44 protein-coding genes and 2 pseudogenes (1 of these 46 running past the window's edge) are annotated in these 45,888 nt (G+C 71.9%); 26 read left to right on the top strand and 20 right to left on the bottom strand.

From position 1 onward, the window contains the following. Window positions 1-612 precede the first annotated feature (612 nt). Window positions 613-1,638 carry an SGNH/GDSL hydrolase family protein gene (locus tag ACIPPS_RS08910; RefSeq protein WP_401428615.1) on the top strand — a complete coding sequence of 342 codons (1,026 nt, stop codon included), beginning with the start codon at window positions 613-615 and terminating at the stop codon, window positions 1,636-1,638. 143 nt (window positions 1,639-1,781) lie between these two features. Here ACIPPS_RS08910 and ACIPPS_RS08905 read toward each other — a convergent pair. After that, a pseudogene (locus tag ACIPPS_RS08905) lies at window positions 1,782-2,114 on the bottom strand (leucine zipper domain-containing protein); the annotation flags it as partial. Window positions 2,115-2,174: 60 nt separating this feature from the next. Continuing rightward, complete coding sequence (locus ACIPPS_RS08900) at window positions 2,175-2,432, bottom strand: hypothetical protein (RefSeq protein ID WP_401428613.1); 258 nt, start codon at window positions 2,430-2,432, stop codon at window positions 2,175-2,177. A 216-nt stretch (window positions 2,433-2,648) separates the two neighbouring features. Here ACIPPS_RS08900 and ACIPPS_RS08895 point away from each other — a divergent pair, with 216 nt between their 5' ends. Beyond that, a complete protein-coding gene (locus tag ACIPPS_RS08895) occupies window positions 2,649-3,533 on the top strand; it encodes an NAD(P)/FAD-dependent oxidoreductase (protein ID WP_401428611.1) in 885 nt (294 codons plus the stop codon). Window positions 3,534-4,222: 689 nt separating this feature from the next. Beyond that, the gene (locus ACIPPS_RS08890) at window positions 4,223-4,522 is read left to right on the top strand and encodes a hypothetical protein (RefSeq protein WP_401428609.1); all 300 of its coding nucleotides are present in this window, start codon (window positions 4,223-4,225) and stop codon (window positions 4,520-4,522) included. A 371-nt stretch (window positions 4,523-4,893) separates the two neighbouring features. Here the strand turns inward: ACIPPS_RS08890 and ACIPPS_RS08885 are convergent, their stop codons facing one another. After that, on the bottom strand, window positions 4,894-5,157 hold the full coding sequence (locus ACIPPS_RS08885) for a hypothetical protein (RefSeq protein ID WP_401428607.1): 264 nt from the start codon (window positions 5,155-5,157) through the stop codon (window positions 4,894-4,896). 917 nt (window positions 5,158-6,074) lie between these two features. On the opposite strand from ACIPPS_RS08885, the gene ACIPPS_RS08880 reads away from it, so the two are divergent. After that, window positions 6,075-6,437: a hypothetical protein gene (locus tag ACIPPS_RS08880; protein WP_401428605.1), complete on the top strand. Its 363-nt coding sequence runs from the start codon at window positions 6,075-6,077 to the stop codon at window positions 6,435-6,437. Beyond that, window positions 6,434-7,092: pseudogene (locus ACIPPS_RS08875) on the top strand (nucleotidyl transferase AbiEii/AbiGii toxin family protein). Before ACIPPS_RS08880 ends, ACIPPS_RS08875 begins: the two are co-directional and overlap by 4 nt. 415 nt (window positions 7,093-7,507) lie before the next feature. Here the strand turns inward: ACIPPS_RS08875 and ACIPPS_RS08870 are convergent. The 5 genes from ACIPPS_RS08870 to ACIPPS_RS08850 all read right to left on the bottom strand — a co-directional run bounded on the left by ACIPPS_RS08870 (window position 7,508) and on the right by ACIPPS_RS08850 (window position 12,593). Beyond that, complete coding sequence (locus ACIPPS_RS08870; protein ID WP_401428603.1) at window positions 7,508-8,200, bottom strand: hypothetical protein; 693 nt, start codon at window positions 8,198-8,200, stop codon at window positions 7,508-7,510. Further along, complete coding sequence (locus ACIPPS_RS08865; protein ID WP_401428600.1) at window positions 8,197-10,413, bottom strand: hypothetical protein; 2,217 nt, start codon at window positions 10,411-10,413, stop codon at window positions 8,197-8,199. Before ACIPPS_RS08865 ends, ACIPPS_RS08870 begins: the two co-directional genes overlap by 4 nt. A 50-nt stretch (window positions 10,414-10,463) precedes the next feature. Next, on the bottom strand, window positions 10,464-11,267 hold the full coding sequence (locus ACIPPS_RS08860) for a hypothetical protein (RefSeq protein ID WP_401428598.1): 804 nt from the start codon (window positions 11,265-11,267) through the stop codon (window positions 10,464-10,466). Window positions 11,268-11,372: 105 nt separating this feature from the next. After that, the gene (locus ACIPPS_RS08855) at window positions 11,373-12,017 is read right to left on the bottom strand and encodes a Crp/Fnr family transcriptional regulator (protein WP_401428596.1); all 645 of its coding nucleotides are present in this window, start codon (window positions 12,015-12,017) and stop codon (window positions 11,373-11,375) included. A gap of 57 nt (window positions 12,018-12,074) precedes the next feature. Then, window positions 12,075-12,593: a hypothetical protein gene (locus ACIPPS_RS08850; RefSeq protein WP_401428594.1), complete on the bottom strand. Its 519-nt coding sequence runs from the start codon at window positions 12,591-12,593 to the stop codon at window positions 12,075-12,077. Window positions 12,594-13,215: 622 nt separating this feature from the next. On the opposite strand from ACIPPS_RS08850, the gene panD reads away from it, so the two are divergent. From panD to ACIPPS_RS08830, 4 genes are all read left to right on the top strand, one after another. Next, on the top strand, window positions 13,216-13,644 hold the full coding sequence (panD, locus tag ACIPPS_RS08845) for an aspartate 1-decarboxylase (protein WP_401428592.1): 429 nt from the start codon (window positions 13,216-13,218) through the stop codon (window positions 13,642-13,644). Window positions 13,645-13,695: 51 nt separating this feature from the next. Continuing rightward, a complete protein-coding gene (locus tag ACIPPS_RS08840; RefSeq protein WP_401428590.1) occupies window positions 13,696-14,040 on the top strand; it encodes a GNAT family N-acetyltransferase in 345 nt (114 codons plus the stop codon). Continuing rightward, complete coding sequence (locus ACIPPS_RS08835) at window positions 14,037-14,678, top strand: arylsulfatase (RefSeq protein ID WP_401428588.1); 642 nt, start codon at window positions 14,037-14,039, stop codon at window positions 14,676-14,678. Before ACIPPS_RS08840 ends, ACIPPS_RS08835 begins: the two co-directional genes overlap by 4 nt. A gap of 409 nt (window positions 14,679-15,087) precedes the next feature. Continuing rightward, window positions 15,088-16,428: a transglycosylase family protein gene (locus ACIPPS_RS08830; RefSeq protein ID WP_401428585.1), complete on the top strand. Its 1,341-nt coding sequence runs from the start codon at window positions 15,088-15,090 to the stop codon at window positions 16,426-16,428. On the opposite strand, the gene ACIPPS_RS08825 is transcribed toward ACIPPS_RS08830, so the two are convergent. Then, window positions 16,309-17,421: a DMT family transporter gene (locus ACIPPS_RS08825; RefSeq protein ID WP_401428582.1), complete on the bottom strand. Its 1,113-nt coding sequence runs from the start codon at window positions 17,419-17,421 to the stop codon at window positions 16,309-16,311. The genes ACIPPS_RS08830 and ACIPPS_RS08825 overlap by 120 nt on opposite strands. A gap of 325 nt (window positions 17,422-17,746) precedes the next feature. On the opposite strand from ACIPPS_RS08825, the gene ACIPPS_RS08820 reads away from it, so the two are divergent. From ACIPPS_RS08820 to ACIPPS_RS08810, 3 genes are all read left to right on the top strand, one after another. Then, window positions 17,747-18,481, top strand: a complete 735-nt coding sequence (locus tag ACIPPS_RS08820; protein WP_401428580.1) for a (2Fe-2S)-binding protein — start codon at window positions 17,747-17,749, stop codon at window positions 18,479-18,481. Between the two features lie 63 nt (window positions 18,482-18,544). Then, window positions 18,545-20,020 (top strand): SDR family NAD(P)-dependent oxidoreductase, encoded by a 1,476-nt coding sequence (locus ACIPPS_RS08815; protein WP_401428578.1) that lies wholly within the window; start codon window positions 18,545-18,547, stop codon window positions 20,018-20,020. A 270-nt stretch (window positions 20,021-20,290) separates the two neighbouring features. After that, window positions 20,291-20,461 carry a hypothetical protein gene (locus ACIPPS_RS08810; protein WP_401428576.1) on the top strand — a complete coding sequence of 57 codons (171 nt, stop codon included), beginning with the start codon at window positions 20,291-20,293 and terminating at the stop codon, window positions 20,459-20,461. 30 nt (window positions 20,462-20,491) lie between these two features. Here the strand turns inward: ACIPPS_RS08810 and ACIPPS_RS08805 are convergent, their stop codons facing one another. The 4 genes from ACIPPS_RS08805 to ACIPPS_RS08790 form a co-directional block, all read right to left on the bottom strand. Beyond that, on the bottom strand, window positions 20,492-21,949 hold the full coding sequence (locus ACIPPS_RS08805) for a lipase maturation factor family protein (RefSeq protein WP_401428573.1): 1,458 nt from the start codon (window positions 21,947-21,949) through the stop codon (window positions 20,492-20,494). Window positions 21,950-21,989: 40 nt separating this feature from the next. Then, a complete protein-coding gene (locus tag ACIPPS_RS08800) occupies window positions 21,990-22,154 on the bottom strand; it encodes a hypothetical protein (protein WP_401428571.1) in 165 nt (54 codons plus the stop codon). A 69-nt stretch (window positions 22,155-22,223) separates the two neighbouring features. Further along, window positions 22,224-22,802, bottom strand: a complete 579-nt coding sequence (locus ACIPPS_RS08795; protein WP_401428569.1) for a DUF1990 family protein — start codon at window positions 22,800-22,802, stop codon at window positions 22,224-22,226. Next, a complete protein-coding gene (locus tag ACIPPS_RS08790) occupies window positions 22,790-23,677 on the bottom strand; it encodes a YndJ family protein (protein WP_401428567.1) in 888 nt (295 codons plus the stop codon). Before ACIPPS_RS08790 ends, ACIPPS_RS08795 begins: the two co-directional genes overlap by 13 nt. Before the next feature lie 172 nt (window positions 23,678-23,849). Here ACIPPS_RS08790 and ACIPPS_RS08785 point away from each other — a divergent pair, with 172 nt between their 5' ends. From ACIPPS_RS08785 to ACIPPS_RS08750, 8 genes are all read left to right on the top strand, one after another. Continuing rightward, window positions 23,850-25,058, top strand: coding sequence for a DUF6777 domain-containing protein (locus ACIPPS_RS08785; protein ID WP_401428565.1), 1,209 nt, complete (start codon window positions 23,850-23,852; stop codon window positions 25,056-25,058). Window positions 25,059-25,125: 67 nt separating this feature from the next. Next, window positions 25,126-27,216, top strand: a complete 2,091-nt coding sequence (locus tag ACIPPS_RS08780) for a SpoIIE family protein phosphatase (RefSeq protein ID WP_401428563.1) — start codon at window positions 25,126-25,128, stop codon at window positions 27,214-27,216. A 92-nt stretch (window positions 27,217-27,308) separates the two neighbouring features. Continuing rightward, complete coding sequence (locus ACIPPS_RS08775) at window positions 27,309-28,676, top strand: wax ester/triacylglycerol synthase family O-acyltransferase (RefSeq protein WP_401428561.1); 1,368 nt, start codon at window positions 27,309-27,311, stop codon at window positions 28,674-28,676. Between the two features lie 37 nt (window positions 28,677-28,713). Further along, complete coding sequence (locus ACIPPS_RS08770; RefSeq protein WP_401428559.1) at window positions 28,714-29,586, top strand: Fpg/Nei family DNA glycosylase; 873 nt, start codon at window positions 28,714-28,716, stop codon at window positions 29,584-29,586. A 97-nt stretch (window positions 29,587-29,683) separates the two neighbouring features. After that, complete coding sequence (locus ACIPPS_RS08765; RefSeq protein ID WP_401428557.1) at window positions 29,684-30,478, top strand: LytR/AlgR family response regulator transcription factor; 795 nt, start codon at window positions 29,684-29,686, stop codon at window positions 30,476-30,478. 106 nt (window positions 30,479-30,584) lie between these two features. Next, entirely contained in the window at window positions 30,585-30,986 is a 402-nt protein-coding gene (locus ACIPPS_RS08760; protein WP_401428555.1) for a hypothetical protein, read from the top strand. A 15-nt stretch (window positions 30,987-31,001) separates the two neighbouring features. After that, window positions 31,002-32,765 carry a cation acetate symporter gene (locus ACIPPS_RS08755; protein ID WP_401428553.1) on the top strand — a complete coding sequence of 588 codons (1,764 nt, stop codon included), beginning with the start codon at window positions 31,002-31,004 and terminating at the stop codon, window positions 32,763-32,765. Beyond that, the gene (locus ACIPPS_RS08750) at window positions 32,762-33,970 is read left to right on the top strand and encodes a sensor histidine kinase (RefSeq protein WP_401428551.1); all 1,209 of its coding nucleotides are present in this window, start codon (window positions 32,762-32,764) and stop codon (window positions 33,968-33,970) included. The genes ACIPPS_RS08755 and ACIPPS_RS08750 overlap by 4 nt, the downstream gene beginning before the upstream one ends. A gap of 8 nt (window positions 33,971-33,978) precedes the next feature. On the opposite strand, the gene ACIPPS_RS08745 is transcribed toward ACIPPS_RS08750, so the two are convergent. The 3 genes from ACIPPS_RS08745 to ACIPPS_RS08735 form a co-directional block, all read right to left on the bottom strand. Next, entirely contained in the window at window positions 33,979-34,473 is a 495-nt protein-coding gene (locus ACIPPS_RS08745; RefSeq protein ID WP_401428549.1) for a hypothetical protein, read from the bottom strand. A gap of 246 nt (window positions 34,474-34,719) precedes the next feature. After that, window positions 34,720-35,139, bottom strand: coding sequence for a PaaI family thioesterase (locus tag ACIPPS_RS08740; protein ID WP_401428547.1), 420 nt, complete (start codon window positions 35,137-35,139; stop codon window positions 34,720-34,722). Between the two features lie 4 nt (window positions 35,140-35,143). Further along, window positions 35,144-35,719, bottom strand: coding sequence for a sigma-70 family RNA polymerase sigma factor (locus ACIPPS_RS08735; RefSeq protein WP_401428545.1), 576 nt, complete (start codon window positions 35,717-35,719; stop codon window positions 35,144-35,146). A 261-nt stretch (window positions 35,720-35,980) separates the two neighbouring features. On the opposite strand from ACIPPS_RS08735, the gene ACIPPS_RS08730 reads away from it, so the two are divergent. Both ACIPPS_RS08730 and ACIPPS_RS08725 read left to right on the top strand, forming a co-directional pair. Continuing rightward, window positions 35,981-37,177 carry a CapA family protein gene (locus ACIPPS_RS08730; protein WP_401428543.1) on the top strand — a complete coding sequence of 399 codons (1,197 nt, stop codon included), beginning with the start codon at window positions 35,981-35,983 and terminating at the stop codon, window positions 37,175-37,177. Window positions 37,178-37,325: 148 nt separating this feature from the next. Beyond that, on the top strand, window positions 37,326-38,192 hold the full coding sequence (locus tag ACIPPS_RS08725) for a polysaccharide deacetylase family protein (protein ID WP_401428541.1): 867 nt from the start codon (window positions 37,326-37,328) through the stop codon (window positions 38,190-38,192). Window positions 38,193-38,273: 81 nt separating this feature from the next. On the opposite strand, the gene ACIPPS_RS08720 is transcribed toward ACIPPS_RS08725, so the two are convergent. Next, on the bottom strand, window positions 38,274-38,924 hold the full coding sequence (locus ACIPPS_RS08720; RefSeq protein WP_401428539.1) for a class F sortase: 651 nt from the start codon (window positions 38,922-38,924) through the stop codon (window positions 38,274-38,276). Window positions 38,925-39,291: 367 nt separating this feature from the next. On the opposite strand from ACIPPS_RS08720, the gene ACIPPS_RS08715 reads away from it, so the two are divergent. After that, the gene (locus ACIPPS_RS08715) at window positions 39,292-39,819 is read left to right on the top strand and encodes a hypothetical protein (protein ID WP_401428536.1); all 528 of its coding nucleotides are present in this window, start codon (window positions 39,292-39,294) and stop codon (window positions 39,817-39,819) included. Between the two features lie 145 nt (window positions 39,820-39,964). Here the strand turns inward: ACIPPS_RS08715 and ACIPPS_RS08710 are convergent, their stop codons facing one another. The 3 genes from ACIPPS_RS08710 to ACIPPS_RS08700 all read right to left on the bottom strand — a co-directional run bounded on the left by ACIPPS_RS08710 (window position 39,965) and on the right by ACIPPS_RS08700 (window position 42,131). After that, window positions 39,965-40,525, bottom strand: a complete 561-nt coding sequence (locus tag ACIPPS_RS08710) for a hypothetical protein (protein ID WP_401428533.1) — start codon at window positions 40,523-40,525, stop codon at window positions 39,965-39,967. A gap of 240 nt (window positions 40,526-40,765) precedes the next feature. Beyond that, the gene (locus ACIPPS_RS08705; RefSeq protein ID WP_401428531.1) at window positions 40,766-41,530 is read right to left on the bottom strand and encodes a hypothetical protein; all 765 of its coding nucleotides are present in this window, start codon (window positions 41,528-41,530) and stop codon (window positions 40,766-40,768) included. Between the two features lie 19 nt (window positions 41,531-41,549). Continuing rightward, window positions 41,550-42,131: a hypothetical protein gene (locus tag ACIPPS_RS08700; protein ID WP_401428529.1), complete on the bottom strand. Its 582-nt coding sequence runs from the start codon at window positions 42,129-42,131 to the stop codon at window positions 41,550-41,552. A gap of 208 nt (window positions 42,132-42,339) precedes the next feature. Between ACIPPS_RS08700 and ACIPPS_RS08695 the strand changes: the two genes are divergently transcribed. From ACIPPS_RS08695 to ACIPPS_RS08685, 3 genes are all read left to right on the top strand, one after another. Continuing rightward, complete coding sequence (locus ACIPPS_RS08695) at window positions 42,340-43,350, top strand: SCO0930 family lipoprotein (RefSeq protein WP_401428526.1); 1,011 nt, start codon at window positions 42,340-42,342, stop codon at window positions 43,348-43,350. Between the two features lie 267 nt (window positions 43,351-43,617). Further along, window positions 43,618-44,430, top strand: coding sequence for an SAM-dependent methyltransferase (locus ACIPPS_RS08690; protein ID WP_401428523.1), 813 nt, complete (start codon window positions 43,618-43,620; stop codon window positions 44,428-44,430). Beyond that, window positions 44,427-45,888, top strand: partial view of a putative bifunctional diguanylate cyclase/phosphodiesterase gene (locus tag ACIPPS_RS08685; protein WP_401428521.1) — the 5' portion only. 767 nt of this gene lie beyond the right edge of the window; 1,462 of the gene's 2,229 nt are visible here — the first part of the coding sequence; its start codon is at window positions 44,427-44,429; the stop codon falls past the right edge of the window. Before ACIPPS_RS08690 ends, ACIPPS_RS08685 begins: the two co-directional genes overlap by 4 nt.

The raw sequence follows: 45,888 nt of genomic DNA, 5'->3' as shown, positions 1-45,888 counted from the left end.
GCCCCCCCCCGCCTAATAGCCCCCCCCCCCCCCCCGCCCCCCCCGCGCTCCCGCCCCCCCCCCCCCCCCCGGGCCTCCCCCGCCCCCAGGTCGACGACCTGGGACGTCGTTCGACGTCGACGGGGGATCGCGCCAACGGCCGGCGAGGGCGGGGCTTCTGCTGGTGTGTGAGCAGCAGGCTCTGCACGCCGGAGGGGCGAGGCGGCCTGGGCCCGTCGCAGGCGGATTTCCGGCCGGTTCGAGACGCACAACCGCGTCGGGGCCTGTACGTATCTGCGATAGTCGCTCGCTTGTGCGAAAGGAGCGGCCGTGTGCCGACGCCCGTCGCCCCGCCGGCAGGCGGCCTCGCTGTCCGGCTCGCACCGCGGCCGCTCCCGCTCCCCCCGTTCGGGTTGTCAAGGCTCTCGATCTCGGCAGCCACTCCTCCTCGGATACCCCTGCTGAGCAGGCGAGATGAGCTGGCGTGAAGAGGCTGGCCAAGATCGCTCGGTTGCGCTTCACGGCCACTGGAGTATCACGCTCCGTTTATGACTGAATACGTGGCGTTACACGCCTCCCTCATTTCCCTTTTCGCGTGTATCCCGACGAAAGGGCACAGCCATGTCTTCGGCCATGCGTAAGACGACGACCACCCCCGGAGCGTGGCGGCTGGCCGCCACGGCCGTCGCGCTGGGCAGCTGCCTGGCGCTCGCCCTCCCTGCGGGAGCCGCCGGCGCGGTGCCCGCCGACCCGGTGCCGACCGTCTTCTTCGGCGACTCCTACACCGCCAACTTCGGCATCGCTCCCGTGAACAACCAGGACAGCGAGAGGGGCTGGTGCTTCCAGGCCGCGGAGAACTATCCCGCCACCACCAGCCGGCGCCTGGCGGACAAGGGCATCACGCTCGACGTCCAGTCGGACAGCTCCTGCGGAGCCGCACTCATCCAGCACTTCTGGGAGAAGCAGGAGCTGCCCTTCGGCGCAGGGACGCTCCCGGCGCAGCAGGACGCGCTCAAGGAGGACACCAAGCTGGTCGTGGGCGGTATGGGCGGCAACACGCTGGGCTTCACCAGCATCCTCAAGCAGTGCTCCGCCAAGCTCCGTGAGCACCCTCTGCTGCCCGGCGAGGCGGTAGACCCGGACGAGCCGGCAGGCGAGTGCAAGGACTTCTTCGCGTCGGAAGACGGAAAGGGATGGCTGGACGACCGGTTCCAGCAGGTCGAGTGGGATCTGGAGCAGATGCTCCTGCGTATGGGCTACTTCGCCCCGGAGGCCGAGCGTGTCCTGGTCGGCTACCCCAGGCTCGTGCCACAGGACACCACCCAGTGCCTGGCCCCGGCCCCCGGTCAGACGGAGCTGCCGTTCGCCGACATCCCCAAGGACGCGCTGCCGGTCCTGGACCAGGTGCAGAAGCGGCTGGACGACGTCATGAAGAAGGCCGCCGCGGATGATGGCGCCGACTTCGTGGACCTCTACGGCAGCACCGGGAGCAACACGGCGTGCGACGGTGCCAACCGGGGCATCGGCGGCCTGCTGGAGGTCTCCAAGCTCGACCTCTTCGGCCAGTCGATCCCGTGGTACGCACACCCCAACGAGAAGGGCCGGGACATCCAGGCCCAGCACGTGGCCGCCAAGATCGAAGAAGTCCTCAACCGCTGACCGACGACACGACCGCGTCCCCCCGGGTGAACGAAGCTCCAGGAAGCGCCACTTCGTCCTGGGGCTTCGAAGCCCGGTGGATTGCCTCAGCTGGCCCTCACCGCCGCGTGGTACGCCTGGCCGCACTCACCTCGGACAGCCCGCTCGCCCGGCCTGGCCCGCTCGTAGCGGCGGTTCGGCTCGCCGGGAACCGGTCGAGCCACGCCGGCCGGTTCATGCCGTGCCGGAGGAGGATCCGGTGCACGGTCGAGGCGGGAAGGCCCAGGATCGGGCCGATGCGGGCCGGGCCGAGCTTGCGCTCGGTCCGCAGCCGGCAGACCCAGGCCTCGACCGGCGGCGGCGGACCCACTTGTGGGCCGTGGGTCGGGATATACCCATCTCCGCCGCGACGTGTCCTGTCCGGTCGACCGGACAGGACACGTTCGACCAGGATCCGCCTGCCGTGAACGGTCAGCCCGGGCATGACGGTGGGACACGAAGCCTCCGTGTGCGGTGTGGAGCCTGGACGCCTACACCACACCGGAGGCTTCTGCTGGTCAGTGGCCGAGCGGCAGGGCGTCGGTGGCGTGGTCGATGACGTTGCCGACGGAGCAGTTGTTCTGGTGGTTTCCGGTCCAGTCGCTCAGGGCGGGTACGACGGCGAGTTCCTGGATGCACACGGCGGCGGCGCTGAAGTTCCAGTTGTTCGCGGCGTTGACCCCGCTGCCGAAGTTGCTGTCGTTGTCGGCGAAGGCGGGCGTGGCGGCGGAGAGGGCCGCGGCGGCCAGCAGGCCGCAGGTGATGATCTTTCGCATGGCCGGTGAACGTGTCCAGGTGCCCGCGGGTCACGGGGTGGTCCTTCGAACGGGTGCGAAGGCGGGCGCGCGTCGGACCCGCTGCGGGTCCGACGACGCGCCCGGTCGTCCGTCGTCGTGCTACTTGACGGTGATGTCGGCGAAGGCGAGGGCCATGGCCTCGGGGTCTTCGTCCTCGTCCTCGTGGAAGCTGGTGGCCGCCCATGCCCTGGTGAGGTGGAGGCGGCGGACTTCGGGGACGCGCTGGAGTGCCGGGAAACCGACCCCTCGGACATCCCCGGCTACCACCCGCTGGACAACGACCGTGCCCTGCGCGCCTGGTACCTGCCCGAAGAGGGCTTCATCGACGCCCGCGCCTGGCTCGCCACCCTGGACGCCGCCCTGGAGAACCTGGCGAACGTGATCCGCACACCAGCCGGCACCCTCACCGCACTGCCCGCCCACGGCTACCGTCTCGACACCCCTGCCGGTGCTTTCCGGGCCCCGCACGCGGTGGTGGCGGCCGGCACATGGACCACCCCGATCCTCCGAACCCTGGATCCGGACCTGCCCGTCGTACCGGTCCTGGCCGCAGCCGGCACCGCCCTCACCCTCGTAGGACGCCAGGTTCTTCCCGCCGTGAACCGGCCCATCACTCTGGACGGACACCCCGTCATCGGCCCCACGCCCAAGGAGGGCCTGTGGGTGGCATCCGGCACCCACCGCGACGGCCTGCACACCTCCCCGCTCATCGCCACCACTCTCGCCGACACCCTCCTTACCGGCGCCCACACCGCCGCGGCCCTGCCCGGGTCGTTCGCGGCGTTCACCCCGTGCCGTCCCCTGATCACCGACCTCACCCGCAAGGAAGCCACCGCCGAATCCGCCGCACACCATGCGGCGCTCGCGGCCGAAGCCCGGATGCGACCCGCGCTGACCGGAGCCTGGCCGCAGATGCTGGCCGATGCCTACACGGAGCTGATGGACCGTGCGTACGCCGCCATGCCCGACGGATATGTTCCACCGCCCGACCTCGCCCCCCTGGCGTACGAGGGCAGCGGGTCGGCCCTCGCCGAACTGGCCGCCGCCCACCTGGACCGCCACAGCGCCCACTTCGGATGAACCGGTGGTTCGCCGAGCCCCCGCAAAAGACCCAACCGAAGCCCCCCACTCCGCCCGGCCCCGTCGCGGCGTGGGTCAGGGTCAGCGTGTAGGTTCCCGGGGCCTCGGGCGGTTCATCGCTTTGCCCTGCTTGCTCTGCTGGTGTGGTGGAGGGCTACGGCTGCGTGTCGCCCGGGACGCGTTCGAGGATGTATGCGAAGTCCTCGGAACCCATGACCGGCTCGGCGAGGTCGTGGACGATGCCCTGTCCGAGCCGTCCGGGCTGGGCGGAGTGCCGGTGTGCGCCGGTGGATGACGGGTTGTGGAGTGTGCGTCGTGTCCACTCCTGGGGGTGACGTCCGCGGTGGGCGGATGCCTCCGGATTCGGTGTCCGTGGCGTGGCCGCGAAGGCCGATGATGCAGGTGGGAAGCCTGCAGGTCGTGTCCGCAGGGGTGCAAGATGCCTTCCCGCGCCAGGTGATGTCGCTTTCAGTCATTAAATGAAAGCGGAGTGTGATCGCCCCGGGCGTGGTGATGCTCTGCGTCGAGAAACACCCGCCCATCCCGGTTGCCGGGACGGGCTGGCGGGAGCGCCGCTTCGGCGCACCGAGCCCGCAAAAGGACGAAGAGCGGCACGGTCGACGTCCTCAGGGGCTCGGGAAGTGCTTGTCCCCGGACAGGCAGAAGGCTCGATGAAGGGGAGAAGAACCATGAGCATGACGCAGAGCGGCTCGCTGACCCTGCGCTCCGACCACCCCGTGGAGACCCGGGGCGGCAACACGTCCACCTTCACCCGGGTGGACTTCCCCACCCCTTTCCCCGATGAGACGGAGGTGGTGGTCCTGGCACAGGTGCAGACCTTCAACGGCCCCCACACGCCCGGCCTGCGGATCGCGGACGTGACCCCCCAGGGCTTCCTGATCCGCATGAACGAGGTCTACGCGACCGACGCCAAGAGCGACGGCACCCACGGCAACGAGACGGTCGGCTGGTTCGCCTCGACCGTCTGACGTTCGCGCACCATCCAGCCCTCGGCTGCCCTCCGGCCGAGGGCTGGATGGTGCTGTGAAGAGCTGTCGCCGGGCGGTCGGGCCCTGGGTTCCGGCCGCACCATCTGTACGAGCCGGCCGTCCGCGATCCGCCCGTACGAGGGCGGTGGACGGGGAAGCGGAGCTTGGGCGTCGGAAGCCGTTGTCTTTCCTTCCGTGGGCGAGGAGGCGCCCCCGGCCGTGGTGGCCGGTGAACGGCCTGCGCGGGTCGCCGGGGCGGTGCCGGGCGCGGTGGTTACCGCCCGGAGGGAAGGGCCCGCTCTCGACTCACTGGCGCCGGACTGCCCCACGACGATCGCCAGCAGGATCAGCCACGGCACGTTCTCGGGCCCTCAACCGGCGGAATGCCGAACCGGTGGGCCGGGCGTGGCGTCGTCGCGTGCGGCGTCGGAGTCGGCGCGCTGCCAGCGCGCGACCTCGGCCTCACCCCGGGTGATCCGCGCGGCCACGTGGCGCACGTCGGCCGCGTGGTACGTCGGTTCGCGGGTCAGGTCAGGGGAGGACGCAGCCGAGGTACGTACGCTGTTGGCTCGCGCCACGGCCCTGATGCCGCTCGGCCTGGTCTGTGGCCAGGTCTCCCGGACTTCGGCCTTCATCAGCCAGCCTTCCCCGTCCTCGAGGTCCTGCTCGTCCGCGAAGCGGAGCGATGCCGGTGCCCGTCAGGTCGGCACGTCGACGCGCGTCGTCAGTGTCCGCAGACTGTTCTCCCTCGTGGTTGACGGCTCATCAGGTACGTCGGCATGAGTCGCCGGGGTGTTCCCGGAGGATCGATTGAACAGGCGTTGGTGACGGCGCGAAAGCCCAGGTTGGAAGCCGCCACGTCCGACCGGAGCGATGTTCCTCACACACACCGGACGGGGGTGCCGGTGTAGGGTCGAGGCCGCCCTTGACCTGCAGAAAGCAGGCAGGGAGCCGTCTCAGAGGAGTCCAAAGTGCTGCGCACTCTGTTCAAGTCCAAGATCTAGCATTTGGGTTTTTTTGCAGGTCAGAGGCTTGATTATCCCGCTGAGGTCAGCAAACGGTCAGCATCGGGCGCGGGAGCGTCCCAGCTTGCTGACCAGGTGGCGGCCATGACAGGGATCTGGACACAGGTGCCTGGCTCCCGCTTGGGAGTTCGCTGCATGACTCGACAGCTCGTCTGCGGCGTGGGCCCGCCTTGAGCGAGTGGGCTGCGTTCGGTGCCGAAGCGGCGTGTGCGACGGCGCCATGTGCCGCGGCTTCGGCACCGTCGTCATTTCCGACACGGAGACCGAAGCCGCAGCCGACCCCACTGCGGCGGCCCTCCGCGTAACCTGCTGTGTCATGATCACCCGCGCCCGCGAGCGGGGCTGGTCCCGGGTCTGCAAGGCAGCCGGTTGCCGCGCCACCGGGGGGCCGGCGCGGGTAGGCGATGATGCGCTAAGCGCCCACTGGGTCGGATGTCCGAGGGAAGGGCGGGCGGCCGCCCGACGTATGGACGACAAGGGGCCCCGTAGCCGCCATGCCGCCGCCTCCCAGCAGCGATACTGGGTGCATGGACACGAGGATCACCGCGCCCCGCGCCGAGGTGCTGCGGGACCGCTACCGCAGCCGACTGCCCGAGCGACTGCAGGAGCTGGCCGGCCCCATCGAGGGCAACGTGGACTTGCCGCTCCACATCGTCTGGTCCGGGCGGACGAGCTACAGCCTGGACCGTCCGAAGTCCCGCATGACGCTCTACCGGACCGTCCTCGCCGAAGGACTGCGCGAGGACCTGGTGACCCTCCTGCACCACCGACTGCTCGCCGAGCAGTGGCCCGTGCTGCGGTGTTTGATCAGTCCCTACATCCGCGAGGTCTGGGAGGACGCCTTCCCCGAGCTGCTCCGCAGCGCTCCGGCCGACACGACCGCCGCGTGAAGCTCACTCCGCTCCACGAGCGTCTCCTCGCCGACATCCTCGACCTCGGCTCCCCCTACCCTCTGGTCCTCACCGGCGGATACGCCGTGCAGGCCCACGGCCTGGTCGAACGCTTCAGTCGTGACCTCGACGTCGCCACTGAGAACCCCGCTCCGATGCAGGAGATCGTCGCCTCACTCACAGCGGGCCTCAGCGCGCGCGGATGGCGGACCACGCACGTTCAGACCGATCCGCTCAGCGGCCGGTTTCTCGTCACCGATCCGGACACCGGCGAGGAGTGTGAGGTCGACGTCCTCAAGGAGGCGTTCTGGGCTCCGCCTGCCCAGACCCCCTACGGCCCCATTCTTTCCCTCGACGACGTGATCGGCACCAAGGTCCGTGCCCTCGCCGACCGCGGCACCGTCCGCGACCTCATCGACGTCCAGGCTGCCTCCCGCCACCGCTCCACCGCAGACCTCGAATCCCTGGGCCGCCGCCTGCCCCCGACGAGTTCAGCCTCGAAGACCTCCGGGACCGGCTGATCGGCGCGGACTGGTATGAGGATGAGGACTACACCGCGTACGGGCTCACCTCCCGGCAGATCGAAGAACTCAAGGCGTGGGCGCTGGAGTGGGCGGAGGATCTGGGCGCCCGGATCCACGACGAGAACGCCTGAGAGGCGGTCATCGCGTCCATCCCCTCTATCGCCGTTGCGACGAGAGGATGCGGTGTGGCCAGCAGGTCCCAACCCGGAGTCGTCCACGGTGGGTGACTGCCCTGCACGGCGTATGTGCAGGGCAGCCGAGCGATACCCGCAGTGGACTCACGGCGAAACCGGGCTGCGGTAATGGTCGAACAAACAGGTGCTTACGGAAGGCGGTACGTCTTCCCGTCCGGTTGCGCATGGCCTCCCTCGTCCTCGATGGGGAACTGGTGGCCGTGCAGCCGGTAGACCATCTCGTCTGGCGCAGCCAGCATCCGTGCCTGCCGCCAGGCTGCATCGAATGACAGGTGGCCGCCCGCTTCGCGTCGCAGGCGAAGCGCACGCCAGGAAGAGAGGGGGTCCAAAACGATGCGCCACAGAGCCAGGCTCATTCCGTGCGCCGCCCTTCCGTGGCACCGGGAGAAGGGACGGAAGCGTCGTCCGATGCGTCATCGCCCTTCAGCTTCTGAAGCGCATCGCACAGCGCGAGCATGGCCCGGTTCTGCAGCTCAATGTCGTTGAAGCCCTGGCCGACCATCTCCCACTGGTCGAGCATGGGCTGCCACCATTCGTCAGCCGCGACCATCCACCGCGCCAGGCGCTGCCATTCGGCAACCTGCTGAGCGCCCGGCCAATCGCCCTGCTGCTCGATCCGGTCCAGCACGAAAAGGTCGGGCTGCTCGTACAGGTTCGTGCGCAGGAACCGCAGCCGCCGTATCCGTGCCTCGTCTGCCTGCTGCTGAGCAAGGTCCTCCCGTGCGCTCTCCGAGAGCGCCAGTTGCACACGGGCAGCCAGACACCGGTACACGGCGGCGCGGGTGTGTTCCGGGGCGCCGAGTTCGGCGTTGATGGTGTCCTGCGCGGTGCGCACCTCGACGGCTGGGAAGAGCTGTGCGACCTCGCCGGCCCGCGCCAGGGTCCGGCTGAGTACGAGGTCTTCGAGATTGGGCCGGGCCCGTAGCGGGGGACGCCACTCGATCGTGAACGTGGCCTCGAAATGGATACCGGGGGTCGCGCAGCGGAGCATCCGTGGCTGGGTGCAGTGGATCGTACGGGCCCGGCGCTGCCAGAACCACTTCACGCTGGATCCCTGTTGAGCTGAATCACCGTGCGGACACGCGGGTCTACGAGACGGTCCCAGAAGTCGTTGGCGGCATTCGTGTCCCCGTCGACCGAGACGTGCTCCACTGCCTGCATCAGGCTCACGGAAGCCTTGAAGATCTTTTGGCCGCGTAGGACGGGGAGTAACCCGTCGCGGACGCGGGCGTAGGTGTCGGGGTCGGTTGCCGACTGCTTGATCCATGTGGTGAGGCGGTCGATGGCGTCCGGTGCCGTGTCGATGTTTCCCAACAGGTCCTGCAGTGCCCGGTTCACGTCCATTTCGGAAGGGACTTCATCGGACAGTAGCCACGGGGTGGTGGAGCCCGGTACGGACATCAGGGCCAGGAAGGCCGCGGTACCGGCCCCGCGGGACCGACCTGACTGTTGCCACGTGCGTACTTCGGTGATGAGCCGGGCCACCCCGGCGGGGTGCTGCGCCTGCTCCACGAAGGCTTTGAGGGCCTCAGTCCAAGCTGTTTCGTGCCCGCTGTTGGCGGCTCGCCGCAGGCGGACCATGGCCATCCTGGCGTGAGAAGAGGTGACATCGGCGGTGTTCAGGACCTGTCGGCAGACGGCCACCACGGTGGTTGCGCGTTCCTTGAGCGATGCCCAACCGTACAAAAGGCCCCATACCTGGCGGCCGATGTGCTCGTCCTGGATGGCCTGGATCAGGAGGGCGCTGAGGAGTTCCTTCTTCGCTGGGTAGGTCTGAGAGCCGAGTTGTACGAGGTGGTCGACGTTGCCGTGCCGCAGGGTCAGAGCGGCGATGGCATCCACGACGTGCTCGTTCGCCTCGCTGTCGTCCCCGGACGTGAGCCATTTCAGCAAGGGCTCACGCATGACCTCGTAGTTGTCCCAGACGTAGGTCAGGACGGCCCTGCCGTAGCCGGGCTGGTCGAAGACGACTTCGTCGTGGCTGCCAACTCCGGCGCCGGTGTCGACGACACGGCGGCGCAACCCGCGGCCGGCGAATGCTGCACTTGTCGTCGAGGCGAAGCCGCTTCCGCCGGCGGCGTCGGCGCAGATGATTTGCTGCAGGTCCCGGGCGGCCTTGGCCACTACGGGCAATGGAGCGGATTGGCGCACAGCGAGGGCCAGGAGAAGGCAGCGGTCCTCCAGCGGCAGCGACGTGTCCTTGCCTCCATGCACGGAGACGGCCTCTCCGAACAGCATGTCGAGTTTGTCCCGCCAGTCGGACAGGGCGGACGTGATCCGTTCAGCAAGCCCCGCGTCGAGCGCGGACCACGACGACGGCACGTCCATGGGGAGCGAGGAATCGGTCAGCCGTTCGTGTTCTCGCCATGCGAGCACGACCGAGTCCGCCGTGCGGACCGCTTCCACGGCGTCGAGACCGCTCAGCGAAGCCTTGGTCTTGTCGACGGAGTGAAGGTAGGCAATCAGACCGGGGGCCTTGCGAGCTCTCAGCCGGGCCTCCACGACACTCTGGGCTGGCGGCGGCTCGTTTAGGTGGACGATGTGAATGCCTGACTGGACCGGGACATAATGATCAGTCCACAGGTCCTTGGCCACGTTCAGGACGAGGTAGGAGTCCAGTTTCTCCAGAAGCCCCGCATGCTCTTCGAGCATGGTGAGGAAATCGGCCGAGATCCGGTCGTGTTCGGGGTCCTTGAGGTCGACCTGGTAGGCGCGGCGCTCCTCGGCGGGAAGTCGGCCCACTTTGGGTGTCTTCCAGTCCGCGTCCAGTTTCACGATGTCGGTGTCCTCATCCGTGTGCCGGGCGAGGAGGTGCAGGGCCAGGGTGGTCGATCCGTACGACCGCGGCGCGACAATGATCAGTACGTGCTTTCGCGGGTGTAACCCCGCCGGATCCAGAGCCTGCTGCCACGTCTCGGCCCATTGGCCTTCGCGGACGATCGGCTCCTGCTTGATCCGGTGACGAGGAAAAGTGGGGCCTTCGAGGATTCCCTGCTTGCGGGTCTCGTTGATGATCTTGTCGGCGTGGTTGACGAAGAACTCCGGACGGTTCACCGTGATCGGCGCCGGCCCGGTGTCCGGTACGGGGGGCACGACGAACGCTGCCGGGTCCGCCCGGCCGCCGCCAGCGGCCTCCGCGCCTTCAGTAGCGTTACTGCTTGGGCCCGTCGGCCACGAATCCTTGCCGTCCGCTCCCTTCAACGGAGGCTCGAGCTCGTCGGGAGGGCGGGGTGGAAAAAGGGGACGATCATCGGACATGCGTTTTCTGGTTCCTTTCGGCGCGGCACGGGTGCGAGGGCACGGGGCGGTCAGATCCGGCGCCGGTCGATGCGCATGGTTCCGACCTTGTTGATCACGGTGGTGTCGGTCATTTCGCCGTTGAACTGGAAGACGGCGCCGGGCGGGTTGTTCGGGCCGGCCGACGACGTCGGCGAAGTTGTTCCACCCCCACCTCCGAGCGGCTCCGGGTTGATGAGCGGGGCGAGGGCTCGCGGTGTCATCTGGGGTACGAATAGCCAGCACGGCTCCTCGAACGCCTTGCCGTGTACCCGCGCCATGGCGCGGAAGAAGTGTTCCTCGTCGAGGTCCGGCGTGCGTCCCGCACGGACGGTCCGCCGGAACGCCGCCTCTGAGACGACGGCGGCCAGAAAGCCGCCCCGGTGTTCCCTGGCCGCGGTGAGGCCCGCGCGCACCACCTGGCTGTCGAGCAGTCGGCACACCTCGTTTATGGCGTCGCCACGGTGGTCAGGCAGGGAGAGCGGTCCGACGTGCACAGCAGCACGCAATCGGATCGCCGGAGCGCTGGATAGCCGTTCACGGTCGTACCGGACGAGCGCTGTGTGCAGGTGCTCCAGCAGTGGGTCGACCAGCCTTGCGATGTCCTTGGCTGGCATGACAAAGATGGCGCCGTCACCGGTGTCCTTAAATGCACCGGTCCGGTCTCGGGGGTCCTGCAGTCCAACGTGGGCCAGCACATTGGTGAGGACGTCGTCCAAGTCCGAGCGGACCGGTGCCATCTTCGCTTCCGGGATCTGGCTATACCCCTGCATGTCCACGGCCAGGAGCGCCTGCTCCGGAGGGACATCGAGGGACGACGGCGGGGCAAGGGACATGCTGTCACCGACCTTTCGGTCACGACGGAGGGATTGAGTGCCCCATGCTGATCGGCCCCGACACGCCTTGGTGCCCACTACTGGGCACCATCCGGGTGCGGCCGGTCACATTGCGCTGCGGGCGTGGGTCGCGATCGATGTAATGTCGTGGATCAGCAGTCCACCGCCCGGATCCGTTTCCAACCAGCCCTCTTCCCGCCAGGGCTTGATCGCCGCACCGACTGCGTTGCGGGACGCACCGATCATCTGGGAGAGCTCTTCCTGAGTCAGTCGGACACTGACCGCCGGCCGATTCGTCGAAGCCGCATCCACGAGCCGGCTCAGGGCGCTGGCCAGGCGTACGGGAACACACGCGGTGGCGAGTTCGAGCCTGACGGCCTCGGACTCCCTGACCCGCGCGATCGCATGGCGCAGCAACGGATTGAGCAGGCCGTTGCTCTCGACGAAGGAAAGGAATTGGGGGGCCGGAATGAGGTGCACGCGGCAGGGTTCCGCGGCGATCACAGAAGCAGAGCGGGGCCGCGCATCCAGGACGGCCAGTTCGCCGAGCAGCTCACCGGGCCCGCGTACCGCGAGCAGGGCCCGTTCTCCGTTCGGCCCCGTCAGCGTCACGAGGGTCGAGCCCGAAGCCAGCAGGACCACATGGGTGCCGGGATCCCCCTGCCGCAGGAGGACGCTGCGGGCCGGGCGCACCCGCATAGGGGCGAGCTCACGCAACTGCGACCACAGACTCTTGCCGATCACTGCCATGTGCGACTGATACATATCCCCCCAAACGTAGGGACCAACCCACAGAGGGTGAGATTTTCAAGACATGAGGAAGGTGAGCAACAGGGCCAATCCGGCCACACTGATTGCGGCCACAGTGAGATCGACGGCCACCTTGATCGCCCGGAACTTTCGGCGCGCGAGGGTGATCAGAGCGGCCTCACGTTCCGGTAACTCGGTGCAGTTCACCGGGCGTCGCGGGCCGGATGCCGACGCGTGCCTGCTTCCGGTGCCTCCGCCGACGGAATCCTCACGCCAAACGAGCCCGTCGTCCTTCGGGAAGATGGGGCGCAGTGCCGTCAACGCTGATACCAGGGCTGCCCCGACCAGCGTGCCCACCAATGCCACAGCCACACTGAGCACGCGCGACGAGCTGACAGGTGTGGACAGCGCCGTCCCTGCCGTGATCGCAAGCAGTGCACCGGTGACTCCGCACAGCGCTGTCGCTTTTGTATCCGCACGCTGAACCTCGACGAACATCCTGTTTTCGCCACTCGGGGGAGCGTCAGTGGTTGTTGAGGCGGACAGCGGGACGTTCTGCGGCTCGGATCCTTCCACTGCCTTCTCCTTTTCGTTGCCTTGCGGCTCGGAGTAGCAGTCTGGGCAGGCAGTCGGAACGCAGCTGCCCAACAGGTGGTAGCCGCCGCGATCGATCGGTCACAGTCGGGAGCCAGGCTTGGTTTGAACCACAAGGCTGCCCAAATTGTGCGCTCCCCAGCGAGGCGGCGGGTCGTGTCAGTGAATCACGGCTTTCAGCTCGGGTCGGGGTAACTCGTAGTCGCGGCCAGGTGCCTGTGGAGCATCAGCCAGTCATTGGGTCCACTCAACCGCCTATTGTTTGGGACCGGGTGAAGCCCCGGGATGCCAGGTGCGTTGAACGACTTCCAGGCCGATGTGGAGGGTGGCTCCGTGCCGTACGAAGTGCGTACCTGGCACATCGTCAGGTAAGTCAGCATCTGGTCAGCAGCAGTTCACGCACCTTACGAGACGACTGTTCAGACAGGTGCGTGGTCGGCGATGGTGCAACAGCCTGTTCGCACGGAAGCGCAGGCAGGGAGCGCCCGACATGGAGTGAAGCGATGTTCCTCACAATCTTCGACTCAGGCGCGTGCCAGTTGTAGAGTGATACCGCCCTTGACCTGCAGAAAGCTGGCAGGGAGCCGTCTTCCAGGAGTCCAAAGTGCTGCGCACTCTGTTCAAGTCCAAGATCCACCGTGCCACCGTCACCCAGGCCGATCTGCACTACGTCGGGTCCGTCACCGTCGACGCCGCGTTGATGGAGGCGGCCGATCTGCTGCCCGGGGAGCTCGTGCACATCGTCGACATCGACAACGGGGCCCGGCTCGAGACGTACGTCATCGAGGGGGAGCGGGGCTCCGGGGTGATCGGGATCAATGGGGCCGCCGCTCACCTCGTGCACCCCGGGGACCTCGTCATTCTCATCAGTTACGCCCAGGTCGAGGACGCCGAGGCGCGCGCGTTCGTGCCTCGGGTCGTGCATGTGGACGCGGACAACCGGATCGTGGAGCTCGGGGAGGACACCTCCGCACCCGTGCCCGGGAGCGACACCCGGCGCAGCCCGCACGCCGTCGCCCCCGCGCGCGCCTGAGCGACGACCTGCCACCACCACCGACCGACCGTTTCCAGGGAGAGGTTCCGCATGGCCGAGCTCGAGATCCGCGACGACCGGGAGAAGGGGCGCCTGGAGGCGTTCGAGGACGGTCGGTACGTCGGTGTCGTCGTCTACTTCGTCCTCGACGCCGCGCCCCACGCCCACGTGGCCGTGCACACCGTCGTCGAGGAGGGCAACGAGGGCAAGGGCATCGCCGGGGCGCTCGTACGGGAGTTCTACGGCATCGCCGCCCGGGCGGGCGTCCCCGTCGTGCCTCTCTGCCCCTACGCCGCCAAGTGGGCAGAGAAGCACCCGGACGAGGCCCCCGTCCCCGACGAGGACGTGGTGCGCGCGGCCAAGCTCCAGCTCAAGGCGACGCCGGAACTCTGGTGACCCTCGCCCTCCTGCACACCTCCCCGGTCCATGTGCCCGTCTTCGACGGGCTCCGCGACCGCCACCACCCCGGTCTCGCCCTGCGGCACGTCGTCGCCGAGGAACTCCTCGTACGGGCACGGGCCGAGGGCCCGGAAGCCGTGGCCGGCGCCGTCGGTGACGTCCTCGCCGAGGCCGTCGCCGACGGCGCCGCCGCCGTGCTCTGCACCTGTTCCACCCTCGGCGGCGTCGTTGAACGCCACGCCGCCGAACTGCGCGTGCCCGTCCTCCGGGTCGACCGGCCGATGGCCGCCGAGGCCGTCCGCGCCGCGCGCGTGGTGGTGGTCGCGGCCGTCGAGTCCACCCTCGGACCCACCCTCGACCTGCTCCGGGACGAGTCGGGCGACCGGGCCCCGACCGTCACCACCCTGCTCGTGCCCGGCGCCTGGGACCGCTTCCTCGCCGCCGACCACGACGGCTACCTGGACGCCGTCGCGGCGACCGTGGACGGCGTCGACCGCACCGGCGGCGGTGTCGTCGTCCTGGCCCAGGCCTCCATGGCGGACGCCGCCGAACGGACCACGACCCCGCTGCCCGTCCTCTCCAGCCCGCGCCTCGGCCTCGCCGCCGCCGCGCGAGCGGTGCACGGCCACGGATGAATGGCCACGGCGGGCGTGGGCAGGCGCTCGGGGAGAGCCTGGAGCCGTACGCTCCCCCCGCCCGTCGAGGAGAGGTCCTACCCGTCATGACCCACCCGTTCCCCGACCCCGTGCCGCCCGGCCCGATCCCGGCGCCCGGACCGCCGCCCAACCCGCCGACGCCGGTGCCCGAACCCACTCCCGTACCGCCGCCCAACCCCGTACCGGAGCCGCCGGCGCCCGCGCCCCTGCCGGACCCCGAACCCCAGCCCCAGCCCGGGCCCGCAGGACCCTGAGCGCACCCTGCTCGGACCCTGACCGCCCCCCGGTTCGACCCCTGAACGACTCCTGAACCCTTGTCACGGCCTGTGACCTTCCCCTACCTTTAGCGACTGCTGATGCGTTCAGCGGACGCGCTCAAGGGGGGGCCATGGCCTTACGGGGACGACACCGCCGGTACCAGCCGAGCCGGATCAACCGTGCCTCGCTCACCGTCACGGCGAGCGGCGCGGGCATCGCGCTACCGCTGGTCGGTGCCGGGGCGGCCCAGGCGGCCTCCCTCGACGTCTGGGAGAAGGTCGCCGCCTGCGAGTCCTCCTCCAACTGGCGCATCAACACCGGTAACGGGTATTTCGGCGGGCTGCAGTTCAGCCAGTCCACCTGGGAGCAGTACGGCGGTACGCACTACGCGCCGCGCGCCGACCTCGCCTCCAAGGACCAGCAGATCGCCGTCGCGGAGAAGGTCCTCAAGGGGCAGGGCCCGCACGCCTGGCCCGCCTGCGCGCCGCGCGCCGGGCTCAGCCAGCCGGGGAGCACGGACGTCCGGACCGCCTCCCTGCCCCGTCAGCGCTCCGCCTCCACCACGCAGCCCCCGGCCGCCCGCGCGACACCGACCACCGTGCCGCAGCTCCGCGAGATGTACACGGTCACCCCGGGGGACTCGCTCTCCCGCATCGCCCGCGAGGAGCAGGTGAAGGGTGGCTGGCAGCGGCTGTACGAAGCGAACCGCACCGTCGTCGGCGACGACCCCGACCTCATCCACCCGGGCCAGAAGCTGACCCTCCGGATCACCGCCCCGAGCAGGACCGGCCCGGGGAAGGCCGGCCCGGGGAAGGCGGGCCCTGGCGCGACCTCTCCGGGCAGGGCTGGGTCGACCACGACGGCGCCCACGACGAAGCCCCCGGCCACGAAGCCCCCGGCCACCAAGGCCCCGTCGACCAAGGCCCCGTCGACCAAGGCCCCCGCCGTGAAGGCTCCGGCGACGAAGGCTCCGGCGACGAAGGCGCCCGCCACGAAGGCGAAGCCCGTCCCGAAGCCGGCCGTCCAGCCCGTCTCGAAGCCAGCCACCAGGCCCGAGACCCGGTCCGACAGCTTCTCCGCCCCCGTCTCCGCCTCCCTCGGCACCCGTTACCGCGTCTCCGGCTCCTCCTGGTCCAGCGGCTATCACACGGGCGTCGACTTCCCGGTCCCGACCGGTACGTCGGTGAAGGCCGTGGCCCCCGGCCGGATCGTCTCCGCCGGGTGGGGCGGGGCGTACGGCTACCAGATCGTCATCCGCCACGACGACGGCCGCTACAGCCAGTACGCACACCTCTCCGCGCTCACCGTGCGTGAGGGACAGCGGGTCAACGGCGGGCAACGCATCGCCCGTTCAGGATCGACCGGCAACAGCTCGGGACCGCACCTCCACTTCGAGGTGCGCACGGGTCCCGGGTACGGGTCCGACATCGACCCCCTCGCCTACCTGCGCGCCCGAGGCGTCTCGATCTGACCGGAACGCTCCCGGCCCGGACGTTCCCGGCCCCAACGCTCCGGGCCCGGACGTCCTCGGCCCGAACGCTCCCGGCCCGGACGTCTCCGGGCCGGACGTATCCCTGTCGGACATGACCGGGCCGCGCTTCTCTGATCGGGTCGCCCCGGCCGTCCCCGACGCCGACCGGTCCGTCAGCTGTTCCACCGTGAGCTGGACGATGCCGAGCGCCGCCACCGCGCCGCAGATCAGCGCCGCCACGGTGCCGGCCGCGCCGTAGCGGAAGGACTCGCCGAACAGCGTGAGGCCCACCGTCGCGGCCACCACCGGGTTGACGACCGTGACCGTCGCCAGCGGGGCCGCGAGCCCCGCACCCCGGTAGGAGGCCTGGGAGAGCAGCAGACCGGTCACCGCGAGCGCCGAGAGGACCAGCACGCTCGGCCACTGGGCGAACGGCGCGCTCGCCGTCCACTCCACCGCCACGGTCTTGGTGAAGACCGAGGCGATCCCGAAGGAGATGCCCGCCGCCGTCGCCAGCGCGACGCTGCGCAGCACCGAACGGCCCACCAGACGCGCCGTCGTGAAGAGCCCCGCCACCAGTCCGAACGTGCCGGCGGCGAGCAGCCAGCGCTGTGTCTCCCCCAGGGAGTGCGTATCGGCGCCGCCCGTCAGGCTGAGCAGCCCCGCGAGGCCCACCGTGGCCATCAGCGCGCCACGCCAGGCCGTACGGCCTGCCTTGCGGCCGACGAACAGGGCCGCCATGGGCAGCGCGAAGACGATGGTGAGGGCGCCCAGCGGCTGGACCAGACTGAGCGGACCGTAGGCGAGTGCGGCCACGTGCAGCGCCGCCCCGAGACCGTTGAGCAGCACGGACCCCCACCAGGCCGGGTTGCGCAGCGGTGCGTACGTCAGGCCGGCGGCGGAGGCCGCGACCCGCTCCTGCACGATCGCCGCGGCCGCGTAGGCGACCGCCGAGACCAGTGACAGGAGGACGGCCAGCAAGAGGGGGCTCATACCTACAACGATCTCTCTTCCGGGCGTTCACGTCGTCGTACCTGGGAACGCCTTCGGACGTACTGCCTTCGCAGTACGAGGCCGTGCCGTACGCCGGAGGATGTACGACCGCGCAGGTCAGCAGGGGTGCAAAGCGTCCTTTTCCGATATCCGGGCCGAAGCGGACCGCCGCGATGGGCGCCGGGAGGCGTCCTCGATCCGAGCCAGTCACCCCCGGCCCCGGGCCACATTGGCCCCTGCCCGAGCGGCCGACCGACCGCTACCGTGATCACCGAGCAGGACGGGAACGGACCGGAACAGACGGACGTGTGGGGAGGCTGTGGCGGTGGATCTCGCCGAGAGCGGGTCGGTGGGCGGCTTCTTCGCCCTGCGGACGGCCCCACCGGAGACGGGCGGCGCGCACCTCCCGCTCGCCCGCCTCTACACGCCGGCGGGCCCCCCGGCCCTTCCCGGCCTCGCCCCACTGACCGCACGCGTCGACCGGGTCGGGCAGCGCCTCGGCGCGCCCGAGCGGCGCGTGGCCGCCTCGATCGCGCACCTCGGGCTCGCGGCCCGGCTCTGGTCGATCGCGCTGGGCCCGGCCGCGCTGTTCGGCCGCTTCCCCGCGCTCGATCCGGCCGAGCTGTCCTGGGACGGCGCGCTGACCTCGCCCGACGACCTGTGGTGGGCGGGCACGGCCACCCGCCCCGCCACCGTCGGCGACCTCCGCGAGGCCGTCCAGAGCGCCCATCTCGTCCCCCTGCACGAGGCCTTCCGGCGCGACGGGCGGATCTCGCCCCGACTGCTCTGGGGGAACGCGGGCTCGGCCCTCGCCGGAGCGTCGCGTGAGCTCACCCGCTGGGCCCGCGCGCAGGACCGGCCCGAGGTCGCCGCCCGCGCCGGGGAGCTCGTCTCCGGGCTCTTCGCCCACCCCGACCTCGCCCGCACCGTCGAGGGCCCCGCCCTGCGCCGTACCAGCTGCTGCCTCTACTACCGCTGTCCGAGCGGGGGACTGTGCGGCGACTGTGTCTTCGACCACCCTCCCGCCACGGGTTTGGAGACACGGCCCCCGGCTCCGTAAAATCCCCCTTTTGGATGTGTGGGCGCGCGCGAGCGTACGAGTGATCGAGGAACGGCAGAGGCCATGACGGTGACCGAAGAAACCCAGGGGTACGGGCCGGGTATCGACCCCGATCGCCTGGCCGTCTGCCTGAGCGTGCTCGACGAGCTCGACGAGCTGGACGTCGACCACCCCGACGCGATCGCCGTCCGGCGCGCCACCGCCGGTGTCTACCGCACGGTGAAGCAGCGCCGCCGCCAGGAGCGCCGGGCCGCGAAGACCGCGAACGACAAGGCGGTCACCGAGTCGACCGCCACCGGCTCCGCCCAGCGGATCGACGACGAGACCGAGGGCCTCCTCCCCTCGTCGGTCACCGAGGAGGGCCGGATCGCCGGGATACTCCAGCGCCCCAGGTCCTGCTACGTCTGCAAGACGCGGTACGTCGAGGTCGACTACTTCTACCACCAGCTCTGCCAGCCCTGCGCCGCCGAGAACCGCTACCGGCGTGACATCCGCGCCGACCTCACCGGCAAGCGCGCGCTGCTCACCGGCGGCCGGGCCAAGATCGGCATGTACATCGCGCTGCGGCTGCTGCGCGACGGCGCGCACACCACGATCACCACCCGCTTCCCCAAGGACGCCATCCGTCGCTTCAAGGCCATGGAGGACTCGGCGGACTGGATGCACCGGCTGGAGGTCGTCGGCATCGACCTGCGCGACCCCGCGCAGGCGGTCGCCCTGGCCGAGCAGGTCGCCGAGGCCGGCCCGCTGGACATCCTGATCAACAACGCGACGCAGACCGTGCGCCGGCTGCCCTCCGCGTACGCCGCGCTGGTCGACGGCGAGAGCGCGCCGCTGCCCGCCGGGGAGCTGCCCGCGCACCACGTCATCGGAGCCTTCAACTCCGGCTCGGTCGACGGTCTGACCGCCCTGCCCGTCGGCGTGAGCGGACTGGACGCGCAGAAGGTCGCCGACCTCGCGCTGGTCGCGGGCAACGCCAGCGTCGAGCGCCACCGCGACGGCAGCGCCATCGACGCCGGCGGGCTCGTACCGGACGTCGTCGAGAGCAACACCTGGGTGCAGACGATCGACCAGATCTCCCCGGTGGAACTGCTCGAGACCCAGCTGTGCAACTACACCTCGCCGTTCATCCTGATCAGCGCGCTGCGGCCGGTGATGGCCGACGCCGCGAAGAAGGCGGCCAGCGGGCGGGCCTACATCGTCAACGTCTCCGCGATGGAGGGCGTCTTCGGCCGGGGCTACAAGGGCGCCGGGCACCCGAACACCAATGCCGCCAAGGCGGCGATGAACATGGTGACGCGGACCAGCGCCCAGGAGATGTTCCAGACCGACGGCATCCTCATGACCTCGGTCGACACCGGCTGGATCACCGACGAGCGTCCGCACTTCGACAAGCTGCGGCTGGCCGAGGAGGGCTTCCACGCCCCGCTCGACCTGGTCGACGGCGCCGCCCGCGTCTACGACCCGGTCGTGCGCGGCGAGGCGGGCGAGGACCTGTACGGCTGCTTCCTCAAGGACTACAAGCCCGGCAACTGGTAGTCGCACGGTCCACGAGCCCGGGCCACGCCCGCTCAAACAGCTCGGGTGTCCGAAATTCACTCGATCGCGTCACACTTCTGAGCCCCATAGAGCGCTTGGGCGCTCATTTGGTTAGTCTGATGTCCACGGTCGGCCACCAGGGTTTCACCAAACCCTCACGGCCGGCCCGGGGACTGGTCTGTCACCAAGGCCGCGGTCCCGCCCCCTGAACGGCGCCACCGCGACCGAACGGCCATGTCCACATAGGTACGCGACACAAGGGAGTGCGCGGTGACACCAGAACTGACGAAGCAGGAACAGCGACCGGCCGAACGTCCGGAGCGGCCCCACCGCCCGGGCGAGATCGGAAGCCTGGACGTGTGGGCCCACGCCGCACCCATCCGGCTCGCCGGCTACGAGGACGACCTCGCGGAGCCCCACATCCTGCCGGGTATCGACTGACATACCCCGTATCGACTGAGTCGTACCGCTTCACCCGTGCCCCCGGTCGCCGCCGCGTCCGGGGGCACGGGTGTGTCCAGGGGCCCCCAGGCCGACCGGCGGCAGATACTCCCGGACCAGCGTGCGATGCCACCACGCCCCCGTCTCCCGCAGCTCACGCCAGGTCGTGAACCGGTAGCGGTAGAGGCGGGCACGGACGAGGGCCGGTGGGGCGTCGGGGAAGGGGTTGTGGCGCAGCAGCCGCAGGGTGTCCCGGTCGCCGTCGAGCAGTCGCTCGACGAACGGCCCGAACCAGTCCCGGGCGTACGCGGGGGAGAGGGCCGCGAACCACATCAGCCAGTCGAGCCGCAGGTGGTAGGGGGCGAACTGGCGCGGCAGCCGCCTCGGATCGCCCGGTTTGCCCTTGAAGCCGTACTCCTTCCACACCGTGCCCGCGTGCGGCACCGGGTCGTCGGTTCCCTCGACCACGATCTCGTCCCGGATCCGGCCGACCGTGCCGAAGGCGCCGTACGAGTTGACCAGGTGGAGCGGGTCGTACGAGCGGTTCATCGCCTGGCGCCGCGAGAGCAGGTTGCGCACCGGCCGGTAGCTGCGGAACAGCACGAGGGCGGTCACGGCGACGACCACGACCACGAACCAGAGCGGCGGGTCGGGCTGCGGGTGCGCGCCGACGACGAGCGAGCCGTCCACGACGGAGAGCGCCAGGACGATCGTCAGCCAGTTCAGCCAGGCGAAGTTCCCCGAGAGCACCAGCCAGAGCTGGGTCGCCACCATCAGGCCGGCGGCCGCCGTCGCCACCGGCTGCGGGGTGAACAGCAGGACCGGGACCAGGAGCTGGACGACGTGGTTGGCCGCTACCTCGGCCCGGTGCAGCGGGCGCGGCAGGTGGTGGAAGAACCAGCTGAGCGGGCCCGGCATCGGCTGCGTCTCGTGGTGGAAGTCGAGGCAGGTCAGGTTCCGCCAGCACCGGTCGCCGCGAATCTTGATGAGGCCGGCGCCGAACTCGACGCGGAAGAGCAGCCAGCGCAGCAGCCAGAGGACCAGGACGGGGGGCGCGGTCTCGTCGTTGCCGAGGAAGACCGCGAGGAACCCCGCTTCCAGGAGCAGTGACTCCCAGCCGAACCCGTACCAGGTCTGGCCGACGTTGACGATCGACAGGTACAGCGCCCAGAGGACCGCCCAGCACGCCATGGAGACGGCGAGCGGTACCGCGTCCCCGGCGCCCGCCACCAGGGCGAGCGCGAGCGCGGCGCCGCTCCACGAGACAGCGGCGAACAGCCGGTCGGAGTAGTGCCAGTGGAAGAGGCTGGGGGCTCGGCGCGGCTCCACGCGGCGCAGATACTCCGGTACCGGGAGCATGCCGCGCTCGCCGATCAGGGCCCGGAACTGGAGCGCGGCCGAGAGGAAGGCCACGAGGTAGAGCCCGGCGAGCCCCCGCTGGAAGACGATCCGGCTCAGCCAGTAGTCCGGTGCGGTGAACCACTCCATCGCTGCCCGTTCCGGCCCGGGGGCTCAGGTCGCCCGGGGCTCAGCTCGGCTCGTCCTCGTCCGTCGCACGCCGGCCCTCCGCCTGGGACGGTGTGGTGCGGGTGGTCGCCGGGTGCCGATGATCGCGCTGCAGCGTGTCCATGTCCTCTTCGAGGCGCTCGCCCTCGGCCTGCGAGGGAGTGCTGTATTCGTCGTACTGGCTCACGTCCGTCTCCTGCCCTGGGGGCGCCCATGCCGGGGTGCATAGAGCTACAAAAGGAGCGTAACCCTGGCGTCAGCCCCCGACGACGCGGCTGAGCGTGCGGCCGAGGCGGCGTGCGTAGGCACGCTGGAGGGCGGGGACGAGGGGGCCGGCGAGGCGGGTGTACCAGGTGGCGGGACGGCTGAAGGCGGTGATGGTGAACCAGACCGAGCCGTCGCGGTGGAGATCGACGACGAACGACTCCTCGCCGCGCTCCGGGTGCCCGGCGCGGGTGCCGTAGGCGAAGCCGGTGCGGTCCCTCTCGTACGCCGTCCAGATCACCTCGCACGGGGCGGTGAAGCGGGCGGGGCCGAGGCCCATCGAGACCTCGACGAAGGCGCCGGGCTCGGCGCGGACGGCACTGCTGCGGACCCGGGCGCCCGAGGCGCGGTGCATCCGCCAGGTGGTGACGGCCGCCCCGGCGGCCTCGAAGGCGTCCCGGCCCCGGCCCACGCGGACCGTGTGGTGGAGATGGTGGTAGCCGCCGGGGAGGAAGTCGCGCGCCGTGGCGCCGACCTCGCGGTAGTTCAGGGCGGCGTGCGCAGGAGTGGTGGCGTGCGCAGGTGTGGCGGTGTGCGCGGGCGTGGCGAGGTCGCGGATCAGGCGGGCCATGGAGCGGTCTCCTTCGAGGGGGCGGTCGCCCGCAGGCGGCGCCAGGCGAGCAGGGAGCAGAGAGCGAAGCCGAGGGCGTTGCCCAGGCCGTGGGTCGCCGCCATCCAGGTCAGGCTCGGGTGGGGCAGTCCGGTCGCCTCGCCGAGCGCCCAGCTGAGGGCGAGCAGCATGGTCGCCACCAGCACGACGGCGGAGACGGCGAGCAGCGCGCGGGTCACGCGGTCCGGAGCGCCGGGTCGCAGATCGCGCCAGGTCGCCAGGGCGACGGCCCACATCCCGGCGGTGAGGACGACGGCCCCGGTGAGTTCGGCCCAGTCGTCGACGAAGTAGCCGGCCAGGACGAGCGCCGTCCCGAGCGGCACGCTGAGCGCGGCGAAGCGCGCGCCGGGCCCGTCGGACGTACGGCAGACCAGGCCGGCGACCAGGGCGGCGGCGAAGCCCGCGAAGTGGAAGTGGGGCACGGTGAGGGCGAGGATGCCGAGGTCGAAGCCGAGGAGCGGGTGGCCCGCGCGCTCCGCGACGAGGGCGAGGCCCGCCACGGACGGGGTCACCAGCGCGGTGAGGACGGCGACCTCGGCCGGGGCGAGCGGGTGCGGCGGAGGCCCCTCGGACGGACGCCGGCGGCGGAGCGCCGCGAGCCGTGCCGGGGCGCAGAGCGCCAGGGTGAGCGTGGCCAGCGCGTACACGGCGGCGAGCGAGGCCGCGACGGCGGAGCGCGGGAGCCAGAGCGCGACGGCGCCCGGCAGGGCGAGGAGCGGCCAGAGGCGGCGGAGGGGGCCCAGGGCGCGCGGCGGGGGCTCGTCGACGAGCCCCAGGCCGACCGGGACGACGACGAACATCCCCAGCATCACGACGACCGCGACGAGCACGGACATACGGCCCCCCTGATTGAACGTGTTCAAACGTGGCTGGCCCCGAGCGTAGAGCCTTCCTTGAACACGTTCAAGTCCTCCTCTCGCCCGGTCGGACCGGCCCGGCTTGCGGGTGGCCGCGCGGTGCGACAGACATGAAGGAATGTCTCGGGGTGGAAAGAGGCGGGAGAACCACGTGCGCTCACCCATACGCCGGTCACCACGGCCCCACGCCGCCGTACTCGCCGCCGGAGCGCTGGCCTCGGCGCTGTTCCTGGCGGGCTGCTCGTCGGGCGACACGGGCGGGGGCAACGGCGCGGACCGGGCCACCCCGGCCGGCCAGGAGGTGTTCCTCCAGCCGGTCGCCGAGCAGGGCCCCGACCCGTTCACCGCCTCCACGTCCCGGGCCGGCGAGCCGCCCGTTCCCACCCCCGCCCCGCCCGGAAGCCCCGCGCCCACCGCCACGGCGCAGACGGTCCGCGAGATCACCGGTTCCACCCCCGGCCTCTACGGCGGCACCCGCTCGGTCGCGAGCTGCGACGTCGAACAGCAGGTCGCGTTCCTCGCCGACGACCGGGACAAGGCCCGCGCCTTCGCCGAGGCGGCCGGCATCCCCGAGGCCGGTGTCCCCGACTGGCTGCGCGGCCTCACCCCCGTCGTCCTGCGCGCCGACACCCGCGTCACCAACCACGGCTACCGCGACGGCGCCCCCACCGCGTTCCAGTCCGTCCTCCAGGCCGGTACGGCCGTCCTCGTCGACCAGTACGGCACGCCCCGCGTCCGCTGCGCCTGCGGCAACCCGGTGCGCTCACCGGCCGCCGTCCGGACGGTCGTCCACAAGGGCCGGCCCTGGGGCGGCTACCACCCCGACCGCGTCGTGGTCATCAGGCCGACGGCCACGGTCGTCACCAGCCTGGTCATCGTCAACGTCGTCGACAACACCTGGATCGAGCGGAAGACCGGCACCGACGGCGAGCAGGACACCCGGCCGAGCGTGATCCCGCACTGCGAGCCCGCCGCGTGCGACCTCACCGGCACGCCGAAGCCCGTACCGTCCCCCTCGGTCACCGACGGCTCGCCCACCCCGGGCCGCTCCACCACACCCACCTCCCCGCCGCCCTCGTCGTCCGCCTGCCCGTCGCTGCCCCCGGCCTCCCCTTCGGAGGAGACGACCGGCACCCCCGGCACGGCCTCCCCGGACCCGGCCTCCCCGAGCCCGTCGATCCCGCCCGGCTGCCCGACCCCACCCCCGAACCGGAGCGAGCCGCCCGTTCCGCCCTCCCCGGAGCCCCCCGTCGAACCCGAGCCGGAGACCGAGCCGGCCCCCGAGTCGGAGCTGCCCCCCTTCGACGAGCTGTTCCCCAGCGACACGGCTCCGCGGCAGCCGGAGACCTTCGAGGGCTGATGCCCGTGCGAGGCACCGGGATGATCTCCACCGTGCGCACCGCCGGGGCTGCGCCTAGCGTGGCCCCATGAGCGCGGGAAGCGGGGGAGGCGGAGCGGCGGATCCCTGCCGCTGCGGATCGGGACCAGGGGGTCCGACGTGCTGCTTCCTCCGGGACTACGGCCGGGCGTTCCGGATGGGCAGTTTCGACTGGGACCTGCTCACCGGGGTGATGACCATGGACGAGGGCGCCCTCCGGGTCTTCGACATGAGCCCCGAGGAGTACGACGGCGACCCGACCACCCTCAACTCCCGTGTGACGCCCGACGAGGGCCGCCAGCTCGACACGCTCGTCACCCACGCGCTGAAGGACGGCAGCGACCACTACGGCGCGTACTTCCGCGTCCGCATGCGCGGCGGCACACCGCGCTGGACGCACACCGAGGGCCAGATCCAGCGGGACGCGACCGGCCGCCCGGTCCGTATCGTCGGCATCCTGCGGGACGCCTCCGAGGAGGTCACCGAGCAGGCCGCCCGGCTCGGCCTCGACGAGGGCAGACGCGAGCGCACCAGCGTCGTCGAGGGGACCACCGCCGCCCTGGCCCACGCCCGGACCGTGCAGGACGTCATCGACCTCCTCAACGACTCGCACGGGCTGGAGAACTTCGGCGCCACCAGCCTCGTCATGGGCCTCCTGGAGTCCGGCCGGATCCACCTCGTCGCCGAGGGCCCCGTCGGCGCCTTCGTGCCCGGCACCCGATTCACCCGGGTGGACGAGCCGTACCCGATGGGTGAGGTGATCAGGACCCTCAGGCCCCGCTTCATCGACTCGCCCGAGGACTTCGCCACCTCCTACCCGGTCCTCTGGCCCCACATCAGCGGTCTCGGGATCACCTCGGCGGCCTACCTCCCCCTCATCGCCCAGGCCCGCCCGATCGGCGCGCTCGGACTGCTCTACAGCGACCGGACCGGCTTCAGCGCCGACGAACGCAACCTGCTGGTCGCGCTCGGCAGCAGCATCGCGCAGAGCCTCGCCCGCGCCATGCTCTACGAGCAGGAGCACGACCTCGCCGAGGGGCTCCAGCAGGCGATGCTGCCGCGCCGCATCCCCGACGTGCCGGGCGCCCAGATAGCCGTCCGGTACCGCTCGGCCCGCCTCGGCAGGGACATCGGCGGCGACTGGTACGACATCATCCCGCTGCCCGGCGGTCGGGTCGGGGCCGTCGTCGGAGACGTCCAGGGCCACGACACCCACGCGGCTGCCGTCATGGGGCAGCTGCGGATCGTGCTGCGGGCGTACGCGGCCGAGGGGCACAGCCCCGCGACGGTCATCGCCCGGGCCTCCGTCTTCCTCCACGAACTCGACACCGACCGCTTCGCCACCTGCACCTACGTCGAGGCCGACCTCACGACGGGGACCCTCCAGGTGGTCCGCGCCGGGCACGTCGACCCGCTGCTCCAGGACACCGACGGAAGCTGCCGCCGACTGCCGGTGGAGGGCGGCCTGCCGCTGGGTCTGTCGGCCGAGTTCGACCGCCTCGACCACCCGGCGACCACGCTGGAGCTGTCCCCGGGCCAGACCCTGCTGCTGTACACCGACGGACTGGTGGAGAAGCCGGGCTCGGACCTCGACGACGGGCTGCGCTGGCTCTCCTCGCTGGTACGCGGCGGACCGCGCGACCTCCAGGAGCTCGCCGACCACCTCTGCGAGGTGGTGGACGAGCGCGGCGGCGAGGACGACGTGGCGCTCCTGCTGTTGCGGCGGCAGGGGGCCCACGTCCCCCGGTCCGGCGGCCGGCTCCAGCAGCACGTGGCGCAGAGCGACCCGGAGGCGCTCAGCTCGGCCCGGCACATGATCCGCGCGGCCGTACGGGCCTGGGGCGCGGGGGAGCGCTCGGACGAGATCGAGCTGGTCGCCGACGAGCTGATGACCAACGCGCTGATGCACACCGACGGCGGGGCGATCGTCACCCTGCGGATGCTGGCGGGCCCCGAACGCCGGCTCCGGGTGGAGGTGGAGGACCGCTCCAGCGCGCTGCCCCGGCGCCGGGAGGCGGGGGAGGCGGGTGTCTCCGGACGAGGCCTGATGCTCGTCGACCGGCTCTCCGACGTCTGGGGCGTCGAGTCGCGCGGCAGTGGCAAGTGCGTATGGTGCGAGTTCAGAATTAACCCTGCGTAAACAGACCGTACTTGACCGTAACGGATCGTACGCGATTGACTGCGGTTTCCGGCCGTCCGACCGCCCACCCCACACCCGCACATGGGGACACCTTGAGCAGCGAGCTACTGGCACCCCTCGACCTGGCCTTCTGGCATCTCGAGTCCACCGACCACCCCATGCACCTGGGCGCCCTCGCCCACTTCGGCCCGCTCCCCTCCGACGGCGACCCGTGCGACGTCCTGGAGCTGCTGGGGAGCCGCGCCGCCGCGATTCCCCGGCTGCGGATGCGGATCCGCGACGTCCTGCTCCCCGTCGGCGGCGCCGCCTGGAGCACGGACCCGCACTTCGACGTACGCCGGCACGTGCGGGCGATCGCGGTGCCCGGCACCGACTTCGGCGCCGCGACCGCCCGGCTGGCGGGTGAACTCATGGAACGGCCGGTCGAACGCGGGCTGCCGCCCTGGGAGATGTACCTGCTCACCGGCGCGCCCGACGGCTCGTTCGCCGTCCTCGTCAAGCTCCACCACGCCCTCGCCGACGGGATGCGGGCCGTCGCCATCGGCGCCGGGATCTTCGACGAGATCGCCGCCGTCACCCGCCGGGCCGCCCGCGCGCCGGGCGGCCGCAGGCCTCGCTCCGTACCGCCGCGCTCCTGGCTGCCGGGCCCCGGCCGGATCATGGGCGCCGCCCGCGAGCGGATCGGCGCCCTCGGCCGGGCCGTCGAGGTCGGGGCCTCCGTGGTCGGCGCCTCCGTCGCCCGGGCCGGCCGCCCCGACGGGTCCGCGACGGCCGCCCTCGCCGCCGACTCCAGCGGGACGCGCCGGGTCGCCACCACCGTCCTCGACCTGGACCGCGTCCACCAGGTCCGCCGGAGCTCGGGCGGTACCGCCAACGACGTCCTGCTCGCCGTCGTCGCCGGAGGGCTGCGCCGCTGGCTCCACGGGCGCGGCGCGCCGCTCCCCGGCGCCGACCCGCGCGCCCTGGTCCCCGTCTCCCGACGGCGCCCCGGCGCCCCCGCGGGCACCGGCAACAGCCTCTCCGCCTACCTCCTCACCCTCCCCGTCACCGAGGCCGACCCCGCCGCCCGGCTGGCCTCCGTACGCCGGGACATGGACCGCAACAAGGCCGACGGACCGTTGCGGGGAGCCGGAGCGCTGGCCGTCCTCGCCGACCAACTGCCGCCCCTGGCCCACCGCTTCGGCGCCCCGCTGGCCTCCGGCGCCGCCCGTCTGCTCTTCGACGTCCTGGTCACCAACGTGCCGCTGCCCCGCTCGGCCCTCTCCCTCGGCGGCGCCCCGCTGCGCACCCTCTTCCCGATGGCCCCGCTCGCCCGGGGCCAGTCGCTCGCCGTCGCCATGTCCCCCTACGGCGGCCGCGTCCATGTCGGCCTGGTCGCCGACGGCAAGGCCGTCCCAGACCTCGACGTGCTGGCCGCCGCCCTCGCCGAGGAGCTCGACCTCCTCCACGAGGCCGGTTGAGCGCGCGTACGGGCGGCCGCTGCGGCAGGGTGGTGGCATGCCCGAACTGCCCGAGGTGGAAGCCCTCCGCGAGTTCCTCGACGAACATCTGGTGGGCAAGGAGATCGCCCGCGCCCTGCCCGTCGCGATCAGCGTGCTCAAGACGTACGACCCGCCCCTGAGCGCCGTCGACGGCGCCACCGTCAGCGAGGTGGCCCGGCACGGCAAGTTCCTCGACATCGCCACCGACGGCCCGACGGGCCGGCTCCACCTCCTGGTCCATCTGGCGCGCGCGGGCTGGCTCCAGTGGAGGGACCCGCTGCCCTCCGGTCCGCCGCGCCCCGGCAAGGGGCCCCTCGCGTTGCGGACCGCGCTCACCGGCGGCGACGGCTTCGACCTGACCGAGGCCGGGACCACCAAGCGGCTCGCCGTCCACCTGGTCCGCGACCCGCAGGACGTGCCCGGCGTCGCCCGCCTCGGCCCCGACCCGCTCGCCGAGGACTTCGACCTCGCCGCCTTCAGCGCCCTGCTCAGCGGGGAGCGGCGGCAGATCAAGGGCGCCCTGCGCGACCAGAGCCTGATCGCCGGCATCGGCAACGCCTACAGCGACGAGATCCTCCACGCCGCGAAGACGTCCCCCTTCAAACCGACCCAGAACCTGACCGAGGCCGAGACCGCCGTCCTCTACGAGGCCCTGCGCACCACCCTGCGCGAGGCCGTCGAGCGCTCGCACGGCCTGGCGGCGGGCAGGCTCAAGGCCGAGAAGAAGAGCGGCCTGCGCGTCCACGGCCGGACCGGTGAGGCCTGCCCGGTCTGCGGGGACACCATCCGGGAGGTGTCGTTCCACGACTCCTCCCTCCAGTACTGCCCCACCTGCCAGACCGGCGGCAAGCCGCTCGCCGACCGCCGGACCTCCAAGTTCCTGAAGTAGCGCCCGCCGGACGTCCCCGTTCCCGAAGCGCCCGCGCCCGCCGGACCTCCACGTTCCCGAAGCAGCGCCCGCGGGCCCCTCCCTTAGACTCCGCCGCATGCTGCGCGTACTGGCCGTCGACGACGAGGCCCCCGCCCTCGGGGAACTGCTCTACCTCCTGCGTGCCGATCCGCGGATCCGCAGCGCCGAGGGCGCCACCGACGCCACCGAGGCCCTGCGCAGGATCGGCCGCGCCCTGGAGGCGGGCCCCGACAGCGACGAGGCCATCGACGTCGTCTTCCTCGACATCCACATGGCAGGGCTCACCGGACTCGATCTCGCCCGGCTGCTCGCGGGGTTCGCCCGGCCGCCCCTGATCGTCTTCGTCACGGCCCACGAGGGCTTCGCCGTGCAGGCCTTCGACCTCAAGGCCGTGGACTACGTCCTCAAGCCCGTACGCCGTGAACGGCTCGCCGAGGCCGTCCGCCGGGTCCGCGAACTGGTGCACGCCCCGGCCGCGTCCCCCGCCCCCTCCTCACCGGCCGCGTCCTCCGCCGCCCAGGCCGCCCCCGCCGCGGCGCCCGAGCAGATACCGGTCGAACTCGGCGGGATCACCCGGTTCGTGGCCGTCGACGCCATCGTCTACGTCGAGGCGCAGGGCGACTACGCGCGGCTGCACACCGACGAGGGCAGCCACCTCGTCCGTATCCCGCTCTCCACCCTGGAGGAGCGCTGGGCCGCCCGCGGCTTCGTGCGCATCCACCGCAGCCACCTCGTCGCCCTCGCCCGCATCGACGAACTCCGGCTCGACGGCGGCGCCACCTCCGTCCGCCTCGGCTCCACCGAGCTGGCCGTCAGCCGGCGCCACGCACGCCAGCTCAGGGACCTCCTCATGCGCCGCGCGGGCGGCTGACCGGAGCCGCGGAAGCGGCCGGCCGGCGAGGTCGCCGACGGCTCTACCGTGCGTGGACACCGCTGCGTAGACTCCGTTGCCTCCACAGCCCCTGCGAGGTCGCCCGATGCCGGAGCGGACACCGACGTCCGAGGAACCCACGCCGCGCCGGCCGCGGCGCGAGACCGTCACGCGCGCCTCCGCGCTCCGGGCCGGCGGTCTGCCCACCCAGCGGTTCCCCGGCCACCCGCCCGCCCGCTCCGAGATCAGCGAGCAGACCACCCTCGGCCACACCTACGTCCGCTCCCTGATGCGCAGCCAGCTGCGGGCCGGCCTCACCGCGCTCGGCGCGCTCGCCCTCTGTGTCGGCCCGCTGCCGCTGCTGCTCGCGCTGCCCGCGCCCGAGGCCGTCGTCTGGATCGCGCTCGGCGTCGGCGTCCACCCGGTCATCTGGGCCGTCGCCCACTGGTACGTCCGCCGCTCCGAACGCAACGAACGCGACTTCACCCGCCTCGTCGAGGGCCGCTGAGCGCGGGGGCCGGACGTGAACCACACCTACGCGGTGACCGCCGTCACCGCCGTCGTCCTCGCGACCGTGCTCATCGGCGCGCTCGGCCTGCGGATATCCCGGACGACCTCCGACTTCTACGTCGCCTCCCGCAGCGTGCGGCCCGGCCTCAACGCCGCCGCCATCAGCGGCGAGTACCTCTCCGCCGCCTCCTTCCTCGGCATCGCGGGCCTCGTCCTCGTCCAGGGCCCGGACATGCTCTGGTACCCCGTCGGCTACACCGCCGGCTATCTCGTCCTGCTCGTCCTGGTCGCCGCCCCGCTGCGCCGCTCGGGGGCCTACACCCTCTCCGACTTCGCCGAGGCCCGGCTCGCGTCCCCGCCCGCCCGGCGGCTCGCCAGCCTCTTCGTCGTCGGCATCGGCTGGCTCTACCTGCTGCCGCAGCTCCAGGGCGCGGGCCTCACTCTGGAGATCCTCACCGGGGCGCCCGACTGGGTCGGCGGGCTGCTCGTCGCCCTCGTCGTCACCGGCATCGTCGCGGCCGGCGGCATGCGCAGCATCACCTTCGTGCAGGCCTTCCAGTACTGGCTGAAACTCACCGCCCTGCTCGTGCCCGCGCTCTTCCTGACCGCCGCCTGGTTCGGCGACGACGCGCCCCGCGTCCGCTTCGACGCGCCGGCCGTCTTCCGCGAGCACACGGTCGTCAAGGTCGCCGACACCGTACGGATCGAGCTCGACGCCCCGTTGACGCTCACCGTCACCGGCCGCGTCGACTCCCTGCCGTACGAGGGCGGGACCGTCACCCTGGACGAGGGAGCCCACCGCGTCGAGGGCGGCACCGCGCTCGCCTTCCCCGCGGGCGCGCCCGTCCCCACCCGCGCCTCCACCGGCGCCGATCCCCTCGGCTGGTCCCAGCCGCTGGCCGGCGGGCGCGACGGGCACCAGCTCTACGCCACGTACGGGCTGATCCTCGCCACCTTCCTCGGCACCATGGGACTGCCCCATGTGGCCGTCCGCTTCTACACCAGCCCCAACGGCCGGGCCGCCCGCCGCACGACGCTGGTCGTCCTCGGGCTCGTCGGCGCGTTCTACCTGCTGCCGCCGGTGTACGGGGCGCTCGGCCGGATCTACGCCCCCGAACTCGCGCTCACCGGAGCCGCCGACGCCGCCGTGCTCGTGCTGCCCGAGCGGATGCTCGGCGGGGTCCTCGGCGATCTGCTGGGCGCGCTCCTGGCCGGCGGCGCCTTCGCCGCCTTCCTCTCCACCGCCTCCGGGCTGACGATGGCGGTCGCCGGCGTCCTCACCCAGGACGTGCTGCCCTCCCGGGGCGTACGGCACTTCCGGCTGGCGACCGTGCTGGCCACGGCCGTGCCGCTGACGGCCGGGGTCTTCGCCTCGAAGGTCCCGGTGGCCGACGCCGTCGGCCTCGCCTTCGCGGTCTCCGCGTCGTCCTTCTGCCCGCTGCTCGTCCTCGGCATCTGGTGGCGCCGGCTCACCCCGCCCGGTGCGATGGCCGGGCTGGTGCTCGGCGGCGGCTCCGCGCTCACGGCCGTGATGGCGACCCGCGCGGGCCTGCCGGACGAGGGCTGGCCACACACGCTGATGGCCTGGCCGGCGGTCTGGTCGGTGCCGCTCGGTTTCCTCACGATGATCCTGGTCTCGCTCGCCACCCCACGGCACATCCCGGCCGCGACCCCGGCGCTCCTCGCCCGCCTCCACCTCCCGGAGGCGTTCACCGGGCGCCCCGGGACCGGGCGCCCCGGACCCGGGCAGGTCGAGGCACGGGAGGCCGAGCGATGACCGGGATCGAACTCGCCGCCTCCGCCGCCGTCGGCGCCGTACTCCTCGCCCTCGGCTTCTCCCTCGGGCGGCTCGCCACGCGCCGGGGCGACCAGGCGGCCGACCTCGACCTGGGCACGCCCGTCGAGCGCGCCACCTTCCACACCCTGCACACCGCCTCGCTCGCCGCCCCGCCCCTGCGCGCCGGCCTGACCGAGGACACCGCGCGCAAGGCGGTCCGCCGGCTGCGTCCGCTGCTGGGCACGGAGGCGCTCTGCCTGACCGACCGGTCCGCCGTCCTCGCCTGGGACGGGCCGGGCGAGAGGCACCACCGCGAGCACGTCATGGAGCGGGTCACCCCGATCCTCGACTCCGGCCGCAGCCTGTCCGCGCACACCGACTGCGCCGACGTCACCTGTCCGCTGCGCTGGGTCGTGATCGCCCCGCTGACCGGCGAGGACGGCGTGCTCGGCGCGCTCGTCGCCTACGGTTCGCGGGAGTCGGCCGTCCTCGTCCGGGCCGCGACCGAGGTCGCCCGCTGGGTCTCCGTCCAGCTCGAACTCTCCGAGCTGGACCGCTCGCGGACCAGGATCGTGGAGGCCGAGATCAGAGCCCTGCGCGCCCAGATCTCCCCGCACTTCATCTTCAACTCCCTGGCCGCCATCGCCTCGTTCGTCCGCACCGACCCCGAGCGGGCGCGGGAGCTGCTCCTCGAGTTCGCCGACTTCACCCGCTACTCCTTCCGCAGGCACGGCGAGTTCGCTCAGCTGGCCGACGAACTGCGCGCCATCGAGCAGTACTTGGCGCTCGCCGGAGCGCGCTTCGGCGACCGGCTCACGGTCACGCTCCAGATCGCGCCCGAGGTGTTGCCGGTGGCCCTGCCGTTCCTCTGCCTGCAGCCGCTGGTGGAGAACGCCGTCAAGCACGGCCTGGAGGACAGCGTGCACGCCTGCCGGGTCACCATCGCCGCCCGCGACGCGGGCGCGGAGGCCGTCGTCGTCATCGAGGACGACGGGGTGGGCATGGACCCGGCCGTGCTGCGCGCCGTCCTCCTCGGGGAGCGGCCCACCGGCTCCGGCATCGGCCTGTCCAACGTCGACGAGCGGCTCCGCCAGGTGTACGGCCCCGACCACGGTCTGGTCATCGAGACCGGGATCGACGCGGGGATGAAGGTGACCGTACGGATCCCCAAGTACCGTCCCGGTGTGCACCCGACGGCTCCCTGACCCCGCGATCAGTAGAGATGCAGGGCCAGATGGCCGAGCGGAAGCCCCAACTTCCAGGCGGGCAGCCAGGTGTGGCCGCACTCGTCCACGGGGAACCCGGAGCCGGCGGGCGGCAGGCCGCCCAGGTCGGCGGCCCAGACGCTGGTCGCCCGGAGGAGCCGCCAGGTCTCCCGGGCCAGGGCGAGGTCGGGCCCGTCCTCGCCCGCGTGGGCCCGCTCGGCGAGCCGCGCCCGGACCCACTGCGGCCAGGGGTGGTCGTACGAGGTCTTGGCGAGCCACTCGTCGAGCCGGCCCGCGGACCGGGCCCCGCCCGGGGCGTCCGGGTCCTCGCAGAGATGGATGGTGAGCGCGAGCGTCTGCCGGCCGGCCCGGTACTCCAGGGTGCCGGGCTCGACGAGACAGCCGGTGCGCAGCAGATCGTCGGCTATGAACTCGGCACACAGCCATGCCATCGGGACGGCGAGCCCGCCCCCGCTGGTGCCGTTCGTACTCTCGGGCAGCAACGCTCCCACCTTCTCCCGGACATGTCGGTCGGCGATCCCGACCACGAGCCTCCACCGAGGAAGACGCGCGCGGGTCGCTCTTTACTCAACTCGCCGGTGTGGTTTCGGATACGTTTCTCCGCCGGATCGGTGCCGCTGCGTCCCAGGAGGGCACGGGGGCTGCTGAGGCGTCCGGGGCAGCGCGCGCGAGGCTCGGCGCGCTGCCGTACTCCCGCGCGACGCAGGCCGGCCGACGACCGGCCCGGCTCAGCCCAGGAGCGCGTACACGGCCGTCGCGTGCGCGGCCGTCTCCTCCGTGCCCTCGGCCGTCATGGTGATGTCCGCGAAGGCCATCCGCTTGCCGGTCTTGGTCAGCCGCGCCCGGATCAGCACGTCCGTGCCGAGCACCGGCCGCTGGAAGCTGATGGACTGCTGGACCGTCGTCATCGGGACGAAGCCGCCGCGGGCGGCCGCGACCGCGATCACCGTCGCCGTGTCGGCGGCGGCCATCAGCGCCTGGCCCGAGAGACCTCCGCCCTCCCGGGCCAGCCGGTCGGACCAGGGGAGGCGGAGCACCGCCTCCCGGTCGTCGACCGAGACCACCGTGAGCCCCAGGTCGAGCACCCAGGGGGCGAAGTTGTCGGCGAGTACCTTGTCCGCGGCGGCGGTAGTCAGCGTCGGCGTCACCCGGTCATTGTGCGGCCCCGGCGTGGGGGCGGGCAACGGCGCGGTGCCGGGGCCGGTAGCCGGGCAACTGGTGGCCGAGCTGACGCAGCGCGTAGTGGGAGCGGGACTTGACCGTCCCGGCGGGTATGCCGAGGTCGGCCGCCGCCTCGTTGACGGTCAGTCCGTGGAAGTAGAGCCGTACCAGCACCGCCCGGTGCTCCGGACTGAGGCCGCGGACGGCGGCGCGGACGTCGAGGGCGGCGACCGCGGACTCGGTGGTGTCGGCCGGGTCGGGGGTGGCGGCCAGTATCCCGTCGCCGATCTCGGTGGGCCGGGCGAGCCGTGAGCGCCGGGCGTCGATGGCGAGCCGCCGGGCCACGGTGAAGAGCCAGGGGCGCATCGAGTCGTAGGGCCCGTCGAAGGCCTCCGGGTGGAGCCAGGCCCGTACCAGCGTCTCCTGCGCCAGGTCCTCGGCGCGCTGCCGGTCGCCGTTGGTGAGGCCGAGCAGGAAGCCGAGCAGCGCCGGACCGTGGTCCCGCTGAAGCTCCGCGAGGGCCCGCTCGTCCGTCGTGGCCGTCCTCGTCGCGGTCGCCGTCGTCATGCTCCACACCTCTCCTGCCGGCTCGTCGTCCCGGGCGTATACGAACGCATACGGGCGACAAGGGACAGAGAACGCGCGATTGTCTGCGACGAGCGGTCGCACCGAGCGGCGAATGGTGCGATGAGCGGTCAGGCGGACGGCCTTCATCCGTTTCGGCGGGGTTTGTAGCCCGATGAGCCTTTAGGCCTTGACTAGGTCATTCATCCCCTGTCAATTCATCAGGAAAAGGTGTTCATCCTATGAATTGGGCGGAGCCGGTAGATGACCCCACGTACGAGACGGCGGGCGGTGGCTTTGGCGGCCGTCCTGCTCACGGCGGCGACCGGCTGTTCCGGAAGCGTCGGAACACCCGACGCCCCGGCCGTCGGCAAGGAACCGGCGCGCCCCGCGGCCCCGTCGGCCGCCCCGGGGGGAGCCTCGGCCAGGACCGGCTTCACCCTCGTCGCCTCCGGCGACATCCTGCCGCACGACTCGATCATCCAGAAGGCCGCCGCCGACGCGCACGGCCAGGGGTACGACTTCCGCCCGATGCTCTCCGGGGTCAAGGGCGTGGTCTCCGGGGCCGACCTGGCGATCTGCCACATGGAGACCGTGTACGGAGCGGAGGGCGGGCCCTACACCGGCTACCCCGCCTTCAAGTCGCCGCCCGAGATCGCCCCCGCCCTCAAGGAGACCGGGTACGACTCCTGCTCCACCGCCTCCAACCACACCCTCGACGACGGCGTCGCCGGCCTCACCCGGACCCTCGACGCCCTGGACAGGGCCGGTGTCCGGCACGCCGGCTCCGCCCGGACGGCCGAGGAGGCGGACCGCCCCACCCTGCTCAGGGCGGGCGACGCGACCGTCGCCCAGCTCGCGTACACCTACGACACCAACGGCTATCCCCTGCCGGAAGGGAAGCCCTGGGCGGTCAACCTGATCGACGAGGAGAGAATCGTCGCCGACGCCCGGGCCGCCCGGCGGGCCGGCGCCGACGTCGTCGTGGTCAGCATCCACTGGGGCACCGAATGGCAGACCGCCCCCGACGACCGCCAGCTCACCCTCGCCCGCTCCCTCACCGCCTCGCGGACCGGCGGACGCCCCGACATCGACCTGATCCTCGGCACCCACGCGCACGTCCCGCAGGCGTACGAGAAGGTCAACGGCACCTGGGTGATCTACGGCATGGGCGACCAGATCGCCGGCGACATGATCAACCACGCCGGCTCCTTCGACCCCCGGGGCAACCAGTCCAGCCTGGGGCGTTTCACCTTCACCCCGCCCACGGCCCCCGGCGCGCGGTGGGAGGTCGCCAAGGCGGAGTTCCTCCCGCAGTGGTTCGACACGGGCCGGGGCCGGGCCGTCGACCTCAACGCGGCCATCAGGAAGGGGGAGCCCCTCACCGCCGTACGCGACACCGTTCGCGGCGTCGTCCTGGGCCGGGGCGCGGCCAAGGACGGCCTCGTGATGGGGGAGTAGGGCGACCCTCGCCGCGGGCGGTGGCGGCCGTGTCGGCGCCGGCCCTTCGAGGCTATCGGCTCATCGGGTGTTTTCGGACGGGCGTCCGGTGTGGATGAGGGGTGCGGGCCTTCGGCCATGCGAGCCATTGGTCATGAAAAAGGATCAGATGCCTACCGGGCGCCGGGCGGTCCTGCGCATCGCCGCCGCCCTGGGAGCCACCGCCACGGTCGGCGTCCTCGCCGCCGACCGCTTCGGCGCCCCGCCGGGCGCCCCCCAGGCCCTCGCGCCGGAGGCCGCCGCAGGTCCCGCACCCGGAGGGCCCGGCGGTACCCCCGCCGCGGGCGCGCCCGCGGGCGGCCGACTGCGGCCCTCCTCGTACCGGCTCCAGCCGATGACGGCGTACGCGCCCCCGGCCTACCGCCGGGCGGTCCCGCCCGTCCGGCAGCGGCCGTTCCTCCAGATGTCCGGCGTCGGTCGTTCGATGGTGCTGACGTTCGACGACGGGCCCGACCCCCGCTACACCCCCGAGATCCTCGCCACCCTGCGGCGCTACGGGTGCCGGGCGATGTTCTTCGTCTGCGGCGAGATGGCGACCGTCAACCGGGACCTGGTACGGGAGATGGCGGCCGACGGGCACGTGGTCGGCAACCACTCCTGGTCGCATCCGCTCATCCCCAAGCTGCGGCCCTCCGGAATCCGCGACGAACTCGGCTCCACCAGCGACCTCGTGGAGAAGATCCTGGGCTCCGCCCCGCTCTGGTACCGCGCCCCGTTCGGGGCCTGGAACCGGCACTCGTTCGAGATCGGGGCCGAGCTCGGCATGGAGCCCCTCGCCTGGACCGTCGACACCCTCGACTGGCAGGAGCCGGGCACCGGGAGCATCGTGCGCCGGGTCCTCGACGGGGCGGCGCCCGGAGTCGTGGTGCTCTCGCACGACGCGGGCGGCAACCGCGCGCAGAGCGTCGCCGCGCTCAAGCGGTACCTGCCCGAACTCCTCGACGCCGGCTACAGCATCACCGTCCCCCGGCGCTGAGCGGCGCCCCTCCGGCACGCGGAGAAGGCCCCCGGACCTCCGGGGGCCTTCTCCGCGTGCGTTCTCCGCGTGTCGTACGGGTCAGCGCGAGCCGACCATGCGGGCGTACACCACCACGTTGCCGTCGTAGCCGGTGGCCCGGGAGTAGCCGCCGCCGCAGGTGATGACCCGCAGTTCGGGCTCCCCGTTGTCGCCGTAGACCTGGACGCCCGGGAAGTTGTTCTTGGCGTACACCTCGACGCCGTAGATCTCGAAGACGGCCACCCGGCCGTCGTACCGCTCCACCTCGACGTGCTGGCCCTTCTCCAGCGACCCGAGGCCGTAGAAGACCGCGGGGCCCGCCGAGTTGTCGACATGGCCGACGAGGACGGCGGTGCCGCGCTGCCCCGGTGCGATGCCGTTCTGGTACCAGCCGGCCAGGTTCGGGTCCTCCGGCGGCGGCGCCGCGATCCAGCCGTCCTGGTCGAGGCCGACGTCCATGAGGGGTGCCGCGACGCGGATGGCCGGGATGCTCACGCGCGACGCGGGTGCGTACGGCAGGGGTTCGAGTCCGTCGGGCGCGTGGGGCGGCGACCCGATCGCTTGAGGTCGCGCCGCGGCCGCCGGCTGCGGCGGGAGGTCGGTGTCGACCCCGTTGCGCATCATCGCCAGGCCGGACAGCATGACGAGAGCGAGCGCGCCCCACGGCTGGCGTCTCCTCGGCACAAGGACGCTGAAGTCCTTGGGGCTCATGGTTCTCCCTTCGTGGCGTCGTCAGAACGGTAAGGGCGGCCCGGCGGACCGGCGATCAGAGCGGGGCGAACGGGTGGCGGGCCCGGCCACGCGAACCGACGGGGCGCCGGGGCTCCGTGGTACCCGAAGAGCGGGCGGGTGACGGGGACGATGACCCATCCGAGTATTCGTCAGATAACCCTTCTGACGGTCCGTGACCTGCGGCTCCGTCAGATTCGCGGCCGTTTCCCCGGCGTGTCGCCTCACCGGGGTGGACCAGTGCCGAAATGCGCGGATTGCCACTGCTTGTGAGGGTTCGTATTGGAAGGCGTACTCGTCGAACTTCCCGGAGCACCGCTTTGGGGCGTCTTCCACTGGAGGTTCAACCATGCGTGCTGCACGCACTCTGGCGGTGACCGCCACCGCGTTCGCGGCGGTCGGGCTCGCCGCCCCCCTCGCCGCTGCCACCACCGAGCCCGGCAGTGTCACCGTCAACGCCTACGAGGCACCGCGGGGCGGCGACGGTTCCAACGGCGTCACGGTCTCCCCCTTCGCGGTCCACCAGGGCGGACTCCTCACGATCTCCGCCAGGAACTGCGCCGGTGGCACGGTGACGTCCAACGCCTTCCCGACGACCACCCTCTCCGGCAACACCAACGGCGCCTCCACCGCCACGGTCCGCATCTACAACCACGTCACGCCCGGCCAGTACAACCTGTCCGTCCAGTGCGGCAACCGGACGCTCACCCAGTCGTTCCGCGTGCTGGCCGGCCAGGGCGCGCAGGGCGGCATCGGCGGCTCGCTCGCCCCCAGCTCCACGGAGATGGCCGTCGGCGGTTCGCTCGTCGCCGCGGCCGCGCTCGGCGGCGGCCTGTTCATCGCCCGTCGGCGCCGCATGGCAGGCGTCAAGGTCTGACCGGCCGAACCTCCCGGTCGGCCCGCAACGCCCGTCGCCCCCGAACCCTGGTGCACAGGATTCGGGGGCGACGGGCGTGTACGGGGCTTCGGGCCCGGTGGACGACCGTGGGCGGGGGCCCTCGGCGCGGACACCGTCCCGGCCGTCAGTGGCGACGGCCGCGGTCGAGCTGGGACCTGCGCCGTACGGTGAAGACGGTGCCCGCCGCGGCGAGGACCACCAGTCCGGCGCCGGCCGCCAGCGTTCCCGTCCCGATGCCGTCGACCGAGCCGCCGACTCCGCCCTGCACCCCGCGCGGGGTGGTCAGGACGGTGGAGCTGCTGGTCGGCGACGCCGTGGTGCCGCTGATGGTCAGGTTGACGGTGTCGGTGATGCCGCCGGTGCAGTAGAAGGTGACCGTGTAGACGGCACCCCGCTTGGCGTCCCAGTCCACCGTGGCGGTGGCCGAGGACCCGGGGGCGATGGTCACCGTGTCGAAGACGCCCGCCGAGGCCGTCGCCGTGCTGCGGCAGCCGGGCGCCGTGAGTGTCACCCGTCCGCCCGGCGCCACCAGCGAGGGCGACACGACGAAATCGCCCGGCGCCTTCGCCTTGGCGGCCTGCGGATTGGGTGCGGGGGCACCGTCCGCCGCGATGGCGACGGGAGCGGCCAGGGCGAGGGTGGCCGCCCCCAGCAGGGCAGTGGACGCGGCACGTATCGCGCGCATGGAATCCTCCGGTCCCCGAGGAGCAGCAGCGGAAGCGGTTTCCGCACAAGGACAGGGCGTGCACCTCGATGACCGAAACGCTAGGAGCGCATTACCACAGCCGCGATCCCAGGCGGGCGAATGGGGCATGGACGTCCCCCGTCCGGCCCACACGCGCGTCGGACGAGGGTGAAGCGGGGGCCAGGGGGGCGCCCGGACGCTCCCTGGTCACTCCCTGGTGCCCGTCCGACGGCGCGGGCCCTACCCGGGCAGGTTCGGGAACAGGTCGGTGAACGGTGTCGCCGTCGCCGAGATCCCGCGCCCGAACGGCGCGTCGAAGTCCCAGATCAGGAAGAGCAGGAAGGCGATGAGGGCGCTGAACAGGCCCGCGAGCAGCAGTTCCCTGCCGGTGCGCCGGATCTGCAGCGTGAAGATCAGCCCGACCGTCACCAGCGCGCCGGTGATGAGGCCGAACCACACCACCCCGGGCATCGTCGCCCCCGCGCTCTGTCCGCGGGCCCCCCGCGCGTCGTCCACCACACCGACCTGGTCCACCAGCGGCTGGTACGCCTGCCCCTCGTGGTCGGTGGCCGGCTGGTAGTCGGTCACCGACCGGCGCACCTGCTCCAGGAGCCGGGTGCCCTCGTCGCCGAGCTCGCCGTGCTCGGACATGTGGGACCACTCCTCGTCGACCACGTACGAGACGTACGCGTCGACGTCGGCGCGGATCCGGTCCCGTACGTCCGCCGGGTAGACCTGGACGCGCGCCGAGATCTCGTGCAGCGCCTGGGCCTCCTGGCGCACGGTCTCCTGGGCCGCGCCCCGCGCCTCCCAGACACCGGCGATGGCGAGGCCGAGCACGATCGCGTAGATCACGCCGATCATCATCGTCATGTACTCCATGACGTCGGGCGTCGCGGAGGGGTCGTCGTCGTCCGGGACCCGCCGGTTGTTGATGACGACGATGGTGAGGACGACCGCGCAGGCGGCGGCCATCGCGATGGTCAGGACGAGCCATTCGGACATGGTGATTCCTTCGGCGGGCTCAGCGGGAACGGGGGCGCAGGATCGCGGTCGCGAGCACCGCGGGGGCGGTGACGAGCAGCATCATCGTCACGGGCGAGGTACCTCCGGTGGGCTGCGGCCGAGCGGTGCGGCGGTAGGCGGGCAGGGCGACGGGGGTGGCGGCGGGTGGCTTCGGCACCAGCGACGGGGCCGGAGCCGGCGGCGGGGGAGCGGGCGGCTCGGGCGCCGGTGCGGGCCTCGGCGGCGGCGGCGCCGGGACGTGCGGGGCCGGTCGGGGCGGGGGCGGCGGGTCCTCCCGTACGGGCGGAGGGGGCGGCGGGACGGGCTTCGGCGGCGGTGGCGGCTTCGGCGGCGGCTCGGGTTCCGGCGTCGGAGGCGGCGGCGGAGTGGGCGTGGGCGGGGGCGCGGGCGTGGGCGGCGGTGGAGTCGGTGTGGGCGAGCACGCGTCCGGCCCGATGACCGCGACCGAGGTGTTCGAACCGCCCGGCCCGGTCGTGGCGTAGGCACAGGCGTCGGCGGCCGCGGGCGCCGGTGCGGCGAGCAGCCACAGCAGCGCGGCGGCCGGCAGGAGCCGTGCGAGAGGGGATCCGTACAGAGACACGCCGAAGAGCATGATCGCGGCCCCGGCGCACCACGCGGTGAACGGCGCGGATTCCCCGGATGGTGGGGATCTGGGCGCTCATGGGTTTGGCGATCTCCGAAAGTTTCTTCGCCTCCGTTGAGCACGCCGCCCGCGCGCCCCGTATCCAATGCCGGGAAGCGGACCTCGAAAGCCCGCTCCAACTGGCAATGATGAAACGGGAGTTGACATGAAGACCTGGCGGAACGCGGCGATCGGTCTGACGGCGGCGGCCGTGCTCGCGCTGACGACGGCGTGCGGTCAGGAGCAGGGCGACCAGACGCTGGGCGGTCAGCCCGCGGGAGCCGCGAACCCGGCGGGAGCGCCCGCCGACAGCGGCTCGGGCGCCGACTCCGGCGGATACGCCTCCGGGGGCTACGGCTCCGGTGCCGGCGCGGCCGAGGCCGAACCCGCCGGGCAGTTGGCCGTGTCGGCGACCAAGGAGCTCGGCAAGGTGGTCACCGACAGCGAGGGCTTCACCCTCTACCGCTTCGACAAGGACTCCTCCTCGCCGCCGAAGGCGACCTGCGAGGGCGACTGCGCCGCGGTCTGGCCGGTGGTGAGCCCCGACGGAGCCAAGCCCCCGGCCGGCGTGGACGCTTCGCTGCTCGGCGAGGTGACCCGGCCCGACGGCGGCACACAACTGACGATCGGCGGCTGGCCGATGTACCGGTACGCCAAGGACGAGGCTCCGGGCGACCTCAACGGGCAGGGGGTCGGCGGGACCTGGTACGCCGCCGCGCCCGACGGGAAGAAGGCCGCACCGGCCGCCGGCGAGGACGCGGAGGGCGCCGGGGACGCGGAGGAGGAGCCGGAAACGGAGGCTCCGGCGGCGGACGCGGCGGGGCTCTCGGTACGCAAGGACCCCAACCTCGGTGACATCGTGGTCGATTCGCGAGGAATGACGGTCTACCGATTCAAGAAGGATTCCGCCTGGCCCATGAAGACGGCCTGTACCGGTGCCTGCTTGAAGAAGTGGCCGGTTGTCGCCCCTGTCGACAAGAACGACATCGAGGGCATCACGAAGAAGGGCTTCGTCACCTTCGCCCGGCCCGACGGCGTCAAGCAGCAGACGATCGACTGCTGGCCGCTCTACACCTTCGCCGGCGACACGGCGCCCGGAGAGACCAACGGCCAAGGTGTGGGCGGTACCTGGTACGCCGTATCCCCCGAGGGAAAGCTGGTCGGAGCGCCCAAGTAGATCCCCCGCGCAGCGCTTCCGACCGGTCGGTCCGCCGTCACCACACAGGTGACGGCGGACCGGCGCACGTCCATATGCACGTGAAAGTGCACGCGCTGAAGGCGTGAACTCTGCGTTCCTCACGCACGTGCCATTGGCGTGTGACCAAGAACGGACCGCGAATTTCCGTTTCCACTCGCTCTCTCGGCGGGCGATCAGTAGCCTCGGCTCGAACACCGGCCGCGAACACATGGCCGTATCCCCCGTGGCGACTTGTTGGAGACATTGATGGAGCGTCCCGCCTGGGCCCCGCCGGGTATCGATATCTCGGTACCGAGTGTGTCCCGTATGTACGACTTCTATCTGGGCGGCTCGCACAATTTCGAGGTGGACCGGGAAGCGGCCCGCAAGGCCATGGAGTTCATGCCGGGACTCCCCAAGATCATGCAGGCGAATCGCGCCTTCATGCGTCGCGCCGTGCGTTTCGCCGTCGACAACGGCATCACGCAGTTCCTCGACATCGGCTCCGGTATACCGACGTTCGGCAACGTCCACGAAGTCGCGCAGGCGGCCTCCCCCGACGCGCGGGTGGTGTACGTCGACCACGACCCGGTCGCCGTCGCGCACAGCCGCGCGGTCCTGGAGGGCAACGAGCACGCCGCCGTCGTCGCGGCCGACCTGCGCAAGCCGCGGGAGATCCTGAACAGCCCCGAGGTCCGTGAACTCCTCGACCTGGACAGGCCGGTGGCGCTGATGCTCGTGGCCGTCCTGCACTTCCTGGAGGACGAGGACGAACCGGGCAAGGCCGTCGCGGAGCTCATCGGCGCCCTCGCGCCCGGCAGCCTGCTCGTGCTCACCCACGCCTCGTACGAGGGCATCCCGCTCACGCAGGACGAGGCCGCCGGCACCGTCGGGGTCTACCGCAGCATCCGCAACCCGCTCGTGATGCGCTCGCACGACGAGATCAGCCGCTTCTTCGAAGGCTGCGAACTGGTCGAGCCCGGCCTGGTCTCGATGCCCGACTGGCGTCCCGACAGCCCGGTCGAGGACGAGGATCCCTTCGCCTTCTCGGGCTTCGCAGGGGTGGGGCGCACAGCGTGAAGGTGCCGTCGCAGCCGTCCGGTTCCGGCGCGGAGCCGGACGGCCTCGAGGACAGACTCAGGCGGTTCGTGACGATCTGGAGCCGGGCCATCTTCCCGGTCACGGCCACCTCGATGACCCGCGCCGAATTCGAGCAGCGACTGCTCCCCCTCGCCCGCGAACTGCGCGCCGCTCTGCACGACAGGTCCTTCGACACGGGCGCCGCCCACCGCGCGGGTGCCGCGCTGGTGGGCGTCCACTGCACCGACCCCGACGCGCTCAGCCGCACCCTCGGGGTCATCGACGCGTACCTGGTGCTGTACTGCGGGGAGGAGGGCGCTTCCGCGGGCGCCGCCGCCACCGGCAGGTCCACGGCCTCCTTCACGGCCACCGTCACGGGCGGCACCGCCATGGAGGAGCTGCGGGCCCGCTGCGCACGGCTCCAGCACGCCATGGCGGCCGGCTTCGCCCAGGCGCTGCGCGAGCGGACCCGGCTCGAGCAGGAGGCCATCGCGCGCTCGGCGCTCAACGCCCGCAGCGCCGCCGAAGTCGCCCTGCACACCACCGAGAGCCGGTTCCGGGCGGTCTTCGACGGGGCCGCGATAGGGATCGGCATCGCCGACCTCGACGGCAACATACTGGAGATCAACGAGACCCTGACCCGGATGTTCGGCGGTCTCGAACAGCACGTCCGCAGCCGCAACGTCAGCGAGTGGGCGCACCCCGAGGACGGCCCGCACGTCTGGAAGCTGTACGGCGAGCTGGTGCGCGGCGAACGCGACCACTACCGCGTGGAGAAGCCGTACTACCGGGGCGACGGAACGGTCCTGTGGACCAACCTCACCGTCTCGCTGCTGCGCGACGCCGAGGGCGTCCCGCAGTACCAGCTGGCGCTGATGGAGGACACCACCGAGCGACGGCTGCTCAATCTGCGGCTGCGGTACGAGGCGACCCATGACGCGCTCACCGGGCTGCCCAACCGGACCCTGTTCTTCGAGCGCCTGGAGAAGGCGCTCGCCTCCTCCGACGGCGGGCGCTTCGGCCTCTGCTACCTCGACCTGGACGGCTTCAAGGCCATCAACGACAGCCTCGGCCACTCGACCGGTGACCGGCTGCTCGTCGAGGTCGCCGACCGGCTGCAGAGCTGCGCCACGGCGCCCGGCGAGATGGTGGCCCGGCTCGGGGGCGACGAGTTCGTCGCCCTGACCACCGGCCGTAACACCGAGCGGGAGGTCGTCGAGCTGGCGAACCGTATCCTCACCGCGCTCGCCACCCCCGTCCGGATCGACGGCCGCGAACTGACCGTCCGGGGGAGCATCGGGGTCGTCGAGGGACCGGCGGGGGAGCGGACCCCGGCGGAGGTGCTGCGCAGCGCGGACATCACCATGTACCGGGCCAAGTCGGCCGGCGGCAACCGGTTCGAGTTCGCCGACGCCGAGGCGGACGCCCGCGCGATCACCCGGCACGGGCTGACCACCG

This window comes from Streptomyces sp. NPDC090127 (assembly GCF_044746945.1).
Classification (GTDB): domain Bacteria; phylum Actinomycetota; class Actinomycetes; order Streptomycetales; family Streptomycetaceae; genus Streptomyces.
The sequence above is the reverse complement of the archived record's forward strand: the minus strand, read 5'-3'. Positions and strand labels throughout refer to the sequence as shown.

What these genes read in the sequence shown, in the direction of transcription:
- ACIPPS_RS08690 (WP_401428523.1), top strand. Translation starts at nt 43,618, where the DNA reads ATGGAGCGTCCCGCCTGGGCCCCGCCGGGTATCGATATCTCGGTACCG.
- ACIPPS_RS08855 (WP_401428596.1), bottom strand. Translation starts at nt 12,017, where the DNA reads ATGGCAGTGATCGGCAAGAGTCTGTGGTCGCAGTTGCGTGAGCTCGCC.
- ACIPPS_RS08715 (WP_401428536.1), top strand. Translation starts at nt 39,292, where the DNA reads ATGCGTGCTGCACGCACTCTGGCGGTGACCGCCACCGCGTTCGCGGCG.
- ACIPPS_RS08705 (WP_401428531.1), bottom strand. Translation starts at nt 41,530, where the DNA reads ATGTCCGAATGGCTCGTCCTGACCATCGCGATGGCCGCCGCCTGCGCG.
- ACIPPS_RS08710 (WP_401428533.1), bottom strand. Translation starts at nt 40,525, where the DNA reads ATGCGCGCGATACGTGCCGCGTCCACTGCCCTGCTGGGGGCGGCCACC.
- ACIPPS_RS08795 (WP_401428569.1), bottom strand. Translation starts at nt 22,802, where the DNA reads ATGGCCCGCCTGATCCGCGACCTCGCCACGCCCGCGCACACCGCCACA.
- ACIPPS_RS08765 (WP_401428557.1), top strand. Translation starts at nt 29,684, where the DNA reads ATGCTGCGCGTACTGGCCGTCGACGACGAGGCCCCCGCCCTCGGGGAA.
- ACIPPS_RS08840 (WP_401428590.1), top strand. Translation starts at nt 13,696, where the DNA reads ATGGCCGAGCTCGAGATCCGCGACGACCGGGAGAAGGGGCGCCTGGAG.
- ACIPPS_RS08735 (WP_401428545.1), bottom strand. Translation starts at nt 35,719, where the DNA reads ATGACGACGGCGACCGCGACGAGGACGGCCACGACGGACGAGCGGGCC.
- ACIPPS_RS08830 (WP_401428585.1), top strand. Translation starts at nt 15,088, where the DNA reads ATGGCCTTACGGGGACGACACCGCCGGTACCAGCCGAGCCGGATCAAC.
- ACIPPS_RS08695 (WP_401428526.1), top strand. Translation starts at nt 42,340, where the DNA reads ATGAAGACCTGGCGGAACGCGGCGATCGGTCTGACGGCGGCGGCCGTG.
- ACIPPS_RS08750 (WP_401428551.1), top strand. Translation starts at nt 32,762, where the DNA reads ATGACCGGGATCGAACTCGCCGCCTCCGCCGCCGTCGGCGCCGTACTC.
- ACIPPS_RS08790 (WP_401428567.1), bottom strand. Translation starts at nt 23,677, where the DNA reads ATGTCCGTGCTCGTCGCGGTCGTCGTGATGCTGGGGATGTTCGTCGTC.
- ACIPPS_RS08730 (WP_401428543.1), top strand. Translation starts at nt 35,981, where the DNA reads ATGACCCCACGTACGAGACGGCGGGCGGTGGCTTTGGCGGCCGTCCTG.
- ACIPPS_RS08770 (WP_401428559.1), top strand. Translation starts at nt 28,714, where the DNA reads ATGCCCGAACTGCCCGAGGTGGAAGCCCTCCGCGAGTTCCTCGACGAA.
- ACIPPS_RS08720 (WP_401428539.1), bottom strand. Translation starts at nt 38,924, where the DNA reads ATGAGCCCCAAGGACTTCAGCGTCCTTGTGCCGAGGAGACGCCAGCCG.
- ACIPPS_RS08815 (WP_401428578.1), top strand. Translation starts at nt 18,545, where the DNA reads ATGACGGTGACCGAAGAAACCCAGGGGTACGGGCCGGGTATCGACCCC.
- ACIPPS_RS08780 (WP_401428563.1), top strand. Translation starts at nt 25,126, where the DNA reads ATGAGCGCGGGAAGCGGGGGAGGCGGAGCGGCGGATCCCTGCCGCTGC.
- ACIPPS_RS08885 (WP_401428607.1), bottom strand. Translation starts at nt 5,157, where the DNA reads ATGAAGGCCGAAGTCCGGGAGACCTGGCCACAGACCAGGCCGAGCGGC.
- ACIPPS_RS08760 (WP_401428555.1), top strand. Translation starts at nt 30,585, where the DNA reads ATGCCGGAGCGGACACCGACGTCCGAGGAACCCACGCCGCGCCGGCCG.
- ACIPPS_RS08910 (WP_401428615.1), top strand. Translation starts at nt 613, where the DNA reads ATGCGTAAGACGACGACCACCCCCGGAGCGTGGCGGCTGGCCGCCACG.
- ACIPPS_RS08860 (WP_401428598.1), bottom strand. Translation starts at nt 11,267, where the DNA reads ATGTCCCTTGCCCCGCCGTCGTCCCTCGATGTCCCTCCGGAGCAGGCG.
- ACIPPS_RS08880 (WP_401428605.1), top strand. Translation starts at nt 6,075, where the DNA reads ATGGACACGAGGATCACCGCGCCCCGCGCCGAGGTGCTGCGGGACCGC.
- ACIPPS_RS08890 (WP_401428609.1), top strand. Translation starts at nt 4,223, where the DNA reads ATGAGCATGACGCAGAGCGGCTCGCTGACCCTGCGCTCCGACCACCCC.
- ACIPPS_RS08900 (WP_401428613.1), bottom strand. Translation starts at nt 2,432, where the DNA reads ATGCGAAAGATCATCACCTGCGGCCTGCTGGCCGCCGCGGCCCTCTCC.
- ACIPPS_RS08865 (WP_401428600.1), bottom strand. Translation starts at nt 10,413, where the DNA reads ATGTCCGATGATCGTCCCCTTTTTCCACCCCGCCCTCCCGACGAGCTC.
- ACIPPS_RS08725 (WP_401428541.1), top strand. Translation starts at nt 37,326, where the DNA reads ATGCCTACCGGGCGCCGGGCGGTCCTGCGCATCGCCGCCGCCCTGGGA.
- ACIPPS_RS08825 (WP_401428582.1), bottom strand. Translation starts at nt 17,421, where the DNA reads ATGAGCCCCCTCTTGCTGGCCGTCCTCCTGTCACTGGTCTCGGCGGTC.
- ACIPPS_RS08805 (WP_401428573.1), bottom strand. Translation starts at nt 21,949, where the DNA reads ATGGAGTGGTTCACCGCACCGGACTACTGGCTGAGCCGGATCGTCTTC.